The organism is Paraburkholderia fungorum, assembly GCF_046027605.1.
In the GTDB taxonomy this organism is placed as follows: Bacteria; Pseudomonadota; Gammaproteobacteria; order Burkholderiales; family Burkholderiaceae; genus Paraburkholderia; species Paraburkholderia fungorum_F.
The window spans coordinates 460,818-518,488 of sequence record NZ_JAQQEF010000003.1; the positions used below are offsets into that span (position 1 = coordinate 460,818).

Consider the following 57,671-nt stretch of genomic DNA (forward strand, 5'->3'; position numbering starts at 1 on the left):
GCCGATTTATCAGGCGCTGGAAAAGGTCAACGGCAAGGCCGAAGACCTGACGTGGGAAATCTTCCGCGACACGCTGATCGAACAGGCCGAGCAAGGCGTCGACTACTTCACGATCCACGCGGGCGTGCGTCTGCAATACGTGCCGCTGACGGCAAAACGCATGACGGGTATCGTCTCGCGCGGCGGCTCGATCATGGCGAAGTGGTGCCTCGCTCACCACAAGGAAAGCTTCCTGTACGAGCACTTCGAAGACATCTGCGAAATCATGAAGGCTTATGACGTGGCCTTCTCGCTCGGCGACGGCCTGCGTCCCGGCTCGATCTACGATGCGAACGACGAAGCACAACTCGGCGAACTGAAGACGTTGGGCGAGCTGACGCAAATCGCGTGGAAGCACGACGTGCAGACCATGATCGAAGGCCCCGGCCACGTGCCGATGCAACTGATCAAGGAAAACATGGACCTGCAACTGGAATGGTGCGACGAAGCGCCCTTCTACACGCTCGGACCGTTGACCACCGACATCGCACCCGGCTACGACCACATCACCTCGGGCATTGGCGCCGCCATGATCGGCTGGTTCGGCACGGCGATGCTCTGCTACGTCACGCCGAAGGAGCACCTTGGGCTTCCGAACAAGGACGACGTCAAGACAGGCATCATCACTTACAAGCTCGCCGCGCACGCCGCCGACCTGGCAAAGGGTCATCCGGGGGCGCAGGTGCGTGACAATGCGTTGTCGAAGGCACGCTTCGAATTTCGTTGGGAAGACCAGTTCAATCTCGGTCTCGACCCGGACAAGGCGCGCGAATTCCACGACGAGACACTGCCGAAGGATTCGGCCAAGGTCGCGCACTTCTGTTCGATGTGCGGCCCGCACTTCTGCTCGATGAAGATCACCCAGGACGTGCGCGAATTCGCGGCACAACAAGGCGTCACCGACGACGAAGCGCTGAAGAAAGGCATGGAAGTGAAGTCGATCGAGTTCATGAAGAAAGGCGCCGAGATTTATCAGCGGCAGTAAGGGGCGGATTGCGGGCGCAGCAGCCCAGGACGCCCGTCAGTGACGGGCGTGTGGCCGGCGGACGAAAGCAACCCCGGCCACACCTGTTGCTCCGCAAAACAGTCTGCAATGAGGTGAAATAAGCCGTTACGGTTTTGCAATCCTGTTGGCGCCACGGCGGCGTAAGCTCAAGCCATGACGCCCCGAATGGCGGCGTCCGATTAAAACAGGAGCGCGTCATGAAGTCCCGTCTCATCAACCCGGCTAGCGCGATCAGCACGCGGCTGCCGCGTCGATTCTCACGTTTCCCACGTATTTCACAAACGGGCCTGGCGCTCGCCGGCGCGGTCTGCATGCTGACGTTGTCCGGCTGCTATTACCCTTACGGCTACTATCCGGCCGGATACTACCCGTATTACGCCACGGTCCCGGCAGGCGCGGCACAACAGGACGTGCAGGTCGGGCCACCCGATGCGCAGGCGGCGCAGGCCGCGCAACAGGCGCAGCAGCAGTCTTCAGCGCAGCAGGCGCAGAACGCCCAGCAGGGCCCGCCGCCCACGTATGCGGTTGCGGCCCCGCCCCCCGTCTATATGGCGCCGGCTTATCCCGCCTACTATCCGCCGCCGGTGTATCCCGCTTACTACGGGTATCCGGGCTGGTACGGGCCGTCCGTCTCCATCGGCTTCGGCTTCGGCGGCTATTGCTGCGGCCACGGCGGGTGGGGTGGACATGGCGGATGGGGTGGTGGCCACGGCCACTATCACTGAGTCTCGCAGCCGGATCTCGCTGACCGGCTTCGAGCGTCCCGTGCCCGTATTTGTCGGGACACGGGACCGGTCCATGCCGGATAACGCGCGCGTCCCGCCTTGTGCCAACGCCGGCCAGCCCGCCAGCATGGCCCTTGCCGCGCCGAGTCGGCCTCACGTGCATCGTGGCGCGAGCAACGCGGGCCGTTCGCCTCAACGATTCACTGTCGCCCTTTCTCCTCGCGCCCGTAGTTTCCCCTCTTGACGCCTGACGCCCGGGCCCTATGCTTTGGGAAGCCACATGCATGCAGTACCTGTTTAGATAAGCGCTCCGGCACGTCTTCGCCGCGCCAATAGCGCCCATCCGTCCTACCAGAGCGACGCGCCCGCAGTGCGTAGTCCCGCGCCGAGTTCGAACAACAACGAAGGAGACGCTGGATGTTTCACCAACTACTCACTCCCGTCGGCAATTCGCTCTTGCCGTCATTCCTGGTTGCCGCGCTACCGATCATCGTCGTCCTGCTGCTGCTCGGCTGGGCGCGCCGCCCCGCCTGGCAGGCTTCGCTCGCGGGGCTGATCGTCGGCCTGATCGTGGCCATCTTCGTGTGGCAGTTTCCGGTGGGGCTCGCGGTCAATTCCGTGGTCGCCGGCGCGGTCTTCGCCTGCTGGCCGGTGATGTGGATCGTGTTCGCGGCCATCCTGCTCTACAACATCTCGCAGCGCTCGGGCCGCTTCGCGGCCTTTCGCATGTGGATGATCGACAACCTGCCGAACGACCGGCGCGTCGTGCTGGTCGTGATCGGCTTTTCGTTCGGCGCGTTGCTCGAAGGGATTTCCGGCTTCGGCACGCCGGTCGCGATCACCAGCTCGCTGCTGATCCTGCTCGGCTTCCCAACCCTCGAAGCACTCACCTTCACGCTGATCTTCAATACCGCACCGGTTGCGTTCGGCGCGCTCGGCGTGCCGATCACCGTACTCGGCGCGGTCACGCACCTGCCGGCCGATTCGCTCGCCAAGATGGTGGGCCGCCAGTTACCGTTCTTCGCCTTCCTGCTGCCGTTTTACGTGATCGGGGTGTATGCGGGTTTTCGCAACATGCTGCGCGTATGGCCGGTGCTGCTGGTGTCCGGTGCGAGTTTCGCGCTGACGCAGTTCGTCGCGTCGAACTACGTGAACTACAGCCTGACCGATGTGTTGTCGTCGATGGTGTCGCTGATCCTCACCATTGCGTTTCTACGCGTCTGGAAACCCGCCGCCGATCCGAAATTCGCGGTCAACATCGACCGCGTCGGCGAGGTGCGCGGCAAGATCGGCGGCGCCCAGGGCTGGTATCCGTGGATCATCGTTTCGGTGGTCGTGATCGTGTGGACCGTCGCGAAGGTTTTCCTGATCGGCGACGTCAAGGTGCTGTGGCCGGGGCTCGACAAGGCCGTGTTCATCACGCTGTACAACACGCCGTACGGCGCGGTATGGGACTTCCAGCCGCTCGCGACCGGCACGGCGATTCTGGTGGCCGCGATCATCACCTCGCTGATGGTGAAACTGAGCGCACGTGAATTCGGCGCGGCCATCGCCGACACGTGGGTCCAGACGCGCATCGCCATTCTGACGGTGGCGACCATCGTCGGCCTCGCGTATCTGATGAACTACTCGGGGCTCACCTACACGCTCGGGCTCGGTGTCGCGTCGGTCGGACCGTTCTTTCCGCTGGTGTCGGCATTCCTCGGCTGGGTCGCGGTGTTCCTGTCCGGCAGTGACACGTCGGGCAACGCGCTGTTCGGTAACCTGCAGGTGGTGGCGGCCAATCAGTTGAACCTGAACCCGATCCTGATGGCGGCGACCAATTCGTCGGGCGGCGTGATGGGCAAGATGATCTCGCCGCAAAACATCTCGACCGGCGTGGCGACCACCGAACTCAAAGGCAAGGAAGGCGTCGTGTTCGCCAAGACCTTCAAGCACTCGATTCTGTTGACAGTGATCCTCGGCGTACTGGTCTGGGTGCAGCAGAACTTCCTGCAGGGAATGATTCCGCATTGAGGTGTGGCTGGCTAGTTGGCATCCGCATGAGTGAACCGGCGGGCGTGCTCTTCCCAATGCACGCCCGTTTCTTTTGATGGCCTGCATTCGCCTCGCCGGAGCCGCCGAGGCGGCGTTGCGTTACCCGCCTGAGCCAGTGTGGAGGCCGGCTCTGCTCGCGCCAGTCGCACTGCCGTCAACTTCCCCGCGCTACTGTTTTTCGCAAAATAACTCACATTTTTTTATACGACCATCTCACGGGCCCTTTATCTTGCCCTTCATCGCGTCAATCCCATCGTAATTTTTCTCACATCAGCGTGAGAATTGCTCGTTTTGCGACCCACCTGCCCGCGCTTACGATGACGACTAAAGGACGTCCTTCATCTCCGGAATCTTGCCGTTTCATTCCAGGCTGAAACGTTTCGCGCAATCGCGCTGCTACGATGCGCACACGTCTCGACTCAACCGCGCGCGGCGCCACGACAATGAATGCCAAAAACCTGTTGCAGTTGCTGATCCTGGCCGCCCTATGGGGCGCCTCGTTTCTGTTTATCCGCGTCGGCGTGACCGACTTCGGCGTCGCGCCGCTGATGGCGCTGCGTGTCGGCATCGGCGCGATCTTCCTCGCCGTCGTCCTGATCGCGCGACGGCCGCTGCATCAATCCGCGACGATCCTGCGCACGCGCGCTTTTCCGCTGCTGGTGGTCGGCATCCTGAATTCGGCTGCGCCCTTCTGCCTGTTCGCCTATGCCGAATTGACACTGTCGGCCGGCGTGACGTCCGTGATCAATGCGACCACGCCGCTGTGGGGCGCGCTCGTCGCGTTCCTGTGGTTGCGCGACCGCCTGAGCGCGCTGCGCACGCTCGGTCTCGTGATCGGCTTTCTCGGCGTCCTGATGCTGGTATGGGACCAGATCGCCACACCGGACGGCTCGGCCGCCACGCCGCTCTCCACCGCGCTCGCGGCCGCCGCCGCGCTCGGCGCCACGCTGCTCTATGGCATTGCCGCCAATTACACGAAGCGTCACCTGACCGGCGTCGACGCATTGACTGTCGCGACCGGCACGATGACTGGCGCCACCATCGTGCTGCTGCCGCTCGCCGTGATCTACTGGCCGGCTGCGCCGATCTCGCCGCACGCGTGGGGCGCGGTGATTGCGCTGGGTGTTGCCTGTACCGGCGTCGCCTACATGCTGTTCTTCCATCTGATTGCGGTAGCCGGGCCGGCGCGCGCGATTACGGTGACTTTCGTGATTCCGATCTTCGGCATTCTGTGGGGTGCGTTGTTTCTCAGCGAAACCGTGTCGCCGGGCATGCTAGAAGGCTGCGGCGTGATTCTCGTCGGCACCGCGCTGGCCACCGGCGTGGTCAAACGTCTGCCCTGGGTCGGGTCGCGCCGCGCCGACACCTGAAAGCTGCCGGCCGGCAGCCCGCCTGCCGCTCGCCGCGTCTGCGGCATGGCAAGCCATCTTGCGCACCCAAAAAAATAGCCCGCACTCCAATGGAGTGCGGGCGAAACCGTCGCCCTACGAGGATAGGCGACGGGGCCACCGAAGCCGCGCGCCACGCGCGCAGGCCATCATCGGGCTTAGCACCGGTTCGTTCGCCGATGCTGGTATGGAATGATCTGGGAACGCCGCCTGGAAACTCACCGCACGTCACGTCGGATGTTACGAATCCGGCCCCATGAGTCTTTAAAAGCAGCTTGCATGCCAGTCGTGCAATTTGACGAAAAACTGATCGCAAATCGTTGATTGTTATTGTAATTTTTCTACGAAAGGAGATTGGCAGTTGCGCCGGAAGGAAGTTTGGCGAGTTACGTCACCGGGGTAACGTCACGTTACATGCGGCCGCGCTGGGAGCGGCCGCAAGCTCTCGCGGCAGGCCTTTGAACAGGTTAAACAGCGGATCGAACATTAATGCATCGGCCATTTCGGGCGATGCGCAGGCGTATGCCGGACCCTCAGTCCCGTTGGCCGCCGCGTCTCGCGCTGCCCCAATGCTGCGCCACATACGAGCGCGAGGACGAGCAAGCTCGCCGCCCACATCCAATAAGGGATTACGTCGAACATGGCCATCTCCCGTTGAGCGCCGATTCATACTGGTGTTTAGACATAAGCAAAACACGTGCGCGGTACGACGACGGTCCTCATGGCTTGCGGGCGCCGTGGCAAGGGATGAAACGGACGTAAAAAAACCCGCCCGGATTGCCTTCCGGGCGGGTTTTCTGACAACAATCGCTGCTTGCTACAACCTCGTTCAGTGCAACTGGTCGCCCATCAGACTCATGATCTGCTTGGCCTGCGAGCTCTGATCAATCCCACCCTTGTCGTCGACCACTGCCACACGGGTCTGGTTAGGCGTCACCGCGCGCACGTTCACGAGATACTGCTTGGCGACCTTTTCCTTCTTGCCGTGGAACACCTGGCTCCAGAAGCCCTGCTCTGCCGACGTCAAGTCCTTCGGATCGACGTAACGCACGAAGTACAAACCGCGCGTCGCATCGCGATCGTCGACGGTGAAGTTGCTGCGGTCGAGCGCGAGGCCCACGCGCAACCACGCACGGTCGTACGGCTCGCCAAGCGTGAGCTCGGTGGACGAGAGCTGTGCAGATGTAGTGTTGGCCGACTCATCCGGCGTGGGCGATTGCGCCGACAGCGCCACATTTTGCGCCGCCGTGGCCGCAGCCGCCGACTTCGCACCCGACGTAGCCGCGTTCGGCGCCACTTGCGCACCCGCCGGCGAGAGCTCGGCGCTTTGCGTATCGGCGGGTTTCGCGCGTGAATCGGCCAGCGCCAGCGCTGCCATCAAGCGCTTCAGATATTCCTGCTCAAGACCCGGATCGTTCGGCTTGGCTTGCCACTGGGTCGAATCGTTGTTCGTGCCGGTGATGGCCTCGCGCATGCCCTTCTGGCTGATGAACACATAGGTGCCGCCGTTCGGCGCCGTTTCGAGCCGCGTGCGGTACTTGTTGCGCTCAGAACTCACATAGCTGGTGCCCATTGCCTTGGACAGCGTGTTGCGGATCAGGCCGTCGTTGATCTGTGCGTGCGTTTCGTTCCAGTCGGTTTCCATCACGCCCTTGTCGCGCTGGTCGACCACCAGCAGGAAGCCCTGTTCCTGCCAGAAACGGCGGATTTGCGCCCATGCCTGGTCGGGCGCCTTGTTGTCGATCACGAGCCAGCTTTCCGTACCGTCGCGCTGGATGTGCATGCCGCTCACCTGCGGCACCACTGTCAGGGTGTTGGCGGCCGGGGCTTGCGCCTGGACCTGCTGGAGCGTGGACAGCGAGGTTTCGCCGCCTTGCGGGGGCAACGAACGCTGATCGGACGTCTCATCGATCATGTTCGGCGGTACGGCAAGTGACACTTGCTTCGACTTCGAGTCGCTTTTGTAGTCGATTTTGGTCGGCGACGAGGTGCCGCAGCCGGCGACCAGACCGCCTGCCATCAGCATTACTGCAAACCGCTTGGTAAGACGAAGATCAGTCATGTTCGGGGAATCCTTCCGCTACGCCACGGCAAGTTTCCGTGGATCAACCCAACATTTTACCGATCCCGGCGAGACATGTGCAAAAACTGGGGTTTGCCCGTCCATTGAGCAGCCCGCGGCCGGCAAAACGCGCGGTGCGCCGACCGGGTGTGGAAGCCGCTGAATCGGCCTGGTCCAGCGAACCTCTCTTCGCAAAAAGAAGCCCCGCTCCGTTGCAGCGATCGCCGTCACTAGCCGCCAATTTAACAATCCACAACACTTCCCAATCGATAGTGAGGGATGCCCTACTTCATTGTCAGATCATTGTTTTAAAAGGCACTTCCCGCCTGGATCACACGCTATTTTCGAGATTACCCGAAGCGCCGAACGCCGCACCTGACAACAATCAGGAAACCTGAGTGTTATCTTGAATTGGACATCTCAATAACGATTGAATGCGCCAACCGCGAGCCAGGTAGCCATGCCAAATTCTTCTTTTCCATCCGTCATCGCTGCCTCGGCAACGGTGGCTGTATTGCTGGGCGCCAGCCCTGCCGTCCGTGCCGAATTGGGCGGCACGATGCCCAACCAGGCGGATTCAACGACCGCGGCGCCGCAAACCCTGCTGAACGGCGCCTTACGATTGCGCACGCTGACCGATGCCGGCAATACCACCATCAACGAGTACGCGACCAATACCGGCCAGATCATCGCCTACACGTGGGACGGCCCGACCATGCCGGATCTGCGCGCGTTGCTCGGCAAGTACGCCGACTCCTACCGGACGGGCGCCATCGCATCGGCGCCGGACGGCAATCTGCATGCCTCGCGAGTGGTCCGCCCGGACGTGATCGTGGAATCTGGCGGCCCGATGCGCGCCTACACGGGACGCGCGTGGCTGCCGGCGGCCTTGCCGCCAGGCGTCACGGCCGCCGACTTTCGCTAACGCCGCGCGCAAGCCCTTCCGAAAACGCCTTGACGATCGATTGCCGACATCATCATGAAGACTCCCTCTCGTTTCCATGCCCTGCTCCTCGTCTGCGCGGCACTCGTCACCGGTTGCGGCGGGGGCGGCAGCGACGGCACCGCTTCTTCTCAGGCAGGCGCGGCCAGCCCGGCCAGCAGCCCGGGCGCGGCGGGCTCGTCTGGCGCCAGTGCGCCATCCGCAGGCGGCGTCTCCAGCACGGCCACGTCCGTGCCGCAATCGACCACGCCGAACGTCCAGCCGATCACGGTCAGCGCCGTGCCGGGTCTGACGCGCAACATTCTCACGACGAGCGTCACTGTCTGCCAGCCCGGCACCAGCAACTGCGCGACGATCGACAATATTCAGGTCGACACCGGCTCGCACGGCTTGCGGATTCTCGCTTCCGCGTTGCCGCCCAGCCTCAGGCTCGCAGCGGTGGGTTCGGGCAGCGGCGTGACCGGACAGTGCTCCGTATTCGGCAGCGGCTATACATGGGGCTCCGTGCGTAGCGCGGACGTGCGGATGGCCGGCCAACTGGCCGCCTCGATTCCGATCCAGCTGATCGCCGACCCTGCGCTGCCCAATGTGCCAACTGACTGCGCTAGCTCCGGCCCGTCGATGCTGACCGGCTCGCAACTGTATGCCAACGGCATTCTCGGCGTCGGCCTGTTCGCAGCCGACTGCGGCAGCGCTTGCGTCACTTCGCCTCTGCCACGCTGGTACTACAGCTGCAACGCCGGCGGCGCTTGCCTTGCGAGTACGCAGGCGCTTGCGCAGCAGGTGACCAATCCGGTCAGCCGCTTCGCGCTCGACAACAACGGCGTGGTGATCGACCTGCCGGCCATCGCCGATGCGGGCGCGGCAAGCGTGTCAGGCTCGATGATCTTCGGCATTGGCACCCAGGCGAACAATACGCTCGACGGCGCAAGCGTGGTCAAGGCGAACACGCAGACAGGTTACGTGGTGACCAGCAGCGCGGGTCAGACTTATGCGCAAAGCTACATCGACAGCGGCTCGAATGGCTTGTTCTTCAGCAGTAGTCAATTCCCGCAATGCGGTTACTGGTATTGCCCGGGGGCGACGCAAACAGCGAGTGCCACGATCACCGGTGTCGACGGCGTGGCGAACACGGTTTCGTTTGAGATCGGTAATTCGCGCGCGCTGTTCGCGTCGCCGAATAACGCGTTCGACAATCTGGCAGGGGTTGTCAGCAATGGCTTCGGCTGGGGCCTGCCGTTCTTTTTCGGACGGCGCGTCTATACGGCGATCGCGTCGCGCGCGACCTCGGCCGGCCCGGGTCCGTACTACGCGTTCTGAGGGCTCAATACCCGAGGACCCATCTTGCGAAATGTTGGCTATTCGGGATTTCCGCGGGCCGCCTGCACAACGGCGAGGGACGGGTTTGATTGAGCACCTGAGCAGACCCTTCCTGTCATTGCAGAACTCCCGCACTCACACACACAACAAATCCCTCAGACCGATCAGATTTTCCCGCACGGAATTTTCCTAAATCCCCATCCCAGACTTATTTGATACGCGCTGACTGCAATAATCATCGTTTCCGGCTAGCGTCGTCTCGATATCGTTAGTCTTGCATATCTAACAAGAGTCAAACGATGGAAGTCACCTTTTCGCTCGACCATTTCGAGCAGCTGGTTTATACGCAACAGCATGTTCAGGCCTCGGTCCAACTCCTTGCCGCACTCGCACTCCTCCAACACACGCGTGGCGAACTGGACGCAAGCTTCCAGGCGTCAGGCATGACTGACCTGACTCCCCAGGAGCAACGCCAGCGTTTTTGCACACGCCTGACGAGCGCCGTGTCAACGTTGTTCGCCGACCCGGACTTCCGGCCGCCCACCGAGTGCTTCAAGCTGTTTCTCACACTGCATGAATGGATCGGCGTGCTGTTCTCAGCCACGGCGTCAGGCAATGCGGACCATGTCGCCCGTTATCTGAATCCGCGCGGCCCGGCGGATGCGCAATTCCTGCCGGGGGATAGCTTCATCGAGAAGCTATGCGTGCTCTATTCGACCGAGTCGGAACTGGAACTCGACTTCGCCGCGCTCTGGGCGTACGACAAAACCATCGCGGCCTGTCTTGCCCTCGTTTTGCTGGCACCGGTGTTCAAGGGTTCGCCGAGCGCGCATCTCAAACGCGAGGCGCTGCTGGAATGGCTGCCCGGCAAGCTGCAACAAATCGGCGAACTCGACGACCTGCCCTCGGCCGTCCTGCACAACGCCTATATGTTCTGCAGCTATGCCGATACGCCGCGGCGGCATGCGATCAAACAGGACATCAATGTGCTGGTGCGTCGCAAGCTGGAACGACTCGGCCTGACCGATCTGCCCGCGCCAACACGCACGCCGGCCGAAGGCAAACCGCGGCGCGGCAGGAAGCCCGTAATGGCAGTCGTGCTGGAGTGGTTCAGCGGCGCGCATTCGATCTACCGCACGCACTCGCGCACGCTCGAAGCCGCGCGCGAGCATTTCGAAGTGGTGGGCTTCGGCTTCGGTTACGCCGTCGACGACGTGGGGCGGAATATCTTCGACCGCTTCATCGAACTGGAGCAGCCGGACTACATCGGCGAGTGCCTGAAGACGATTCGTGACTTCGCCGAGGCCGAGCAACCCGATGTGTTGTACATGCCGAGCGTCGGCATGTTCGTGCTGACGGTGTTCATGTCCAACCTGCGCGTCGCGCCGCTGCAGATCGCGGCGCTCGGCCATCCCGCCACCACGCATTCCGACAAGATCGACTACATCAGCGTCGAGGAGGATTATGTCGGCGACCCGGCCTGCTTCAGCGAGCCACTGATGAAGCTGCCAAAAGACGGGCAACCGTACCGCCCGTCGGTCGCGCTGCCGGACATCGTCGCGCGGATTCCGCCGCCGCGCGAGACGCTGCAGGTCGTCATCACTGCCAGCGCGATGAAGCTCAATCCCGGCTTTCTTGATGCATGCCGCGCAATCGGCGAGCGGGCCGCGACGCCTGTTGAGTTTCACTTCATGAGCGGTGTGCCGTCAGGTTTGCCGCTCGACCATCTGCGCGACGTCATCGCGCGTACGCTGCCGGGCGCCGTCGTTCACGGCTTTCACGACTACGCCGCGTATCTGGCGCGCGTCAACCAGTCCGACCTGTTCCTCAGCCCGTTTCCGTTCGGCAACACCAACGGTGTTGTCGATGCCTTGACGCTCGGCTTGCCTGGTGTCTGCAAGCGCGGTCCAGAGGTGTTCGAGCAAATCGACGGCGCGCTGTTCGAGCGCGCGGGCATGCCGTCGTGGATCACTACCGACAGCGTCGAGGCTTATATCACCGCAGCCGTGCGGATGATAGACCAGCACGACGAGCGCACGGCGCTGCGGCAACGCCTGATCGATACGCAGGCGGTGCAGCGCTGCTTCGAAGGGCGGCCGCAAGCCTTCGGCGAAAGTGTGTTGAAGCTGCTGCGTGACAACAAAAGCCGCCACGCGAACGGGGTGGGTTGAGGGACGGCTTGGAGGGCGGATTGAGTTGGCCGGATCATGCGTGGCCGTTGAGCACGCCCGCAGTACTCAGCGGGATGCTGACCGGCGGCAACAGGCGCGACAGAAATTCAGACTGCTGACCAACCCCACGTTTTTCGGAGCGTGGGGTTTTGTTTTTCAGGCCGGGCAGATCGCTGTGTGAAGCGCGAGCTTGGGGGCAGGCAGAGCCAGGCAACGGGTGTTCAGCGGCTTCGCTGGCTTCATTGGTTGGCTTTATTGGCTCGCTTCACTGGCTCGCTTCAATTGGCTGGCGTCAGTGGCTAGCTTCATTGGCTAACTTCAATGGGCTCGCTTCACTGGCTGGCTTCACTGGCTGGCTTGATGAGCGTTGCAGGCGCCAGCCAGTTGAATGCGCCGAGTGTCGAGCCGTGAAATGTGCATTCGGCGGCGGCCGCCGTGGTGGTCTTCTTTGGTTTGGCGGATTTGAGCGAGGTAGTTTCAGTTCCTGACGCGGCGGCGCTCGCCGAAGCGGCCGCTGCACCCGAGGCCGCTCCAGCCGCCTCGCCGGAGGGTGCCGCACCGTCCGAAGCAGAGGAAGCCGCCGGCACCGCAGAAGCCGCGGACGCCGTGCGCGCACCCGAAGCCGCGCGAGGCGCATTCGCCAGTTTCGCGGCGGAAGCTGCCGCGGATGCCGCGGCTTCTCGAGCCGTCACCACATGCTCGATCGATCCTTCGACGACTACCCGGGAGCCGTCGATGCCGGTTCCCGTATGGGTAATCTTCAGCGTATCCGGCGACGTTTCAGCCAGCTTGCTTCGCATCAACTGCTCGCATGCATCCGAGTTCTTATAGACGGCCGTGCAGCCCGCCAGCAGTGCGGCAGCGGTCGTGACACAGGCGATAGAGAGAATCCGAATCTTCATTGATGTTCCGTTTTTCAAGCCGTCGGCAATTGTAGCTTACGTGCTGATGGGCCGGCAGCGAGGCCCTCGGAAGCGGCACAGGAACGGGGCTTTGGCTTTGGCTTTGGCTTTGGCTTTGGCTTTGGCTTTGGCTTTGGCTTTGGCTTTGGCTTTGGCTTTGGCTCGGTCTCGGGCTCGGGCTTCGGCTCAGGCCGACGCCCGGGAAGCCGCAGACGCAGAACGAGCCCAGCCGGTACAGCACGGCACTGCGCGGTAAAGCGTTAAACCGCAGGACGCACACATCGCCTAAAAGACTGGGACACCGCTTGACCGCGACGCTCTGCATCGGCATCGTGTTGACCGGCCGCCATACCCTAGGCACTCCCACCTCTTCGGCTGGACCCGCGTCGAAGCGATATAGACCCGTTTTCCCACTGTGCAATAACCGCCTTTCCCGCATGTTCAACCTTGCCCTGCTCGCCGTCGCGGCTTACGTCGCGACCAATATCGACAACCTTTTCGTTTTGCTCGCATTCCTCGCGGAAGCGAGCGGCCAACGGCGTCGCGTGATCGCCGGGCAGTTTGCCGGTTCGCTGACCTTGATCGTGGGGTCGATTCTGCTCGCCGCGTTGTTGACGCGGTTACCCACCGGTTATGTCGGCCTGCTCGGCGTCTTGCCGATCGGCGTGAGTCTGAACAAAGCGTGGACGCGCTTTCGCCCAGGCAACGCGGATCAGGAGGAAGTGGCGCAGGCTGCGGCACGCGCGCGCGCCCAGGGAACCGACGCAGGCTCGTCATGGTGGACCGTCGCGTGCGTGGCGGTGGCCAATGGTTCCGACAATCTTGCCGTCTACGTGCCCTTGTACGCGAGTCATTCGCACAGCGAGGGCATGTTCATCTCGCTGGTGTTCGTCGCCATGATCGGCCTCTGGTGCGCTGGCGCGGTGTGGCTGGTGGACCATCCGTTGCTGGGCGCGCCGATCCGGCGCTACGGTACCGCGTTGCTGCCGCTGATCCTGTTGGCAATCGGCGTCTCGGTGATCGTGCAGAACGATACGCTGCGGATCGTGTTCGGCCTCTAATGAGCCCGGCGGGACAATCCGATGATCGTGTTAGCGGAACTCACGCTGGAACCGAAAAACGCGGTCCGTGCCAGGATGCGCTGCAGTCAGCGCGCGATGCGGCACGACCGGCCTTGGCCCGCGCGAATGCTCAATTTGCAGGCATTTGCGGCTGCACGTAAGTGCGCACGCCGGCGAGCGGCGAACCGTAACCACCCGACTGGGTGTTGTTCGGCATACCGTTGACCAGTTGCGCGCGCGGATCGGTCGGATTCAGATTCAGCTCGCCCGCCTGCTGGTTGCCGTGCGTCGGATATTCGCTGCCGCGCGCCGCGTTCGGCATCATCCGCGTACTATTTTGCGGCGCGTTGATGTCGTCCTGCACGCTCAGGCCCTGCGCGCCAGCCTGTGCGGCGACACCGCACGCAGCAGCGCACAGCAATATCGCCGCGACCCTCGACGTCAATGTTCGTTGCATACCTGCCTCCGGCAAAGTGAAATGAAAGGCGATCATGTCAGCGATTCCAATACGCGGGCCAGCGCGCTGACTGACGCTGAACACATTATTTATACGCGCCGCCGCGTCTTTCGGATTCGGCGAAAGCTGCGCCGCTTGCCTTAAATACGCCGCCCCTCATACGCCGCCCTTCGGATTCGGCTAAATCTGCGCCGCCGGCCCTAAATACGCCCCCCTTCGGATTCAGCTAAATCTTCCCCGCCGGCCTAAATACGCCCCCGTCTTTCAGACTCGGCTAAAGCCGTGCCGCCCGCTTCAAATTGGCAGAACTGCCGCAAACCGTGGCCCGCGCGAAGCATCCGAGACACCGAGGCACTTCAAATATCGCATGCGCATAAAGTTATCTCGATTGGCGATTTCTTTCCAAAGGGATCGCACCCGATAATGGGTGCCATGAACCTGCACCCCATTTCCCAAGCCCGCGCCTTGCGCTCCACGTTCGCAGCACTGAGCGCCACGCTGCTGCTGGCTGCGTGCGCCGCCCCAACCGCGTCGACCTCTTTTACAGCCACTGATTCAGCCTCGCTCGATGCCGCAATTTCCGGACCGCAGCGCAGCGACAAGAACCGAGCCCGCGACGTGTACCGCCATCCGAAGGAAACGCTGCAGTTCTTTGGCGTGAGGTCGTCGCAGACCGTGCTCGAGATCGCGCCCGGTGGCGGCTGGTACACGGAGATACTCGCGCCCTATTTGCACGACCACGGCAAACTGTACGAGGCGCAATACGACAGCCCGGACGCTGCGTCAGCCGCGGAGGAACAGGCTGGGCGGGCGTCATTCGCGCGCAAACTGGCGGCCACCCCGGCTGTCTATGGCAATGTGGTGGTCGGCACGTTGCAAGCGGGCCAATTCAGCGGCTTTCCGGCCGACGGCAGCGTCGACCAGGTACTGACCTTCCGCAATATCCACAACTGGATCAAGGACGGCCAGATCGACGCGAACCTGCGCGCCTTCTACACGGCGCTCAAACCGGGCGGCGTCCTCGGTGTCGAGGAACATCGCGCGGCGCCGGACACCTCCCTGCAACAGATCATCGACACCGGTTATGTGACCGAGGCCTATGTCATCGAACATGCGCGCGCCGCAGGTTTCGAGTTGCTCGGCGAAAGCGAGGTGAACAGCAATCCGCGCGACACGAAAAACTACCCGCACGGCGTGTGGTCATTGCCGCCCACGTACGAAGGCCACGACGTCGACCGGGCGAAATACGCGGCAATTGGCGAGTCGGATCGCATGACCTTGCGTTTCGTGAAACCAAAGTGACGGATACGACGGGCTCGGGTTTCAGTCCGTCCGCACCGGGATAAACCCTTCCGAACGGCCCGTTTTCGTGGCGGGAAAGCCCGCCGGAGAAAACACGGTGCGGATGAATTCGCCTCCCCGCGCTTGACGCCGTCTTAATAATATGTTCCTATTGCGCACTATGTACCGCGCCCAGACCATCCTATCGCTACTACTAGCCCGCTCTACCGGGCTAGGTCTGCTGCTGCGCGCTTCCATCTGATACACCCGAAGCACCGCTGAATTCCCCAGTAACTGACCCAGCCCCGGTTTCCGACCGGCGGCCATGCTTTTGTGTTTTCGTCGTCCGGTCCAAGCCCAAGCTGATCGATCCCAAGGATGATGAAAATGTTGAAGAACCCCGCTAGCAAATATCACTCGTTCAAGCCCATCAATTTGACGGACCGCCAGTGGCCGTCGCGCGTCATCACACGCGCGCCGATCTGGATGAGTACCGACTTGCGCGACGGCAACCAGGCGCTGTTCGAACCGATGAACGCGCAACGCAAGATGCGCATGTTCAAGACGCTGGTGCAGATCGGCTTCAAGGAAATCGAAGTCGCATTTCCGTCTGCCTCGCAGACCGACTTCAATTTCGTGCGTGAGCTGATCGAAGGCGGCCATATCCCCGACGACGTCACGATCGAAGTGTTGACGCAAGCTCGCGACGACCTGATCGAACGCACCTTCGAATCCTTGCGTGGCGCGCCGCGCGCTATCGTTCACCTGTACAACGCGACGGCGCCGGAATTCCGCCGCATTGTGTTCGGCCTCGAAAAGAGCGGCGTCAAGGAACTCGCGCAAAACGCCGCGCGCACGATGAAGCGTCTCGCCGACGCCACGCCGGAAACGCACTTCACGCTGCAATACAGCCCGGAAGTGTTCAGCGGTACCGAACTCGAATTCGCCAGGGAAGTATGCGACGCCGTGTTCGACATCTGGCAACCGACCCCCGAACACAAAGCGATCGTCAACTTGCCCGCTACCGTCGAAATGGCTACGCCGAATGTCTACGCGGACCAGATCGAATGGATGCACCGCAATCTCGCGCGTCGCGATTCGTTGATCGTTTCGGTCCATCCGCATAACGATCGGGGCACGGCTGTGGCTGCCGCGGAACTGGCGGTGATGGCGGGAGCGGATCGTGTCGAAGGGTGTTTGTTCGGCAATGGCGAACGGACCGGCAATGTCGACCTCGTGACCCTTGCGTTGAACCTGTACACGCAGGGTGTCGATCCTGAACTCGACTTTTCGAATATCAATGAAGTCGCGCGTACCGCCGAGGAATGCACGCAGTTGCCGGTGCATCCGCGTCATCCGTATGTCGGCGATCTGGTGTTCACCGCCTTCTCCGGCTCGCATCAGGATGCGATCAAGAAGGGGTTTGCCGTGCAGAAACCGGATGCCATTTGGGAAGTGCCTTATATGCCGATTGATCCGAGCGATCTCGGGCGGACTTATGACTCGGTGATCCGGGTGAATAGTCAGTCAGGCAAAGGTGGGATTGCCTATTTGCTCGAGCAGGGTTATGGCGTGGTGCTGCCGCGGCGCTTGCAGGTTGATTTCAGTTCTGCTGTGCAGCGGTTTACTGATTCCAGCGGGCAGGAAGTCACGCCTGCGCAGATCTGGGAATTGTTCCAGCAGGAGTATGTGCAGAATGCTGCGCCGATTCATTATGTTGCGCATAGTCTGTCTGAACGCGATGGGCGTGAGCATATCAAGCTCACCGTCGACATTAATGGCTCGCGGCGTGTTTTGAACGGGGAAGGGAATGGGCCGCTTGATGCGTTGATGCAGGCGATTGGCGCGCCTGTGCGGATTCAGCATTATGAGGAGCGGGCTTTGACTCAGGGTGCCGATGCTCGCGCTGTGGCTGTGGCTGAGATGGCTGGGGCGGATGTCGCTGGGAGCGCGTTTGGGGTTGGGGTCGATGCGAATCTGGTTACGGCTTCGATTCGGGCTGTTATTAGTGGGGTTAATCGCGCCTACGCGCGAGCCGATGCGGAGGCCCAAGGGCGGTTTTTTGAAGTCGCTCTTGCTGATGACGCGGAGCGTCTGGCTGTTTGAGGGCTTTGGGTTTTTGTTCTTGGCCTTTCCTTGAACTGACTTTTTGGCCTTTCCTTGAATTGATATTGGTGTATTAGCGTCGCCCCTGTGCGGGGCGGGCACCTACTTTTCTTTGCCTGCCGCAAAGAAAAGTAGGCAAAAGAAAGCGGCTCACACCGCTAGTTCTTAAGCGGGTCCCCCGCGCAGTCACGGTAGTGGTGCATCTGGAATCTGAGTTCTCGCACATTCGACGTAAGTGACAAGGGCGTCATACTTCCCGTCTCGCACTGCGTGCTCGACGGTAAGGTCTGCTCGCAAACAGTGGGGCTCTTTTCTACCCTCTCTCGGGTCCGCCCTGCTCCGTCCATGCGTCCGGCAAGCTGTGCGTCAACGTCGATACGAAACGCGCTGTCTCCGGTTCGCGCGGATTCATGAAAATGTCCCGCGATGGGCCCGCCTCTATCACCACGCCGTTGTGCAGAAAGACCACGTCTCGCGCAATCGTTGCGGCAAGCCGCAAATCATGGGTCGCCATCAACATCGTCATGCCTTCAGTGGCAAGCTGCTTCAGGACTTCCACTACTTCCGCGGCAAGTCCTGGGTCCAGCGCCGAGGTGGGTTCGTCGCATAGCAAGACCTCCGGTGAGGGTGCCAGCGCCCTCGCAATCGCTACGCGTTGCTGTTGGCCGCCAGATAGCGTCGAGGGCCATGCGTCCGCTTTGTGCGCGATGCCGACCTTCTCCAGTAATTCGTCCGCCCGGGCGCGCGCCTTTTCCTTGTCCCACTTCAGTACGGTTATCAAGCCTTCCATCACGTTCTGCCGTACCGTCAGATGCGGAAATAACTGGAAGTTCTGGAACACCATGCCAGTGCGGCGACGTATCGTCAGCACCGCCTCGCGCGATGGCTTGTGATCGCGGCTGAATTCGAGGCGCTGGTCGCCAAGTTCAAGTGAGCCGGACTCCGGGATTTCCAGCAGATTCACGCAGCGCAAAAGCGTGCTCTTGCCGCTGCCGGACGGACCAATCAGTGCAGTGACATTGCCCGACGCGAGTTGCAGGTCCACTGAATTCAGTACCCGATTCTCGCCGAAGTACTTGTCGATTTTTTCCAGTCGAATCATCAGTTGCCCGCCTGGAAAAGTGCGTGACGGCCGAACTTGCGCTCGAGCCGCACCTGCGCCGAAGACAACACCGAACTGAACACGAGATAAACCAGTGCGGCCTCGGTATAGAGAATCAACGGTTCATAAGTCACCGACGCAATCCGCTGCGCCGCCTGAAACACCTCCGGCACCGTCAGTACCGCGGCAAGCGAAGTGTCCTTCACCAAGGCAATGAACGAATTCGACAGCGGCGGCAGCGCGACGCGCGCCGCCTGCGGCAAGATCGCGCGGCGCAGTGCCTGTGAACGCGTCATCCCCATCGAATACGCCGCTTCCCACTGCCCTTTCGGTATCGACTCGATCACGCCGCGTATCACTTCCGAGTTATACGCGCCGACATTCAGCGAAAAACCGATAATCGCCGCCGTCAACGGATCGAGGACGATGCCGATGTTCGGCAACCCGTAGAAAATCACAAACAGTTGCACGAGTAGGGGCGAGCCGCGAAATAGCCACACATAGAAGCGTACGACCGCCACCGCCCACCTCGCCCCGAACAGCCGCACGAGCGCGACGATGAACGCCAGCGCAAGCCCGATCGCGAACGATATCAAGGTGAGCGGCACGGTGAATACGAGTCCCGCATACAACAGGGGCCACAGCGACTGCGCCATTAAATGCAACCATGCCGGCATGATTCAGACTCGCAGGTGACGCTTATTGGGAGACGTCTTTACCAAAGTACTTCTGCGAAATCTTCGCGTAAGTGCCGTCTTTCCTGATGTCGGCAAGCGCCTTATTGATTGCCGCCTGCAACTCCGGACTGCCCTTGCGGATCAACACCGCAGATTTGTCGCTGCTGTCGGCCGACGTATCAAGCGTGGCAATCTTCACCTTCGCATCCGGCTTGTGCTTCTTGAAGTCGAGGAACGACAGCGAATCGTTCACGGTCGCGTCGACACGGCCCGAAGTCAGCAGGTCGATCGATTCGTTGAAGCCCTGCACAGGAATCACTTCCGCGCCGTGCGCGGCCGCAATCTTGCCGAAGTTGCTGGTCAGCGTATTGGCCGACTTCTTGCCCTTCAGGTCGTCAAAAGTCTTGATCGTGGTGTTGTTCGAAGCCACGATCAGCGCCGCGTGCGAGGTGATGTACGGGTCCGAGAAATCATATTTCGCTTTGCGCGCGTCGGTCACGGCGACTTCATTGATCACCGCGTCGTAGCGATTCACATCGAGACCGGCGATCAGACCATCCCATTTGCCCTCGACGAATTGCGGCTTGACGCCCAGGCGCTGCGCAATCGCCGTGCCGATCTCGACGTCGAAGCCGGTCAGCTTGCCGGATTCATCGTGGTACGTGAACGGTGCATAGGTGCCTTCGGTGCCGATCTTGAACACGCCCGCGGACTTGATCTGCGCGAGTTCGTCGGCGGCGAATGCCGGGCTCAGGGTCACCGCTTGCAGCAGCGCGATCAGTAGAATGGAACGAATCGACTTCATCAGGTGGCTCCGTAAAGTTTGCTACGTCGGTTGCATGGTTTTGTGTGCGGCATTCCGCCGGCGCTCAGGCTCGGCAGAGTGGGCGGACTGTAGCAAACGGTCTGCGTTTTTACAAAGGATCAGGTTTCCAATCAATATGCGCATGCGTGCTAAGCGGACAGCCAAAGCATCTCATACAACGTTGAATCCGACTTTACAGCAGATATGACAGACGCGGCATGCATCGCACCATGGATCGCGTGCCGGGCGCCATCGGGGAAAACGCGGGAGGGTGTCGGGAGAGAGGCGCCACGGCGAACGCGTGGCCTTGAAAAGCGGACGGCCCTGCCAGACCGCCCGTCGGATTGCAAACGGCTTACCGTTCCACTGGATGCGGCTCCTTGCGCTTATTGGCAACCCGGATCGCGTCGAAGTAAGCCGGATTCGGCGGGCGCTTCAGATAGCGCCCCGCGCCACGCTCAGCCCGCAGCTCGCCGTCGGTCCACGCCAGTGCGCCGCGCGTAAGCGTATGCATTGCCACACCCTGTACCGTCATTCCTTCGAACACGTTGAAGTCGACTTTCTGATGATGCGTCTTGACCGAAATCGTTTTACTTGCCTTCGGATCCCACACCACCAGGTCGGCATCCGCGCCCACTTGTACCGCACCTTTACGCGGATACAGGTTGAAAATCTGCGCGGCGTTGGTCGACGTGATGCGCACGAATTCATTCGGCGTGAGACGGCCGGAATTCACGCCGTGATGCCAAAGCACCGCCATCCGATCTTCGACGCCTCCGCAGCCGTTCGGGATTTTTGTGAAATCCTCGCGACCCATGGCCTTCTGCGACGCACAGAACACGCAGTGGTCAGTCGCCGTAGTGTGTAGCTGACCCGCTTGCAGTCCGCGCCACAATGCCTCGCGATGCTCCGCGGAGCGGAACGGCGGGCTCATCACGTGCGCCGCCGCGCGAGTCCAGTCGGGATCGCGATACACCGCTTCGTCGATCACCAGATGGCCAGGCAGCACTTCACCGAACACCCGAAGGCCTTCACTGCGGGCGCGCGCAATCGCGTCGACCGCATCTTTCGCGGACACGTGAACGATATACACCGGCACACCCAGCACCTGGGCGATGCGGATCGCCCGATTGGCCGCCTCGCCCTCGACTTCCGGCGGCCGCGACAGCGGATGTGCCTCCGGACCCGTAAAGCCCTTTGCCAGCAACTGACGCTGCAACTGAAACACCAGTTCACCGTTTTCCGCATGCACGGTAGGCAGTGCGCCGAGTTCGAGCGAACGCGAGAAGCTGTTCACCAGCACTTCGTCATCGGCCATGATCGCGTTCTTGTAGGCCATAAAGTGCTTGAAACTCGATACGCCGTGTTCGTGCACCAGCGTGCCCATGTCGCGATAGACCGAATCGTCCCACCACGTCACCGCAACGTGAAAGCCATAGTCGGCCGAAGCCTTCTCGGCCCAGCCGCGCCACTCCTTGAAGGCCTCCATCAACGGTTGCTTCGGACTGGGAATCACGAAGTCGATGATGCTGGTCGTGCCGCCGGACAAACCCGCGGCCGTGCCCGTGTAGAAATCGTCGCTGGCCGTGGTGCCCATGAACGGCAATTCCATATGCGTGTGCGGATCGATGCCTCCGGGCATCACATACTGCCCGCCCGCATCGACGATCGTGGCGCCCGCCGGCGCCTCCAGGTCCGCGCCGATCTGCAGGATCGTGCCACCGTCCTGCTGGTCCGCACACAAGATGTCCGCACGATACGTGTTCTCCGCGTCGATAATCGTGCCGCCGCGAATCAGGGTCGTCATGTTGCCGCCTCCTTATGAACTGCTGGTTTCAGTGCTACGTACTTCATTCGCTTCATGGGTACGCTCATGCGTCCGCCCATGGATACGCTCATAAACTCATGCACTCGCCACGCGCGCGCTCGGTCCTTTGCTCAGCTTCATCCACGCGCTGTATACGATCGACGCCAGCGCGAGTCCGACGAACCATGCATACGTATAGAGCGTGTTGAAAATCGCCGGCACATTCGGGAACGATGCCGGAAACGCAGTGTGCAAAAAGCCCGGCAGATTCGGCAGCACGCCGATCACGAGCGCCACCACCGCGCCGATATTCCAGCCGCCGGTGTAGCTGTACTCGCCATGCTCGTCGAACAGTTCCCGCGGGTCGAGCCGGGTGCCGCGAATCAGGAAGTAGTCGACCATCAGAATGCCCGCCACCGGACCGAGCAACGCCGAATAGCCGACCAGCCACGTGAAAATATAGCCCTGCGTGGTAGCGAGAATCTTCCACGGCATCATCACAATGGCGATGGTCGCGGTAATCATGCCGCCGACGCGATATGAAATACCCTTTGGCCACAGGCTCGAAAAGTCATAAGCCGGGCCGACGAGATTCGCCGCGAGATTGCAGCACATCGTATCCAGCGTCAGGATGATCAACGCAAGGCCGACGCCAATGCCGGTCATGCGGCTCGTCAGGTCGATCGGGTCCCAGATCGCCTTGCCGTAGATCACCACGGTCGCCGACGTCACCACCACGGAAATCACCGAGAGCAACGCCATCGGAATCGGTAAGCCCACCGACTGGCCAATGATCTGATCACGCTGTGTTTTGGCAAAGCGTGTGAAGTCGGGAATATTCAGTGCAAGCGTCGCCCAGAAACCCACCATCGCCGTGAGACCGGGCCAGAAGGTCGCCCAGAACAGACCCTCCTTCTTGCCGCCCGCCACGAATTGCGACGGCGCCGACAGCATCGAGCCGAGTCCTCCCGCTTTCGAGGTCGCCCACCACACCAGCGCGATACACATCACGATCTTGATCGGCGCGGACCAGCTCTCGAGCCAGCGAATCGAATCGGTGCCATGCACGATGAAGTAGATCTGCAGCGCCCAGAACACGAGGAAACACGCGAGCTGCGTAAGCGAAATGTCGAGAAACGGCAAGGCCGCGCCGTGCAGCGCGTTGCCCGTCAGAATGTTCAGCAGCGTGTAGATCGCGCTGCCGCCAAGCCATGTCTGAATACCGTACCAGCCACACGCGACGATTGCCCGCAGCATTGCCGGCAATTTCGCGCCTTGCGTGCCGAAGGAAGAACGCACCAGCACCGCGTAGGGAATCCCGTGCTTCGCGCCCGCGTGACCGATCAGCAGCATCGGCACCAGCACGATCAGATTGCCGAGCAGCACCGTCGCCACCGCCTGCCACGGCGACATGCCCTCCTCCGTCAAACCAGCCGCAAGCATGTACGACGCAATGTTCATCACCATCCCGACCCAGAGCGCGGCAAAGTGATACCACCTCCACGTGCGCTGCGCGACGCCGGTCGGCGCGAGGTCATCGTTATAAAGACTGCTGCCCTGCGCGCCGGCCGCAAACTGCGGATCGACGGGTTGCGCTGTCTGCTTCATCGAAAGATCTCCACTGATCGTTGAGGCCTGCGCGGCTTCTGGTGGCGCGTCAGGTCTTGAGGGAACATTACAGCTTCAGTACAAGCGCTTCGCTTAGTTTTCTTTTCACCAGTCAGCTCATGTTTCAGGCTGCTTTTGCTGCATGTGCGTGCGCATGGACCGGCTCGGTGGCTTCAGCCGCGTCTGACGTCGCGCTTTCTCCGGCATTCACCCGTGCCGGGTTATTCGGATGCGTGGTCCAGTTCGCGTATTCACCGCTGTCCACCCGCTCCATCGTGATGCACTGCTCGACCGGGCACACGTGCATGCACAGATTGCAGCCGACACATTCGGAGTCCATCACTTCAAAATGCCGAACGCCATCTTTTTCTTTCATGATCGCCTGGTGAGCGGTGTCTTCGCAGGCGATATGGCACAGGCCGCACTGAATGCACTTGTCCTGATCGATGCGCGCCTTGATGTCGTATTTGAGGTTCAGGTACTTCCAGTCGGTGACGTTCGGCACGGCACGGCCGCGAATGTCGTCGAGCGTCGCGTAGCCTTTTTCGTCCATCCAGTTCGAGAGGCCATCCGCGAGGTCGGAGACGATACGGAATCCATAGTGCATCGCCGCCGTGCAGACCTGCACGCTGCCCGCGCCGAGCACCATGAATTCGGCCGCATCGCGCCAGGTCGAAATACCGCCAATGCCGGAAATCGGCAGATTCGGCGTTTCCACGTCGCGCGCAATTTCAGCCACCATGTTCAGCGCGATGGGCTTCACCGCCGGACCGCAATAGCCGCCGTGCGTGCCCTTGCCGTCGACCATCGGCAATGGCGACATCGCGTCGAGATCCACCGCGACGATCGAGTTGATGGTGTTGATCAGCGAAACGCCGTCCGCCCCGCCTTTATAAGCCGCGCGTGAACCCGTGCGAATGTCGCTGATATTCGGCGTGAGCTTGACGAGGCACGGCAGCTTCGTGCCTTCCTTGACCCAGCGCGTGACCATTTCCACATACTCGGGCACTTGCCCCACCGCGGCACCCATGCCACGTTCGCTCATGCCGTGCGGGCAGCCGAAATTCAGTTCGACCGCATCGGCGCCGGTGTCTTCGACGAGCGGCAAGATCCATTTCCAGTCGCGCTCGTTGCACGGCACCATCAGCGAGACGATCATCGCGCGGTCCGGCCAGTCGCGTTTGACCTGCGCGATTTCCTTGAGATTGACGTCGAGCGGACGGTCGGTGATCAGTTCGATGTTGTTCAGGCCCGCGATGCGCTGGCCGTTCCATTGCACCGCGCCATAGCGCGAGCTGACGTTCACCACATGCGGGTCGAGGCCCAGCGTCTTCCACACGACCCCGCCCCAGCCCGCTTCGAATGCGCGGTTCACGTTATAGGCTTTGTCGGTCGGCGGCGCGGAGGCGAGCCAGAAAGGATTCGGCGAGGTAATACCGGCAATCGTACAGCGCAGATCGGCCATGTTCGGCTCCTTGGGGACTGCTGTTTTATCGTGGTGTGATGCGTGGCTTAAGCGGCTTAATTGGCTTAAGCGGCTTTGACAGCCGTGCGGGCGAACTGGGCGTCAATCGCGGCGGCGGCAATCTTGCCGTCCTGCACCGCTTGTACCGTCAGATCGATTCCGCCTGTCGCCGCGCAATCGCCGCCTGCCCATACGCCCGGCAGCGAGGTTTGTCCGCTTGCATCGACCGCGATGCGGCTTCCGTCGAGCGTCAATAGTTCGCGCTCGAGTCCAACCGGCACCAGCGTCTGCCCGATTGCCTTGAGCACCATATCGGCTTCGACCACGAAGCGCTCCTGATTGCCATCGCTCGACGTGCGTTCGAATTCGACACCGGTGACCACGCCGCCGTCTCCGATCAAACGCATCGGCGTTGCGTGCGTGACAAGCGTGACGCCGTTGGTCTGCGCGAAATCGCGCTCGGCCCACGTCGCGCTCATCGATTCGACGCCGCGTCGATACACCATCGTCACCGACGTCGCACCGAGCTTGCGGCTTTGTACGGCAGCATCCACCGCCGTATTGCCGCCGCCGATCACGACGACCCGGCGGCCTACCGGCACGGTGCCGAAGTCGCTCGCGGTGCGCACCTGTTCGATGAAATCCACGGCGTTCATCACGCCGCTCAAACCCTCGCCTTCCATCGCCAAGGCGCGCACGCCCGTCAGACCGATCGCGAGGAACACCGCATCGTGCTGCTTGCGCAGCGCCTCGAGCTCCACGTCACGTCCAAGCGCCACGCCATGTTTGATCTCGATGCCGCCGATCGAACACAGCCACTCCACTTCGCGCTGCGCAAAATCGTCGACGGTTTTATAGGCAGCGATACCGTACTCGTTCAGACCACCCGCTTTCTCGTGGGCGTCATAGACGGTGACGTTATGCCCGGCTAGCGCGAGACGGTGCGCGCATGCGAGTCCGGCCGGTCCGGCGCCCACCACCGCGACATAGCGCCCCGTTTCAGCGGCGCGTTTGAACAGCGTCTCACCGCGCGCCATCGCCCAATCGGTTGCGTGACGTTGCAGCGCGCCGATCGCGACGGGCTTCGCATCCTGATGGTTGCGAACGCAAGCACCCTCGCACAGGATCTCGGTGGGACACACGCGCGCGCACATGCCGCCAAGCGGATTCGCCGACAGAATGTCGACGGCCGCGCCCTTCAGATTACCGTTGCCGATCTTGCGAATGAAACTCGGAATATCGATCTGCGTCGGACACGCGTTCACGCACGGCGCGTCGTAACAGTAGTGACAACGGCTCGCCGCCGCGGCTGCGGCACTTGTGTCGAGCAACGGCGCGATGTCGGAAAACTCGCACGAGAGTTGATCGGCCGATAGGCGCTGAGGCGCAATATCGCCGGTTTGCTTGATGGCCATACACGTTCCTTCTTCAATGTGAGGACGTAGCCGCTCCCGCCGGCCGCGCTGAAGCGGAGCCGGGACGGCATGTTTTATGGGCACTACAGTGCGGCTGATGAATCGACCGCCACCGCTAAAGCGTTATGAAACCGGCTCGCACGCTCGTCCGAGCATGGCATGCAAAAGGACGTTGGCGCCCGCCTCGATCCATTCAAAAGTGGCGTCCTCGATCTCGTTGTGGCTGATCCCGTCCACGCACGGCACGAACACCATCGAGGTCGGCGCGACTTGCGACAGATAGCAGGCGTCGTGTCCCGCACCGGACACCATGTTGCGATGGGGATAGCCGAAGCGCTCGGCCGCGGCGCGTACGGACGTCACGCAGGCCTCGTCGAAAGCGACGGGCGCGTAGTAAAAGATCTGCTCGAGTTCGGTTTCCAGACCAATACCGCTCGCGATATCCGCCACGCCTTGACGCAATGCGGCATCCATCTTCGCGAGCACGGCATCATCCGGATGACGGAAATCGACGGTGAAGAACACGCGGCCTGGAATCACATTGCGTGAGTTCGGATAGACCTGCATCATGCCAACCGTCGCGCAGCCGAACGGCGCGTTATCCAGCCCGATGCGATTGACCAGATCCACCACGCGGGCCGCGCCGAGCAATGCATCGCGACGCCTTGGCATCGGTGTCGGCCCCGCATGTGCCTCTTGCCCGGTCAGCGTGATTTCGTACCAGCGCTGACCTTGCGCGTCGGTCACCACGCCAATGGTTTTCTGCTCGGCTTCGAGAATCGGCCCTTGCTCGATATGCAGTTCAAACGCGGCGTGTAGCGGGCGGCCACCGCAAGGCAGATCGCCTGCATAGCCGATGCGCTTGAGTTCTTCGCCGATGGTCTTGCCGTCCACGTCCTTGCGCGAGAGCCCGTAGTCAAGCGTGAAGACGCCTGCGAACACACCTGAGGCCACCATTGCCGGCGCGAAGCGCGAGCCTTCCTCGTTGGTCCAGATCACCACTTCAACCGGATGCTCGGTCTCGATGTCGTGATCGTTCAGACTGCGGATCACTTCGAGTCCGCCGAGCACGCCGTAGATACCGTCAAAGCGGCCGCCGGTCGGCTGCGAGTCCGCGTGCGAACCGGTCATGACCGGCAGCGCATCGGGATTGCGCCCGGCGCGGCGCATGAATACATTGCCCATCTGATCGACACTGACCGTACAACCCGCTTCCTTCGCCCAACTGACGATCAGGTCGCGCCCCTCCTTGTCGAGGTCGGTCAGCGCCAGCCGGCAGACGCCGCCTTTGGGCGTCGCGCCGATCTTCGCCATCGTCATCAGGCTGTCCCACAGCCGCTTGCCGTCGACCTTGATCGACGTAGCGGGTTCCGCGTGTTTCAGTGCTTCGGATACCGCGTTCATTCGTCTCGCTCCTTTCGATGAACCGACATGAAACTGGTGCATGGGCGGCGGGTTTTGGGGCGTGGCCGCACGGCGGCGGTGCACACTCGATGCCTTGGATCGCCTCTTCATCAGAGGGCAAACCCTGGGGCATCGCCCGCTCTCTCAATCCTGTCCAGTTGGACAGGTTGTAGACGATTAAGCCCGCCAAATCAATGCTTTTCGTACGGCGGGATACATAGCGAGAAGCGTGCCATTGCACTGCAGCACGCTTTTTTCACGCGCTTCGAATGCGCGTGTTTATCCGCGCCCGAACGACTAGAATGAAGCGCGACGCGGCACGCATGCCGATGAAGGCCAACATGAGAGACGACAACGTGGCTGCCGACATCACGGAAAACAACGAGACCAGGGACGAAACTCGCGCGCCTTTGCGGCGGCGCAAGGCGCACATTCGCGAGTCGAATGAAGCGCATTTATTGGCGTGTGCCGAAGCGGTATTCGCGGAACGAGGACTCGACGGAACCAGTACGGCGATGATCGCGGAACGTGCAGGCTTACCGAAAGCCAACCTGCATTACTACTTCCCGACAAAGCTCGCGTTGTACCGGCGCGTGCTGGAAGATCTGTTCGAAGACTGGCATCGCGCGGCGGACACCTTCGAATGCAGCGACGATCCGGTCGAGGCGATCGGCGGATACGTACGCGCGAAAATGGAATTGTCGCGCCGCCGGCCATTAGGCTCGAAAGTGTGGGCGAGCGAGATCATTCACGGCGCCGAGCATATGGAGGACATTCTCACGGGGCGGGTGAAGCCGTGGCTGGATAGCCGGGTGAAAGTGATCGACGACTGGATCGCACGCGGGTTGCTGGCGCCGGTGAACGCGCAAACGCTGATGTACATGATCTGGGCAACCACCCAGCATTACGCCGACTTCGACGCGCAGATTCGCGCGCTCAAAGGCGAACGCGCGCTGACGCAGAAGGCGTTCGAGGCAACCACTGAGGAAGTCGTGCAGCTGGTGATCCGGGCGTGCGGAGCGGTATCGCCTGCACAGCACGAGGATGGCGTGGACCCGTCGAGATAAAAAACAAAAAAAGCCCGGCGGCGCTTTTTAACCGCAGCCGGGCTTTCGCACTATTGCGTGATACCTCTCGCTCGATGCCTGGTGATTCAGTACGTCTCCAGATGCAAGCGCCCTTCCCGTTTCAGCTTCATCCATAACGCGTCCCAGTCGAGCTGGTGCTGTTCGCCGATTTCCCTGAGTGCCTGCAGTACACCGTCTTCCATACCCTTCAACCCGCACACGTAGATATGCGTGTTATCGTCCTTTAGCATGTGCGCGACGTCGACCGCGCGCTCACGCATCGCGTCCTGCACGTAGCGCTTGGGCTGACCCTGCGTGCGCGAAAATGCCAGATTTGTATCGATGAAATCCTTCGGCAGATTCGTAAGCGGCCCGAAGTACGGCAACTCTTCTTTCGTGCGCGCGCCGAAAAACAGCATCAGCTTGCCGGTCGCGCCCTTCAGACGACGCCGCCTGCGATACTCGGTCATCGCGCGCATCGGCGCTGAACCGGTGCCGGTGCAGATCATCAGCAAATGCGAGTTCGGATGATTCGGCATCAGGAACGTGCCGCCGAACGGGCCGATCACATTGACCACGTCGCCCTTCTTCAGATCGCACAGATAATTCGAGCAGACTCCATCGAGCGCGTCGCCGTGCTGCTGGGAAACGCGCTTCACGGTGAGAGAAACGTTGTTATAGCCGGGCCGTTCACCATCGCGTGGACTCGCAATCGAATACTGCCGCGCGTGATGCGTGCGGCCGTCGGCGGTCGCTCCCGGCGGCAGGATGCCGATCGACTGGCCCTCCAGCACAGGAAAAGGCATCGAACCGAAATCGAGCACGATGTGATGGATGTCGCTATCCGTCGAGCCGTCGGTAAGACGGTAGTTGCCGACCACCGTCGCGGTAGTCGGCGCCTTGTGCGTATAAAGATTCACGTACGGTTTCGCGGCGGACCACGGCGGCACAACCGAGCCGCGCACGGTATCGACTTCAATACCGCTCGCGTCCACTGGTGAATCGCCCGACGCCCCCGCCGCTGCTGCGGCATCTTCCGCCGCAGGCACGGCCATTGTGTTCTGCTCAGGCAGCACGTCCCATTTGAACTGCTCGTCGATAGGATACGCGTCGGCCTTCAGCACGGTGCGCCAGTTATCGATCGCACCGGTCGGACACGGCGGCACGCATGCCATGCAGCCGTTGCAGACCTCCGCCTTGACCACGTAATTGTTCTCGTCGTGCGTGATCGCATCGACCGGGCAAGTCTCTTCGCAGGTATTGCAGCGAATGCAGATTTCCGGATCGATCAGATGCTGTCTCAGGACTTCGATCGATACTGGGCCGTTCATGACTTCCTCCACCTATATTCGCGCGGATACGACGCCGCACGCCACACATTTTCAATCGCCGTACTCAGTTGAAGCGCACGTATTCGAAGTCAACCGGCTGACGATTCACGCCCATTGCCGGCGGCGCGATCCAGTTCGCAAACTTGCCGGGTTCCGTGACCGGGCCCATCAGCGAAGCGACATAGGCGCGGTCTTCCGGCGAAGCGAGCCACTTCGCCTCATTGGCCGCCCATTCGGTCTCACTGATCACACGGCCGTCCGGCGAAACACGGGTGTTCGCAAACGTGCCGATCTGCCGGTTGAACGCCTTATGCGGCACCGTCATGCGGAAATCGATACCGGCCTTTTCAAGTACCTTGTTCCAGCGGCCGACACCCGCCACCGAATCCTTGATGTAGTCATCGCGCAGCACTTCATTCATGGCGTTGAGCATCGGCACTTCGCGCTCGACCAGCTTGCCGTCCTGCACGTCGAGCAGCTTGTAGCTCTGGCCGTTCAATTGATGATCGTCGTCGCGCTTATTCTCTTCGTAGCGGCCCTTCAGGCCCGAGCTATAGAACGTGGCGGCGTTGGACGAATGATCGGCGCCGAACAGGTCGATCGTCACCGAGTAGTGGAAGTTCAGATAACGCTGGATGGTCGGCAAATCGATCACGCCGGCCGCGCGAATCTTCGCGACGTCGTCCGTGCCCAGTTCATTCATCACCTGCGCAGTACGCTGGATCACGCGCGACACGCCCGATTCGCCGACGAACATGTGATGCGCTTCTTCAGTCAGCATGAACTTCGTGGTACGCGCAAGCGGATCGAAGCCCGACTCGGCGAGCGCCGACAACTGGAACTTGCCGTCGCGGTCGGTGAAGTAGGTAAACATATAGAACGCGAGCCAGTCCGGCGTTTTCTCGTTGAAGGCTCCGAGAATGCGCGGATTGTCTTCGTCGCCCGAACGGCGGCCAAGCAATGCTTCGGCTTCCTCACGTCCATCGCGGCCGAAGTAGCGATGCAGCAGATACACCATCGCCCACAGGTGGCGGCCTTCTTCCACGTTCACCTGAAACAGGTTGCGCAGGTCGTACATGGAAGGCGCCGTCAGGCCAAGATGCCGTTGCTGCTCGACCGAAGCCGGCTCCGTATCGCCTTGCGTCACAATGATGCGGCGCAGATTCGCGCGATGCTCGCCAGGCACGTCCTGCCATGCAGCCTCACCCTTGTGTTCGCCGAAATGGATCTTGCGGTCCTGCTCGCCAGGCGTGAGGAAAATGCCCCAGCGATAGTCCGGCATTTTCACGTGATCGAAATGCGCCCAGCCGCCCGCGTCGACGCTCACCGCCGTGCGCAGATACACGTCATAGCCATGCGAGCCTTCGGGGCCCATATCGCCCCACCACGACAGAAAATTCGGCTGCCATTGTTCGAGCGCGCGTTGCAATGCGCGGTCGTCGGCGAGATTGACGTTGTTCGGAATCTTTTCGCTGTAGTTGATCGTAGACATGGTCGGTATCCTGGTCGGAATGCGGTGCTTAAGTATGAGAAGCGCGTAGCGGGCAAGGAGCGTTGCTTTCAGTCGCGTCGCTCGAGAAACATCACACGCGCGAAACGTCGAATTGCGCCTTGCTGCCCTTGCCGTACACCTTGAGCGCGCCCTTCTCGCCCACTGCGTTCGGCCGGTTGAAGATCCAGTTCTGCCATGCGGTGAGACGCCCGAAGATACGCGTTTCCATCGTTTCCGGGCCGTTGAAGCGCAGATTCGCTTCGAGACCGGTCAATGCATCCGGCGACATGGCCGCGCGTTCTTCCAGCGCGATGCGGATTTCGTCTGCCCAATCGATATCGTCGGGCGACGCGGTAACAAGGCCCAAACGCTCCGCTTCAACTGGCTTGATCGGCTGGCCGATTTTTGAGCGCACCGCGTCGAGCGGGTCGGCTTCTTCATAGAAGCGGCGAGCGAGGCGCGATTGATGCGTGACCATCGGATAGAGACCGAAGTTGACTTCCGAGAGCGTGATCGCCGGTTCTTCGTCTTCGTTGCTCGGCAGTGCCGCCATATAGCTGCGATCGCAGGCGAACGCGAGTTCCGCGAAGGTGCCCGCAAAGCATGAACCCGGCTCGATCAGCGCGAACAGCGAACGCGATGACACGTCGATACGCGCCAGCGTGCGGCGCAACAGGCCGATGGTCTCGCGTACGAACCAATGATCCTTGTGCTGCATCAGCGTGGCGTCGGCGGCAAGCAGGTTACGGGCATCGCCTTCGGTCTTGAAGACCCAGGTACCGACTTCGAGCTCGTTGGTGCGCATCGACAGAATCGCGTCGTCGAGTTCGCGGGCAAACTGCAGCGGCCACCAGCTCGTACCGGCGGCGACGATCGCGTCGATCTCCGTGGGTTGTCCGGCTTGCGGGGCTTTCGCGGTAAAGGTGGCAATGCGTTTCGCACGATCGATCGTGATGTCGAGCGTTTTATAAGTCAGGCCGTCTTCACGGTCGGTGCGTTCGATACGCGTGAGCATCACGCCTTGCGCGTCCGACGGGCGATCGCTTTGTTCGGCGAGTTCGAGCGCGCGTGCCTGAATCGTCTGATCGAACTGATTCGGCTTCACGACTTCATCCACCAGCCGCCATGCCTTCGCCCGTTCACCGCGAACGCCTTCCACCACCGTACAGAAGATGTCCGCACGATCGTGACGCACCTTGCGTTTATCGGTGACGCGCGTCAGGCCGCCCGTGCCCGGCAGCACGCCCAGCAGCGGCACTTCAGGCAGCGACACCGACGACGAGCGGTCATCCACCAGATAGATTTCGTCGCAAGCGAGCGCGAGTTCATAACCGCCACCGGCGCATGCCCCGTTCACGGCAGCGAGAAACTTCAGACCTGAATGACGCGACGAGTCTTCGAGACCGTTGCGTGTTTCGTTGGTGAACTTGCAGAAGTTGACCTTCCACGCATGCGTCGACAGACCCAGCATGAAGATGTTCGCGCCCGAGCAGAACACGCGGTCCTTCAGGCTCGTCAGCACCACCGTTCTGACTTCGGGATGCTCGAAGCGGATGCGCTGTATCGCGTCGTGCAGTTCGATGTCGACACCGAGGTCGTATGAATTCAGCTTCAGCTTGTAGCCGTCACGGATGCCACCGTCCTCGGCGATGTCGATGCCGAGGGTCGCAACGGGACCGTTGAAACTCAGCTTCCAATGCTTGTACTGCGAGGGATCGGTGCGGTAGTCGACCGGCGCGATTGCGGTTTCTGCTGTGGACATGGGGCGTCTCCTGACTGGACGAGGCAAAACCTGTTTTTGAACAATAGTGCATCGTCAAACCCATGTAAAGCACTTTAGTGCATGTTTGCTAGTAAACCCTGGCACGCCACTGCAGGTCAGTTCAGCCGCGCGTCATCCGGCGATTCGGCTGCGATCCTTGCTGCAAGCCGGTCACGCAGCTGCAAGTAGGCGTCGGCCAAGGTTTTTTCGCTGGTGTCGAAGGTCATGTCGGCGCGGCCGTACAGTTCGCTGCGCCCTGTCAGGATGCGCTTGAGGTCGTCCATTGCTTCCTTGTTGCCGGACATCGGCCGCAGATCGCCTTGCGCGACGACACGGCGCATATGCTCTTCCGGCGTGGCTTGCAGCCATACGGTGAAGCAGTGCGACAGCAGCGCGTTGAAGGTGCCCGACTCCGACACAAGGCCGCCCGGCGACGCAATCACGGCACGCTCATGCTCCTGAATCACCGCCTCCAGCGCGCGATGTTCATAACGCCGATAAGCGCTCGCGCCGTAGAGGGAATGAATCTCCGACGGCGGACAGCCGGCGAGCTGCTCGATCACCCGCGTCAACTCGACGAACGGCACCTTGCGCTCCTGCGCCAGCATCCTTCCGAAGGTCGACTTGCCGGCCCCGCGCAGGCCGATCAGCGCGATCCGATCCTTGCGATGCGGGTCGCGCGGCGCTTGCGCGAACATCTCGGCAAGCGCTACGCGGGCGCGCTGCAACGCTGCCTGGTCGCGTCCCTGCAGCAATTCGCGGATCAGCAGCCATTCGGCGGAGACGGTGGTTTCGTCGCCGATCACCTCGGCCAACGGGCAGTTCAGCGTCGCCGCGATCTGCCGCAGCACCAGCACTGAAGCGTTACCCACCCCCGATTCGAGGTTGGCCAGGTGACGCTCCGACAAGCCGGTTTCAGTCGCGAGCGTCTTGCGCGTCATGCCGCGGCGCGCGCGCAGCAAGCGCACGCGCTCGCCCATCGCCGTCAGAAAAGGATCGCGTTCTTCGCGCTCGGCGCCGCGCTCCGCCCCGCGTTCGGGGCCGCCGTCGGTCCCGCGGTCAGTCCGATCGGCGCGGCTGGCGTCCTCATCGGCAGGGTCGTCCACCGGCGTGGGAGAGTAATTTTGGTTCATGTTTAACTGCCTCTTAACTGCGTTACATGTACTATAGTGCTTGACACGCACCCAGTGAACGGTTAATTTTCGCCAAATATTGATCCAATAACAAACGCTGTCGAGATTTTTCGGCGGCGTCACGGAGAGGGTGTGGCAACACGCATGAATTAACGTGCGTGCGTCCCGCCGATCTGGAGGCTCGCATGTCCCCACATGATTTCCAACGCCTGATTGCGGGCGTGACAGAGCAACTCGCCGGCCGGCCGCTCGATGCCGCGCTGGCCACGTGGCTCAACGATACGTATCCCGCGGACGGCGCGACCTTCCGCGATCTGACGGACGCCTGCCGCACGGGCGTGGCCGAAGGCTGGCTGTGCAATCGCGAAGGCGGCGGCATTCGCTATGGCCGCATCTTCAAGGCGCTGCCCGATACCCACAGCTTTTCCGTCGACGTGGTCGATATGAAGGATATTGCCGGTCCGCACCACGTTCACCCGAACGGTGAAATCGATCTGATCATGCCGCTTACCGCCGGCGCTACCTTCGACGGTCATCCGGCCGGCTGGTGCGTGTACGGCCCGGGTAGCGCGCATCGTCCCACCGTCGCGAACGGGCAGGCGCTGGTGCTGTATCTGTTGCCGCGAGGCGCGATCGAATTCACCGCCGCTCCATCTTCTGTCTGAGGCTTGCCATGACCGAACTATTGAAAAACTACGTTGCCGGCCAGTGGGTCGCGGGCAGCGGCGAAGGCGTGACGCTGACCGATCCGGTCACCGGTGAAGCGCTGGTGCGCGTGTCGAGCCAGGGTCTGGATCTCGGCCACGCCTTTGGCTTCGCTCGCGAAGAAGGTGGCGACGCCCTGCGTGAACTGAGCTACGCGCAGCGCGCCGCCCGGCTCGCCGAGATCGTCAAACTGCTTCAGGCCAGGCGCGACGATTACTACGCGATCGCTACGGCGAACTCGGGCACGACGCGCAACGATTCGGCAGTCGATATCGACGGTGGAATCTTCACGCTGTCGTACTACGCGAAACTCGGTGCGTCGCTTGGCGACGTGCATGCGCTGCGCGAGGGCAACGCCGTCTCGTTGAGCAAGGACCAATCGTTTAGCGTGCAGCACGTGCTGACACCGACGCGCGGCGTCGCGCTCTTCATCAACGCGTTCAATTTTCCGTCGTGGGGCTTGTGGGAAAAAGCAGCGCCTGCATTGCTATCGGGCGTGCCCGTCATCATCAAGCCCGCCACGGCAACGGCATGGCTCACGCAACGAATGGTGGCCGATGTGGTGGACGCCGGCATTCTTCCGCCGGGCGCGTTATCGGTTATCTGCGGCAGTTCCGCAGGTCTGCTCGATCAGATTCAGGCATTCGACGTGGTGTCGTTCACCGGCTCCGCGGAAACCGCCGCGACATTGCGTGCGCATCCGGCCTTCATCGAGCACGGCGCGCGCCTGAATGTCGAGGCCGACAGTCTCAACAGCGCCATCCTCTGTGCCGATGCCACACCCGGCACACTGGCCTTCGATCTGTTCATCAAAGAGGTCGTGCGGGAAATGACCGTGAAGTCCGGTCAGAAATGCACCGCGATCCGGCGCGCGTTCGTGCCGGAAGCATCGCTCGAAGCGGTGCTCGATGCACTCAAAGCCAAGCTCGCGAAAATGACCGTCGGCAATCCACGCAACGACACCGTGCGGATGGGCTCGCTCGTGAGCCGCGAGCAATACGAAAACGTGCTGGCCGGCATCGCCGCATTGCGCGAGGAAGCAGTGCTTGCATTCGACGGCTCGGCGGCCCCCCTTATCGATGCGGATGCAACGATTGCGGCATGCGTCGCGCCCCATCTGTTCGTGGTCAACGACCCCGATAGCGCGACGCTGCTGCACGACGTCGAAGTGTTCGGACCGGTGGCAACCGTGGCGCCCTATCGTGTTGCCACCGCTGCAAACGGCGCCCTCCCCGAAGCGCACGCCGTTGCCCTTGCGCGACGCGGCCAGGGCTCGCTCGTCGCGTCGATCTATTCGAACGAAGACGCGCATCTCGGGAGGCTCGCACTTGAACTCGCCGATTCGCATGGGCGGGTCCACGCGATCTCGCCCTCAGTCCAGCAGAGTCAAACCGGCCACGGCAACGTGATGCCTATGTCGCTGCATGGTGGACCGGGGCGTGCGGGCGGCGGTGAAGAACTCGGCGGTCTGCGTGCACTGGGTTTCTACCACCGGCGCTCGGCGGTCCAGGCCTCGACTGCTGCAATCGACACACTCACGCAAGCCACGCATTTACCCACGGCGTAGCGGCACGAGGCGAGCAATCAAGAGAAGCACCTAGCACGCAAGCATCGCGCGGATCACGAGCACATAACCGCCGGACCGCCTCACCCGATGGAGGAGACATATGGAAGCCCTGCTGGAAACGGCTGCGAGTCAGCCCGCGGCGACGGTCGAGCCGCCGCCCGCGTTATTCAATTTCGCGGCCTACCTGTTTCGACTGAATGAATCGCGCGCCGGCAAGACCGCTTATATCGACGACACCGGCACCACCACTTACGGCGAACTCGAAGAACGGGCCCGGCGCTTCGCGAGCGCATTGCGCGCACTCGGCGTGCATCCGGAAGAGCGCGTGCTACTGGTCATGCTCGATACCGTCGAACTGCCGATTGCCTTTCTCGGAGCGCTCTATGCGGGCGTCGTGCCGGTCGTCGCGAACACGCTGCTCACCGCTGCCGACTACGTGTACATGTTGACGCACAGCCATGCACGCGCTGTGATCGCATCGGGCGCCTTGCTGCCGAATGTCACGCAGGCGATGGAAACGGCCGACCACGACGGTTGCCAGTTGATCGTCTCGCAGCCGCCCGAAAGCGAGCCTTTGATGGCGCCGCTACTCAAGGATCTGATCGACGCGGCCACGCCTGCGATCAAAGCGTCCACGACAGGTTGCGACGATATCGCGTTCTGGCTGTATTCGTCGGGCTCGACCGGCAAGCCAAAAGGCACCGTTCATACGCACGCGAATCTGTACTGGACCGCCGAGTTGTACGCGAAGCCCATTCTTGGCATCGTGGAAAGCGATGTGGTTTTCTCGGCGGCAAAACTGTTTTTTGCGTATGGTCTCGGCAACGGTTTGACCTTCCCGCTTTCAGTTGGCGCTACTGCCGTGTTGATGGCCGAGCGCCCCACGGCTGACGCCATTTTTACGCGCCTCGTAAGGTATCGCCCGACGGTTTTCTATGGCGTGCCGACGCTCTATGCAAGCATGCTCGTAAGCCCTAACCTGCCCGCGCGCGCCGATGTTGCGATACGCGTTTGTACGTCGGCGGGTGAAGCGCTGCCGCGCGAAATTGGCGAGCGCTTTACAGCGCACTTCGGCTGCGAGATTCTCGACGGTATCGGCTCAACCGAAATGTTGCATATCTTCCTGTCGAATCGCGCCGGGCAAGTTGAATACGGCACCACAGGACGCCCCGTGCCCGGCTACGAGGTCGAACTGCGTGACGAAGCCGGTCATGCGGTGCCCGATGGCGAAGTCGGCGATCTGTATATCAAAGGGCCAAGCGCGGCGTTGATGTACTGGAGCAATCGCGAGAAGTCGCGCGCGACATTCCTCGGCGAATGGATTCGCAGCGGTGATAAGTACTGTCGTCTGGCGAACGGCTGCTACGTGTACGCGGGCCGCAGCGACGACATGCTGAAAGTGAGCGGTCAGTATGTATCGCCCGTTGAAGTGGAAATGGTATTGGTACAGCACGCTGCGGTGCTCGAAGCGGCGGTGGTCGGCGTGGATCACGGCGGCCTCGTGAAAACCCGCGCGTTCGTGGTGTTGAAGCGTGAATTCGCGCCGTCTGAGATACTCGCGGATGAGTTGAAGGCTTTCGTCAAGGAACGGCTCGCGCCGCACAAGTATCCGCGCGATATCCTATTCGTCGACGATTTGCCGAAAACCGCTACCGGCAAGATCCAACGCTTCAAACTGCGCGAACAGTCATAAGGTGATCCATGCAGAACCCCGCCTCCGCAATCTCTGACAGCGGCTTCGCAGAACTGCCCGCTACTGCATCGCACGGGCCATTGCGCATCGAATATCGTTGGGTGAATGAAGCGGCGGCTAATGCACCGGTCGCCGTATTCCTGCATGAAGGACTCGGATCGATTGCGATGTGGCGCGACTGGCCACAGTCCTTGTGCGAGCAGCTCGGCATGCGTGGGCTCGTCTACTCGCGGCCCGGTTATGGACTCTCTACACCGCGTGAGCACGATGTCAAATGGCCGGTCGATTTCATGACCGCGCAAGCGCGCGATATCCTGCCCGCTTTGCTCGACGTACTCGGTATCAGCAAGCAGGAACGCCAGCGCATGTGGCTGATCGGCCATAGCGACGGTGGCTCGATTGCGCTGCTCTACGCCGCGCTGCATCCCGGCGCATTGGCCGGCGCGGTCGCAATCGCACCGCATGTATTCGTCGAAAATATCTCCGTGGAAAGCATCGCGCAGACGAAACAGCTCTACGAAACAACCGACTTGCGCAACAAGCTAGGCCACTATCATGCCGACGTCGATTCCGCGTTCTATGGCTGGAACGATATCTGGTTGAATCCCGCGTTTAGAGAGTGGCGCATCGTCGATGAACTGGGCGCTATCAAGCAGCCGCTGCTTGCGGTGCAAGGCCACGACGACAACTACGGCACGATGGCGCAGATCGACACGATCGGCGAGCGTGTGCCGCATGCACAACTGGTGAAACTCGACGCGTGTGGGCACTCGCCGCATCGCGATGCGCCCGTTGGGTTGAATGAGGCGATTGCGGCGTTCATTTCGCGGCAGCGTTGAATATCATTACTCCACGCCGCCGACGGTCACGAACCTCTCCGTGTCTTACCGGACTTCACCACTGCATTACCGCAGCTTCACAAAACTTACACAGTCAGCGATTATTCTTCTGCATCGCTGACCTTGGCACGCGAATGCCTCAGCGCTCCCTCCCCCGTGCTGGAGACATTCCATGTCCGCCGTGTCGAAGCCGACTGCTACCTTACTTCGCAAACGTTTGGCAGGCGCACTGATCGCCATGTCCTTGTGCGGCATGCTCGGTGCCTGTGGCAACGACAACGACTCATCACCAGACACGCACGCAGCGAATTCCACCGACAGTGCCGGCGATAACGGCGGCACGTCACAGGTTTTGTCAGCAAACCCGTCGTCCGCCGCACCTGCCTCACCCGCACTCACGATTCAAACTCCTGCACTACCCGCATCAAGCGCCGACACGGCTCTGTCCGCCGTCGCCTCGACGCCGCTCGCCGCACCCGTCATCCATACCGTAGATTGAGCTCCGCACCCCATGCGCCGCGCGGCTCACGCTCGCGCGCCGCATGGCTCGTTCCTCTTATGAAGATCGAAAGCCAAAACCATGACTTCAAAAAATCGCCGTGATTTTCTACGCTCCGCCGCGCATGCAGCCGGTTCCGCCACCGCGTTGAGCATGTTGCCGCTGGGCATTCGCAACGCGCTCGCGATCCCCGCCAACAACAAGACCGGCAGCATTCGCGATGTCGAGCACATCATCGTGCTGATGCAGGAAAACCGCTCGTTCGACCACTACTTCGGCACGCTCAAGGGCGTACGCGGTTTCGGCGACACGCGCGCGATCAACCTGCCCAACGGCAAGCCGGTGTGGTATCAGCCGCTCGCCGCGGATGTCGGCTATGTATTGCCGTTCCGCCCGACGGCGCCAACCCTGGGCCTGCAATTCCTGCAAGACCTCGCGCACGACTGGACCACCACGCACGCAGCATGGAACGGCGGCCGCTACGATCAATGGGTGCCGTCCAAGGGCACCACGACGATGGCTTACTTCACGCGCGACGACATTCCGTTTCACTACCAGCTCGCCGACGCCTTTACGATCTGCGACGCATACCACTGCTCGCTAATGGGCCCGACCGATCCGAACCGCTACTACATGTGGAGCGGCTGGGTGGGCAACGACGGCAATGGCGGCGGCCCGGTGATCGATAACTCGGAACTCGGCTACGGCTGGTCGACCTATCCGGAAGTGCTGCAGAACGCCGGCATTACATGGAAGATCTACCAGGACATGGGTACGGGACTCAACGCGAGCGGCGCGTGGGGCTGGACGCAGAACCCCTATATCGGCAACTTCGGCGACAACTCGTTGCTCTACTTCAACCAGTATCGCAATGCGCAGCCGGGCAATCCGCTCTATGACAACGCGCGCACCGGCACGAACGCGGCCAACGGTGACGGCTACTTCGACATCCTCAAGCGCGACGTGCAGAACAATGCCTTGCCGCAAGTCTCGTGGATCGTCGCGCCGGAAGCGTATTCCGAGCACCCGAACTGGCCGACCAATTACGGTGCGTGGTACATCGATCAGGTCCTGCAGATTCTCACGTCCAATCCCGAGGTGTGGAGCAAGACTGTGCTGCTGATCAACTACGACGAGAACGACGGCTTCTTCGATCACATGGCGCCGCCGTTCGCACCGGCATCGAGCGCGAATGGTTTGTCCACCGTCGACACCAGCAATGAAAACTATGCGGGCGACAGCAAGACGCCGGCGGGCCCGTACGGCCTCGGGCCGCGCGTGCCGATGCTGGTGGTTTCGCCCTGGTCGAAAGGCGGCTACGTGTGCTCGGAACTGTTCGACCATACTTCCGTGATCCGCTTCATCGAAAAGCGTTTCGGCCAGCAGCACAACCTCGGCGAATCGAACATCACGCCGTGGCGTCGCGCGGTGTGCGGCGATCTGATGTCGGCATTCAATTTCAGCAACCCGAACGACGCGTTCCCGACGCTGCCGAGCACAAGCGGCTATGTACCGCCCGATCAGAACCGGCATCCGGACTATGTGCCGTTGCCGCCGCTCCTGCAGGCCGTGCCGAAGCAGGAACCCGGCGTGCGCCCGGCGCGCGCGTTGCCCTACGAACTGTTCGTGCGTGTGCAAGGCGAAAGTTCCGGCAACAAGCTGACCATGCGTTTCGTCAACTCGGGCCGCGCGGGCGCGGTGTTTCTCGTCTATGCAGCGAACGGGCTCGACGCACCGCGTACGTATACAGTCGAAGCCGGCAAGCAGTTGCAGGACCAGCTGCCGTTGAATGTCGACGGCACGTACGATTTCACCGTGCATGGCCCGAACGGTTTTCTGCGCCGCTTTGCCGGCAAACCGGTCGCGAAAAACTGGTGGAATGGCTCCGATACCGCGCGCCCGGAAGTTGCCGAAGGCTACGACGTCGCGAACGGCAACCTGCAATTGCGGCTGGAAAACGCGGGCAGCGCGCGCTGCCAGTTCACGATCGTCAACGCATATGACGCGAACAACGTGATCAGGCATTCAGTGCGCGGCGGCGATACCGAACAGTTGTATCTCGATCTGCGCAACGCCCATGGCTGGTACGATCTGGCGATTACCGTCGACACGGACCGGTCGTTCGCACGGCGTGTCGCAGGACACGTGGAAACCGGCAAGAGCAGCATGAGCGATCCGGCGTTGGGAAGCTAGATTTCAACTGGGTTTGAATTCGGCCGGTACTAAAAGATGCGGCCGCTGCGATAAAAAGCAGCGGCTTTTTTTTGCTCGCATCACGTTGCATCAGGTCACATCACCTCGCATAAGCCGCAGTCTCAAGCCGCAACAGCCGCCCTCACCGACGCTCGTTCGCGCGCCTTCTCGCGGATCGCCTGCACCACGAACTCCGCATCGCGCGCGACGCCGGAGAAGCGCCCCGAACCCCACGTATGCAGCCACGGCAGGCCGACGAAATACAAACCGTCGATCGGTGTAATGCCACGCGTATGCGCCGGATAACCGCGACCATTGAACACCGGCGCGTCGAGCCAGCTAAAGTCCGGTGTGAAACCGATACACCAGACGATGGCGGAAATGCCGCTCGTGTGAAGGCCGAGCGTCGTTCGCTCTTCGTCAGGCCGCCAGACAGGTTCGTAGACCTCGCCCGCCGGCGCGTCGATGCCATGCTTTTCAATGAAGCCGTCGATGCCCGCATTGATCCGGTTGTACGTGTCGTCCGCCGCATCGAGATTGGCGGCGAGTGTCGGCGCGAAATGGAATTGTCCGTCGCGCAGATCGTCGAGCCTGCCGTACAGCTCCATGCCTTCGGCGGCGAATTTTCGCAGGTCGATATCGCGTCCGCCATCGCGGCCGGTCACATAATGATTGGTGTTATCGCGCACGCCTTCTCGCAACGGATGCTTTTCGACCGGCATGTCGTAGTACTGCATGTCGGCGAGCCAATCGACCACGTCGCGCCCGCGATAGAACCGTGCGCAGCGTGGCGCCTCGCCGACCGCAAGCACCACTTTTCGCCCGGCAAGATGCAGATCCTCCGCGATCTGCGCGCCGGACTGCCCGGTGCCGACCACCATGACCGCGCCTTCGGGCAACGCCCGTGGATTCCGATACGCGGACGATTGCAACTGCACGATATGGGCGGGCAGGCGCTCGGCGAGCCGCGGCACGATCGGTGTGTGATAGCCACCCGAGGCGACCACGACCTGATCCGCCGTGAAATCACCTTGCGTGGTCACGATCGAATAGACACCGTCGTCGCGCTGCTTCACGCGCTTGACTTCCGCGTGTTCGATCGCCGGCGCGTCGACGTGCGCGATGAAGCCATCGAGGTAGTCGATGATCTCAGCCTTCTTCATAAAGCCGTGCGGATCGTCGCCGAGGTATGGGTAGCCGGGCAATGCACACTGCCAGTTCGGCGTCACGAGACAAAACGCGTCCCAGCGCTGCTGGCGCCACGTATGCGTCAAAGTGTTTTTCTCCACAACCAGATGGTCGACACCCGCCTGTTTGAGGTAGTAGCTGACCGACAGACCCGCCTGCCCGCCGCCGATGACGACCACGCTGAAATGCCCGTCAACGCGCGCGTGATGTGCTGGATTCGACATGATGCGTCCTCTGCAAGAATAAGCGCCTAGCTGAACTCGATCACCTTGACGGTCGCCTCGGGCTGATCGCGAAAACGCTCGGCGTCGCGTTCGATCCGCGCGAGTTGATCCATCGCCGCCGAGCACGCAAAACCGTACTTCTCGCGCACCCGCTCCGACGCGATACCTAACGCCTGCCGCGAACGTTCGACGAAATCGTTCAGCGCATAGGCTTCACCAGGTTTGAAGAAATCGCCAATGACGAGCGAAGGCGAATAGCAGTTCGCTTCGTCGCCATCAGGCCACTGAATCCGAAAGTGCATGACAGGCATCGTAAATCCTCAATCAATCATTCAATCCATGAATAGCCAAGGCGCGCGTCGCAAGCAATTGACGGTATACGTCGACGTGACGCCGCGCGCTTTCCGCCCAGCTAAAACGAGCGAGTAACGCCGGCACGGCCCGGTCGAAATCAATCCGGCTACGGCCTTCCGTGAGAGCAAGCAACAAGGCCGTCGCTATCGAATCGACATCGTGCGGGTTTGCCCAGCAACAGGTGGTGTCCTCGAGATACCCGGTGAACGGCGCGATTGCCGACGCAACCACCGGCGTGCCGCTGGCAAGCGCTTCCAGCACCACCAGACCGAACCCCTCGCACAACGACACCATCGACAACACGTCCGCGCTGCGAAAGAGCGCGGGCATGGCGGCATCTTCGAGGGGGCCGGTCACCACCACGCTTTCGTGTGGACCGACCGACAGTCCCAACTCCGCCGCTCGCTTAAACAGGCCGCGAGCATAGACGTCATGATCGAGCAGGCTCGCGCCACCGGCGATCACGAGTTGCGCGCCGGGCAACGCGCGGCGTACAGAGACGAACGCTTCGAGCAGGGCACGTGTGTTCTTGCGCGCTTCGATGCCGCCCACTGACAGCACGACTGGGCCACCGTCAATGCCCATGCGTTGCATAAGTTGCGCATCACGTACATCCACGTTGGGCGTGAAGCGTGCAACGTCGACGCCATTAGGCACCGTCAGCGCCGCAACGCCGTAATCCGAACGCATCGTGTTTGTCCATGTATCGCTGACACACAGCACTTGATCCGCATCCTCATACGCCCGCCGCTGCCATGCAGCGAGACGTGGATCGTCGAAATGATCCAGGTGATGAACGGTGCGCGTGAACCTGCGAATGAGCCCTTGCGCTTTCAGTTCAGCGAGTGCGTTGCCGCTGATACTGTCCTGCGCGTGCAGCACATCGAACGACCACGCGTCGTGTTCCTGCAACGTATGCTTGAATGCATGGATACGCGCCTCCACCATGGCTACCGTGCCGGCCTGAGACAACGTGATCGGCGCGTAGACCACGCGGCACGGCGGCAGGCGAAACAGCGTCTCGCCCGGCCCCGCCGGCGCAAAGACCGTCACGTCATGGCCGAGCACCGTCAACGCGCTCGCCAGTTCAAGCGTATGCACGACCCCGCCGCGCGGGTTGACCGAATGGGTCAGCAACGCGATGCGCAACGTGTTCATCGCGAACCGTCCTTTGCCAACATGAACGGCTCGCGATTGAAGTCCCACAACATCGCCGCCCCATCATCCCGATGCAAAACCACTTCAGACGTCGCGTCGACCGAACCGATCACGGCGCAAGCCAGCGCGCGCGCGTCGAACAGCGCCTGCACCGCATCGACATGTTCTTCCCGAACGGATAGCAAATAACCAAAGCTCGGGAATGCGGTGGCCCAGCGTTCCAATGGAACCTCGGCTGGCCTTGGAATACGCTCGAGGTCGATCCGGGCGCCCGCCCTGGAGCATTCGAGCAGCATCAACGCCGTGCCGAGTGTGCCGGCCATGCTGATGTCTTTCGCCGCATCGCACAGGCCACTTTCCGCTAACAGCGGCAACAGTTCGAGATCCGCTCTCAATCGCTCAGGCGGCGCCTCCACCGATGCGTTCCAGAATGGATATGGCTCCTCGAAGCGGCCGCGCAAATCGACGGCCATCATCAACCGGTCGCCGGGCTTCGCGTTGAAACTCGACAGCAGCGTCCTGGCGCGCCCCACGATCGACACAGCCAATTGCGCTGCATCGCTGCGCGTATTCGTATGACCGCCCACGATCGGTACGCCATAAGCGACCGAAGCGGCCGCCATGCCCGCGAGCACTTCTTCGGCCGCGCCGATTTCCTGGCTCCATAGTGCGTCGACCACAGCCAGCGGCCGCCCGCCCATCGCATAGATATCGCTGACGTTGACCATCACACTGCTGTAGCCGGCAAACCACGGCATCGCGCTCACAAAATCACTGACCATGCCTTCGATTGCGAACAGCAGATAGCCATTGCCATCGGCAATGGCCGCGCAATCGTCGCCGAGCGCGACGGCCTGCGCGAGATCCTGCGTGCCGCGAGGCATATGCCGCGCGAGTGAGCCGACCACATCGACGATATCCGTCTTGTGCCGGAATCCGCGACTCTCGCGCAGGCTGGCAACGAGATCGGCCACGCTCATGCCGCGCTCCGTGCACGGGCGGCAGGTCCATCTGGATGCGTATGAGTCACGAAGCCGCCGTACGGCGTCGCACACGGCGGATACCAGTCCAGTTGCGCCTGCATCAGGTGATGCGGCCGCCCCAATAGCATTTCTTCGGCGAGCACATCCCAATGCATCGCGCGAAACAGCGGCACGTTCTGACTCTGCACGTGCGCGAGGAAAGTCTCACAGCCGAGCGCATGGGCACTGCTCACGGCGAGACGGATCAGCGTCGCGCCAATTTTTCCGTGACGGCGAAACGCGGCATGGACGGCGAGGCGCGAACCGAACCATACGTTGCCCTTATCACGATGAATCCGCACCGTGCCAACCACCTGCTCCGGCATGCCGGCCACACAGCTCACCGCCACGAGTTGTTGCGCGTGGCTGTCGATCTCGTCCCGATCATCGCCGACAAAGATGCCTTGCTCGATGCAAAACACCGCACGCCGCAGCTTGTACGCGGCGTCCGCTTCCCAATCGAGCGTCGTCCACTTGATGCGGAACTCACTTGGCGCATAGGGCACGAAACCCACTTCGCCATCCGGCGCTTCGCCTGCAATCGCTTCACCGAACATGATCACTCCTCGTACGACGACAGCGACGAACACGCGCCGCATTTGCCGCAACCGGCCTTGATATCGGCGGAGCGCATCGCCGCGGTGTTGAGCATGCCGCCGAGCGGTTGCAGAATCGACTTCATGAATTCAGGCGTAGGCGCCGGATGATCTTCCAGTGGCGTGCCGCTGATCGGCACAAAAGGCACGACGAACGGATAGACGCCGAGTTCGATCAATTCGCGCGACATCGTCAGAATCGCTTCCGCGCTATCGCCTAGACCGGCGAGGATGTAGGTACTCACCTGGCCGCGTCCGAATACAGCAACCGCGGCTTTGAATGCTTCCATGTATCGCGCCAGCGGCACACTCGCTTTGCCCGGCATGATGCGGTCCCGCAATGCGGGTGTCACCACTTCGAGATGCATGCCGAGCGCGTCGATGCCGCTCGCCTTCATGCGCGCGAACCAGCGGTCGTCATCGGGCGGCTCGCATTGCGCCTGGATCGGCAGATCGACCGCCGCCTTGATGGCGAAAGCGCTTTCGCACAGAATCTGCGCGCCACGATCGGACGTGGGCGGTGTGCCGGTGGTCAGCACCATATGCTTGACGCCGTCGAGCAATACGGCCGCGCGCGCCACTTCGGCCAATTGCTCCGGCGTTTTGCGCGCAATCGTGCGCCCCGCCGCGAGCGACTGCCCAATCGCACAGAACTTGCAACTCTTGCGGCGGCTCTCGTAGCGAATGCAGGTTTGCAGCACGGTCGTTGCCAGCACGTCCGCGCCATGCAGCGTGGCGATGTGCGAGTACGGCACGCCATCGAGCGTCTGCATGCCGTAAAAGCGCGGCGCCTTTGGGAAGCTGATATTGGCAATCGGAATCGTGCCGCGCAGTAACGCACTCGACCCGTTCACATCCGGCGTCTGCGCGACGAACGGCGAATGCCAGGCGGTGTTCGTATGCACCGGCACCATGATCGTCACGCCGTCGACCGTGACCGCTTTGTGGTCCGATGGACCCGCGCCGCCACGCCGGCTCGCGGCGCCCGCATCCGGAGACACGAGCCGCAAACCGGCCGACTGCAATTCAGTCATCAATTGCCGGCTCGTTGCCGACAGGGTCTCGCTGGAGCTCATCGTGCCATCCCTCGTTTGAATTGAAAGCGGTGCTTGCGCTTGCAGCACTGGACCACGCCGGCATCGGTGCGACGGTTTCCGCCGGCCGCCGGTTGATCGCAAGACTCAACAATTCGGGCCGCGCGTAGTGGCCGACCGAATCCATCATGCGTTTGCGTTTGGTGATCAACGCCATGTCGAGATCGGCGATCACCATGCCCTCGCCTTCACGCAGCGGTTGCGCCAGATGCTGCCCTTCAGGTGAAACGATCGCGGTATTGCAACCGCCGCGCAGCGCCTTTTGCAGATTCGTATCGGACGTGACCGAAGCAATCTGCGCCTCGGTCAGCCAGCCCGTCGCATTGACCACGAAGCAGCCCGACTCCAGTGCGTGATGCCGGATCGTCACTTCGATCTGATCGGCGAAAATCGGCCCCACCAGCGAGCCGGGGAACTGGCTGCAATGAATCTCTTCGTGCTGCGTCATCAACGCATAACGTGCGAGCGGGTTGTAGTGTTCCCAGCAAGCGAGCGCGCCGACGCGCGCCACCGCCGTTTGCGCGACCTTCAAACCGGCCGCATCGCCCTGGCCCCAGATCATCCGTTCATGAAACGTCGGCGTGATCTTGCGGCGCTTGAGCACCAGCTGACCGTCCGCGTCGAAGATCAACTGCGTGTTGTAGAGACTGCCGTGATCGCGCTCGTTGACGCCGAGGACCACCACCATCCGATGCACGCGCGCCCGCTCGGCCACCGCCTGCGTCACCGGGCCCGGCACGATCACGGCTTCCTCATAGAGCTTCATGTGATCGGCGCCGGAAGCAACCGGCGGACGCACAAAAGAAAAGTACGGGTAGTACGGCACGAAGGTCTCGGGGAACACGATCAGCTGCACGCCTTCGCGTGCTGCTTTCTCGATCGCCTCGCAGACCTTCTCGAGGGTGCCCCCGCTGCGTTCGAAGTCCGGCGCGATCTGGACCGCGGCGGCACGCACGATGCGTTTGTCGGACATAGTGGTCAGCCGCCTCTCGTCAAACCGTCCACGTGTGGATGATCAGCGCGTTGTCCTTGCGATGCAGCAGCTGGATATCGAGCACGTCGAGCGGACTGATCGGGCGAATGCCTTCAATCAGCGAGGCCTCACCGTGCCCATAGAGGGCTTGTAGCGCGAAACGGCAGGCGTACACCTTGCCGCCCTCTTCCATGAACTTCATCAATTGCTTGTTGAAGTTCAGGTGGCCTGGGAACGCTTCGTCGCCGAGCGTCGGAAAGCCGCGTTGCAGACCGAGCGTGACACCCGGTCCATATAGCAGCACCGATGTTTCAAAGCCCTTGCGTTGCAGACGCGTGGCCTGTAACAGATTGACGAAGCCGATCGACCCTTCGAACGCGACCGTATGAAACGTGACGAGCGCCTTCTCGCCCGGTTCGGCCTTCACGTCTTCGAAGACCTTCTCTTCGTAGTCGACAAGGTAATCGCCTTTCTGATGCAGCGGTTTGTTGACGGCTGGCATGACACTCTCCGATCAGGTTTGCTAAGTAAAAGATGGTGCGCGTTCGATCCGTGCGCGCTTCTCTCAATGCAACGGCCGTGCCATTGATCGGCCTCGTCAATGCGATCAATCGGCAATCAATTCGGTCTCGATTCGAGATGCGACTCGAAAAAATTTTTGGCGCGAAGCTTGCGTGTAGCCGGAGCATCGCGATGCGATCGCCTTTGGCGGCTCGAATCGCACCAGCCGGGTGCGGTCTGTCTGTCGAGACGTGTCGGCGTGGTGCAGTCATTCACCACGGACGATCAATCCGATCATTGATCGCATTCAAATCCAATCAATGTTGACTTCCTCCAGCCGACGCCTATCAATGAGCAGCCCGACACATCACTGGATCAAACGCCTCGCCGACATTCGCAAGCCGGCCTACCTCGCGATTCCCGAACTGATCGAGGAAGATCTCGCCACCGGCAGGCTGCGGCCGCGCGACCGCTTACCGGGACTACGCGAGCTGGCCGAAGAACTCGCGCTGAATTACACGACGGTGGCACGCGCTTATGCGGAAGCGCGCAAGCGCGGCTTGCTCGATTCGCGCGCCGGCAGCGGCACCTTCGTGCGTGGCCGCACCGCTACCTTGCCGCTCGCCGGCGGCAGCAGCATCGAGATGTCGATGAACACGCCACCGGAGCCGCCCGACTATGCCGCGCGTTTGCGCGACTCGGCGGCTCGCCTGATGAACGACAGCGATCCCTATCAGTTGCTGCGTTATCAGGATTTCGGCGGCTCGGCCGCCGACAAGGACGCTGGCGCCGAATGGCTGAAACGTCGCGTGCCGCATTGCGACGCGCAGAACGTACTGGTGTGCCCCGGCATTCACAGCGCGCTGGTGGCGCTCGTCTCTCAGTTGGCGCGGCCCGGCGGCACGATCTGCCTCGATACGCTGGCCTACCCCGGGATCAAGGCAATCGCCGCACAACTCGGCGTGCGTCTGCAAGCCCTGCCGCGCGACGACGAAGGGCCGCTCGCCCACGCTTTCGAAGCGCTCTGCAAGACCGACAAGCCGAGCGCGTTCTATTGCAATCCGACGCTGCAAAACCCGAGCACGCTGACGCTCACGCACAAACGGCGCGAGGCGCTCGCTGACGTCGCGTTGCGCTATAGCGTCCCGATCATCGAAGACGATGCGTACGCCATGCTGCCGCAGAGTGCGCCCGACGCGCTCGCGAGTTTCGCCCCCGAACTGACCTACTACGTCACGGGTCTATCGAAGAGCCTCGGCGCCGGTTTGCGGGTTGCGCATCTGCACGCGCCAACTGCAAGGCAAACCCAGCGCCTCGCCGGTGCGTTGCGCGCGACGACGGTAATGGCAAGTCCGTTCACGGTCACGCTCGCGACGCAATGGATCGCCGACGGCACCGCGCTCGACATGCTCAACGCGATCCGCAATGAATCGCGTGCACGTCAGGCGATTGCGTCGCGCATGCTCGAAGCGTGGCCTTACGAAGCGCATCCGGACGGCTTTCATTTGTGGTTGCCGGTGCCGGTCGAAAGCGGCTGGAGCGTGTCGGAACTCGCGTTGCAACTGCGCAATCAGGGCATCGCCGCGGTTGCAGGAGCGGCGTTTTCCACCGACGGCAATCCACCGAACGCGATGCGCGTGTGTCTCGGGGGCTCGAAAACGCGCGATGAATGTGAAGAAGCGCTACGCATCGTGGGCGAGACACTCGATCATCCGCATCATTTGCATTCTCCGGTGATGTGAGGTGTTCGCCTGGATCAACGCGGCGATGACCTAAGATTCGAAGTCGAGGCCGCCGATCAATATTGCCGGCTCGGCCTGGGTGTGCGAGAGAAAATCGAGTTCGCGCACGTGGCGCCAGGCTTCGAGTTTGCGCGGCAATGCTGCCAGATAGCCGGCGAAGCGCGCCGGCCCTTCGGAACCCATCAGCCGTTCGATCTCGTCGCTGTCCCAGGTCAGAAATAGATTCAGCGGGTGTGGGTAGTGGCGCAGGTCTTCGATTGGGGTTGCGTGGATCCGCACGCGAGTGGGGTGTCCGTGGCCGCCATAAGGCAGCACTTCGGTATGCACGCTGGTGGTGAAACAGGCGGCAATCGCCTCGGCGATACGCGGCGCAAACTGTTCGTCGAAACGGGCGGCACTTTCTGGATGCATTTGATGTCTCCGACGGTCTTCATGACGAGCCAGGCATCGTAGCATGGGGGGGTGGCCGCGCTTGCAGTTGGCGCGGCGTGCGGGTATGTCGCTTGTGGCTTAAACCGCTTTTTTTCTTTTGGCCTTTTGGCCTTTTGGCCGTTTGGCCGTTTGGCCTCTTCTTGAATTGTTATCGGTCTATTAGTGTTGCCCCTGTGCGGGGCGGCACTTACTTTCTTTGCCGCCGCAAAGAAAGATAAGCAAAGAAAGCGGCTCACACCGCCAGCTCATAAGCGGGGCCCTCGCACAGTCGCAGTAGTGGTGCATCTGGAATCCGTGCTCTCGCACATTCAGCCCTGGTGACAAGGCCGTCATACTTCCCGCCTCGCACTGCGTGCGTCGCGGATGGGTTTGCCCGGGGAACCCCCAGCGGTGGTTGGCTTGATCGCGTGGTTGCGTGGTTCGCGTAATTAGCGTGGTCGCTATGGTCGGCGCGGCGCGTGGTTCTTCACTCGCCGCCCGTCCCCGCATTTTTTGGCCAGACTCTACTAATCAAGGTTGCCGTACACCGTCTCGCCCTCGAACAACGTCATCATCGTTTCTATTTCCACTATCCGATGCGGCGCTACGTCGCGCAGGTCGCCGCTCAATACCGCCAACGACGCCGGACGGCCCGCGCTCAGTTGGCCCGCCCTGTCGTCGAAGCGCAAGCTGTAGGCGGAGTTGTGCGTGTACGCCTGCATCATCGTTGCAAGACCAACGCTTTGCTCCAGAAGGAACGGCACGTCGGCGATGTCGCCCGGTCTCGCCCGGCGCAATGCGGTCTCCATCGCCACCAAAGGGTTCTGTGTCGATACCGGCCAGTCAGAACCGCCGGATAATAGCGCCCCGTGACGGTGTAAATCACCAAACGCATACTGGCGGCTCATTCGTTCCTCACCCAGTAATTGCGTGTACAGCGCCAACAGATCCGGTGCAATGCTGCCCCATACGGCCTGAATCGAGGCGATTGCACCGGTCTGGGAAAAACGCGGGATGTCCTGTGCGTCAATCAGTTGTACGTGCGCCAGTTGCGCACGGCGGTCCCGCTGGCCGCGTTCGTCGTTCAATGCTTCGAGCGCGTCCAGCGCCATGCGCACCGCCCGGTCCCCAATCGTATGGAAGTGCAGGTCGAAACCGGCTGCGTCAGCGGCAAATACTGCCTCGCGGAGTTGCGCAGGATCCCAATGCGCATCGAGTGGATCGGCAGCTATGCGCCCGACCACGAAAATCTGCAGCGGACCATGGAGAAGTACTTCGGCAGTTTCGTGGACCGCGATCCGCTCAACGACCGCATTTCGAATGTGCAGCAGATCGAGCTGATTCATTTGTCCGCGCAGGCTATCGAAGATACCGAACTGCGCTGCCTGATCTACCACGTCGCCAATATTCACGACGAATGCGTGGTGGTGCGACCGTCGAACGGCATCGCCTATTCGTTGTCGGTCTGCCGCTCGCGGCGCCTGCCGGCGTTCTCGCTGTACGAGCTGAGCGTACTCAAGCATTTGGGCCAGATGTTGCTGCCGCTCGCGGAACTGCACACGCGCATGGTTGGCGTACCACTCGACGACAACGTCAACCGGCTCGCACCCGCCGACGTATTGCAGGCCTATCTGACGCGCCGCTCGATCTTGCTGTCGTCACGCGAGACGAGCGTGTGTTCGGCCTTCGTCAAGGGCATGACGACACTGTCGATCGCGGAGTCGATGGGCGTAAAGGAATCGACGGTCGAAACATACGCCAAGCGCGCCTTCGCGAAGCTCGGCGTAAATTCACGCCGCGGCTTGCTGTCCGCCGTGCATGGCGTGGGAGCGGATGAACGCCTTGTCACGAACGCCGAATGAGTGATAGCGCAAATATCTGATCGCGATCCGGCGCGGCGTGATGTGCGCCATCGGCGCGCTCCCCGCTCATCCTGCCGCAGCGCTGGAGTACGCGAATTTGATTTCGCCTGCTCATAGGCCAAAAAACGCCTGTCACGACGGGCCTTATAGCTACTTTGGCCCGCTCAGGCCGTCGCATGTGGAATTGTCATTTGGGACATTAATCCGCGCCATGACGTCGCAGGGTTAGCGATCATTACATTATCAAATCATATTTCTTACTATTTAATTACTGCCCACCGGCAGCGTGGTATCGCCGAATAGCGGATAACCACAATCGGCGCGTAATGATCCGTGTTCTTTAATTCCAATTGGAGGTAGCTATGGGCTACATGATGGGCATGTACACGAGTGACTACGAGGAAACCCAATTACTATTGGACTCACGAGAAGCTGAGGAAATAAACTTTGATGCAATTTTAACTGAGGAGGAAATCGAAATTCTTTCCACCTAAGTTAGGAAAGGGGGAATTCGCGCCCCCTTTTTAAAGGGAGTTTATACATGCAATGTATCGTACCAGAACGCTCCGTTTCCCTCGCCGAGGCCGAAGCGAAGATCGATGCCCAACTGCGCGAAAACGCTGTGCGAATTAGGCTGGAACGCTTCGGTACGCCACTTTCAAGCACCGTTGCAACCTTGGACTCGGATGAATTCAATGAAAGTTGCCGTGGGTGCGGAAAAGGATATGAAGACGAGGCTCGGGTCGGCGCGAAATTCGAAGCGTACGAACACCAGTATTCCTTGCCATATTTTCGAGCCGCTTGCGAGCTCATGCCCTTTGCAGAGGTAGCAAGGCAACCCGCGTTGGCTGAGATGCTGCCACTCCGGATTCTCGCCAAAAACAATCCAACGCAACTCGGCACAATACGATTTGACGATGAAAAATCGCTTCCCCCCCTTCACTACCCCGCTTTTCTGATCGACTACAAGCATCCATCAAATAGACTCAGCGGGGACGACGCCGATTATCAACTTGGCAAACGCTATTCCTGCGGCACCGGCTTGGCAGCTGGAGTGGGATATATCGAAGCCGCTATCCATGCGGTGAGTGAAGTAATCGAGCGGCATAGCGTGGGATGCTTTATGGCTCAGCATTTCTTCTATTCCGCACAGCAAGCCGTGCGGGTTGTTTCGCCGGATTCACTACCCGATGACGTCGCACAGGTATTTCATGATGCCGAGTCATGTCTGAATTCCAGAATCCAGTTGATTGACGCGACCAGCGCGATCGATTGTCCCGTCTATATCGCACGCTGCGAGGACAGAAATATTGCAGGTGTTCACGTGATAGGAGCGGGTTGCTCAATCTATTCCAGTCACGCAGCAACGCGGGCGATCAAGGAGTTGGTTCAACACCACCGCATTGCTGAAAGTGTCGAGTGGGTTCGCGACGAGTGGCGGCGGCATATGCTGCATTTAAGTCCGATGCCCCGGCTTCAGGAAGCTCTGGCGGCAGACCTTGATTCACAACCGGGAATCAGAATGACCGAGGTGTCCTTCCCGGCAGATCCGCCCAGTTTACCGCTCGCCGCACAACTTACTTCACTTAAAGACAGGTGCGGGACTGCAGGACTTCCGATCTGGTCGAAAGAACTGCATACCGCGGAACTAGGCATTAGCCTGGCCTGTGCCGCGATGCCGAATATGGAGCGATTCTCTATCGTATCGCTCGGCAACTACGTTGTTCCAACCTATAACTACATCTGAGTTATCTGATGCCGGTAGTCAGGATAGGAAAAAACAAACAGCACGCGATCTATTTTCTAAGAGGCGAAGCCAATACCTGGCTCGGAATCAGATCAAAAACGCATGATCTGAGCCGGTACAGCGTCATTGAACCCGAGACTCTGCAAGGGAAAATACTAGCCGACTCAAGCTCCGGTGACTCTCATCATTTTGAAGTTCTGGTCCCGAAACACGCCGGCTGGAAGCAGGCATTATTTGATCGCGCCAACCGGATAAAAGGCTTCGACATTCACTGTCCCTACCCTCCGTTAGGAGAGACAGGTGATGAATTTATATGCCCAGATTCTTTCTGGACGGAATGCGCTACAAACCCAGCCAGTCTGGATCAGGAGGAATCGCACTTCCGCTCTTTTACTATCAACTTCCTGCGGGATATCGTTCATCCTGGCTGCGTTATCTATGACCCTGCCTGTTCAACCGGGTCGTTTTCTGGCTATCTGAAAGCGTCGTTGCCCCAATGCATGGTTCTGGCATCGGACGCCTCGCCATCAATGGCTCGGACAGCGAGAAACAAAATAGATCACGCATTTGTCTGCGATGCGCTGCACCCCGCAGTGCGGGACCATGCGTGCGACATCCTGATTTGTCGCTTCCTTAACCATGAAGTGATGACCACCACATTGGCGAATCAAATTTTTTCAAGAATGGTGCGATTGATAAAGCGCAATGGAAAAATGATAATTTTTGGACATACGCCAATTTTAATTGATATCCCCAGGATCAGTCAGAAATATGGAATGACATTAACGTCAAGCCTTGGACGCTCGGAGATTCCGAATGGTCTATTCCAATACTATGTCGTCGAGTCTCACTGAATTTTAATGCGGCACGTGCGGAAAACGAGTCGGCGCTATAGAGCCTGCACGCGGCTCAGGCGCATAACCCGCACGCCTGTTCACCCGGCGCGCTTGTTTCGTTGAGCGCGCCGCGCGCGCCAGCGGATCAGGAAGCTGAGCAACGCAGCGAAGGCCGCGGTCGCCGCATAGCCGGCGAGGCGGATGGCCGTCTCGCTCGGCAAACGCGAGACCATCGCAACGACAATGACGATTGCAAGCAAAGCCAGACATGCGATTGCCCATTTCATCTCCGTCTCCCCCCGGTTGAATGTGCTGCCCGAGCGCGCACGGCTATCCGCCGTTTTACCAAGCATACCGCCAACCACTTGCCGTTCAAGCGGCAACCCCTCTGCCACTTCCGCTTGCCTGCTCCAGAATGAACTCGATAAAACTCGCGGCGGCCCGCGTGTGATGACGATTCGGCATGTAGAGCATGTACATGTTCGTGCCGAAGATGCTTAGCCGCCATTCATCGAGCGCCGTCACCACGTCCCCGCGACGCAGGTCGTCCTGCACCACATAGTCAGGCACCAGACCGACGCCCAGGCCAGCCAGCACCGCCTGGCGCAGGAACAGAAAATTCTCGGAAATGATCGTCGGTTCCAGCAGCACTTCGTGGCGCTCGTCGCGCAGATAAGCCGCCACCCGCAACTGCCTGCCGACCACCGCTGCCGTAATCAACGGCGCCGTACGCAGATCGTCGAGCCGCATCGGCATGCCGCGGCTCTCCGCAAAATCCGGCGATGCACAGGCAACATATCGCACCGGCCCCATGTCGCGCGCGACCAGATTCTGCGGCGGCTCGGACATCACCCGCACCGCGATGTCGACCTCGTCACGCATCAGATCCTCGACACGATTCTCGAACATCACATCCAGCACGATGCCCGGATAAAGACGCTTGAACGCAATCAGCCAATCCGACATCACCAGTTGCCCATAGCCGCTTGGCACACTCAACCTCACGCGCCCCTGCAAGCTCTGCCCAAGCATGGTCACCGACTCGCGCGCGGCCAGCAGCGCGTTCTGGATCGTGCGGCCATGCTCGTATAACTGCAGACCGATTTCAGTCGCCTCGACCCGCCGCGTGGTGCGCCTGACCAGTTGCAGTCCAACCGAACGCTCCAGCTGATTCAGGTGATAACTCACATTCGCGCGGCTCATTTTCAGCCGGCGCGCGGCTTCGCTCAGGTTGCCCGCATCGAGGATATCGACCAGCAAGGTCAGCGAATTGACGTCCATGACACGCGCCTTTGTCAAAATAATTTTGACAGTCTGTCAATCGCCTATGTAATTGTCAATAAACCTTCACCAACCGACAATCGGAGAATTCGCCAGAGCCGCTATCCCCGATCCCCCTCGATCTGGCCGGTAACCAACAGTCAGGAGACGACACGATGACCCAGAACCCTTCCGCCGATGTTGTGACGCGCGAATTGCGCGGCAAAGTCCTGCTGGTGACGATCGACCACCCGTCGGTCAACGCCTTGTCCGCCGACGTGCGGCGCGGCCTGCTCGCCGCTGTCGAAACCGCGGATGCGGACCCAGCCGTCGAGGCCGTGCTGATCGTCGGCGCCGGGCGCAACTTCATCGCGGGTGCGGACATTCGCGAGTTCGGCAAGCCGCCGGTGCCGCCATCGCTGCCGGACGTCTGCAACCGTATCGAGACCTGTACGAAGCCCGTGGTGGCCGCCATTCACGGCGCGGCGCTCGGCGGCGGCCTGGAAGTGGCGCTGGCGGCGCACTACCGGCTCGCCGTGGATGGCGCGAAGCTCGGTTTGCCGGAAGTGCAGCTCGGCCTGCTGCCGGGCGCAGGCGGCACGCAGCGCACGCCGCGCCTGATCGGTGCGCAGGCCGCCCTC

Annotated in this window: 49 protein-coding genes (2 of these 49 cut by a window edge); 22 read left to right on the forward strand and 27 right to left on the reverse strand. The window is 61.2% G+C overall.

Going from position 1 to position 57,671, the window contains the following annotated elements; genetic code table 11:
* The 4 genes from thiC to PQR53_RS08170 all read left to right on the forward strand — a co-directional run.
* Positions 1–1,024, forward strand: partial view of a phosphomethylpyrimidine synthase ThiC gene (gene thiC, locus PQR53_RS08155; RefSeq protein ID WP_408452170.1) — the 3' portion only. 908 nt of this gene lie to the left of the window's left edge; 1,024 of the gene's 1,932 nt are visible here — the last part of the coding sequence; its start codon lies beyond the left edge, outside the window; its stop codon occupies positions 1,022–1,024.
* 218 nt (positions 1,025–1,242) lie between these two features.
* Positions 1,243–1,770, forward strand: a complete 528-nt coding sequence (locus PQR53_RS08160; RefSeq protein ID WP_408452172.1) for a hypothetical protein — start codon at positions 1,243–1,245, stop codon at positions 1,768–1,770.
* A 417-nt stretch (positions 1,771–2,187) separates the two neighbouring features.
* Positions 2,188–3,786 (forward strand): L-lactate permease, encoded by a 1,599-nt coding sequence (locus PQR53_RS08165; RefSeq protein ID WP_408452174.1) that lies wholly within the window; start codon positions 2,188–2,190, stop codon positions 3,784–3,786.
* 464 nt (positions 3,787–4,250) lie between these two features.
* Complete coding sequence (locus PQR53_RS08170) at positions 4,251–5,177, forward strand: DMT family transporter (protein WP_408452176.1); 927 nt, start codon at positions 4,251–4,253, stop codon at positions 5,175–5,177.
* A gap of 847 nt (positions 5,178–6,024) precedes the next feature.
* Here the strand turns inward: PQR53_RS08170 and bamC are convergent.
* The gene (gene bamC / locus PQR53_RS08175; RefSeq protein ID WP_408452178.1) at positions 6,025–7,257 is read right to left on the reverse strand and encodes an NlpB/DapX family lipoprotein; all 1,233 of its coding nucleotides are present in this window, start codon (positions 7,255–7,257) and stop codon (positions 6,025–6,027) included.
* A gap of 460 nt (positions 7,258–7,717) precedes the next feature.
* Here bamC and PQR53_RS08180 point away from each other — a divergent pair, with 460 nt between their 5' ends.
* From PQR53_RS08180 to PQR53_RS08190, 3 genes are all read left to right on the forward strand, one after another.
* Positions 7,718–8,182, forward strand: a complete 465-nt coding sequence (locus PQR53_RS08180) for a DUF2844 domain-containing protein (RefSeq protein WP_408452180.1) — start codon at positions 7,718–7,720, stop codon at positions 8,180–8,182.
* 54 nt (positions 8,183–8,236) lie between these two features.
* Positions 8,237–9,520: a DUF3443 domain-containing protein gene (locus PQR53_RS08185; protein ID WP_408452182.1), complete on the forward strand. Its 1,284-nt coding sequence runs from the start codon at positions 8,237–8,239 to the stop codon at positions 9,518–9,520.
* Positions 9,521–9,819: 299 nt separating this feature from the next.
* Positions 9,820–11,691: a glycosyl transferase family 1 gene (locus tag PQR53_RS08190; protein WP_408452184.1), complete on the forward strand. Its 1,872-nt coding sequence runs from the start codon at positions 9,820–9,822 to the stop codon at positions 11,689–11,691.
* 332 nt (positions 11,692–12,023) lie between these two features.
* Here PQR53_RS08190 and PQR53_RS08195 read toward each other — a convergent pair whose 3' ends face one another.
* On the reverse strand, positions 12,024–12,593 hold the full coding sequence (locus tag PQR53_RS08195) for a hypothetical protein (RefSeq protein WP_408452185.1): 570 nt from the start codon (positions 12,591–12,593) through the stop codon (positions 12,024–12,026).
* Positions 12,594–13,030: 437 nt separating this feature from the next.
* Between PQR53_RS08195 and PQR53_RS08200 the strand changes: the two genes are divergently transcribed.
* Positions 13,031–13,654: a cadmium resistance transporter gene (locus PQR53_RS08200; RefSeq protein ID WP_408452187.1), complete on the forward strand. Its 624-nt coding sequence runs from the start codon at positions 13,031–13,033 to the stop codon at positions 13,652–13,654.
* 130 nt (positions 13,655–13,784) lie between these two features.
* Here PQR53_RS08200 and PQR53_RS08205 read toward each other — a convergent pair whose 3' ends face one another.
* Positions 13,785–14,111: a hypothetical protein gene (locus PQR53_RS08205; protein WP_408452189.1), complete on the reverse strand. Its 327-nt coding sequence runs from the start codon at positions 14,109–14,111 to the stop codon at positions 13,785–13,787.
* A gap of 423 nt (positions 14,112–14,534) precedes the next feature.
* On the opposite strand from PQR53_RS08205, the gene PQR53_RS08210 reads away from it, so the two are divergent.
* Together PQR53_RS08210 and leuA are read left to right on the forward strand one after the other, a co-directional pair.
* On the forward strand, positions 14,535–15,413 hold the full coding sequence (locus PQR53_RS08210) for a class I SAM-dependent methyltransferase (RefSeq protein WP_408452190.1): 879 nt from the start codon (positions 14,535–14,537) through the stop codon (positions 15,411–15,413).
* Positions 15,414–15,779: 366 nt separating this feature from the next.
* Entirely contained in the window at positions 15,780–17,498 is a 1,719-nt protein-coding gene (gene leuA, locus PQR53_RS08215; RefSeq protein WP_408452192.1) for a 2-isopropylmalate synthase, read from the forward strand.
* Between the two features lie 313 nt (positions 17,499–17,811).
* On the opposite strand, the gene PQR53_RS08220 is transcribed toward leuA, so the two are convergent.
* The 8 genes from PQR53_RS08220 to PQR53_RS08255 form a co-directional block, all read right to left on the reverse strand.
* Positions 17,812–18,600, reverse strand: coding sequence for an amino acid ABC transporter ATP-binding protein (locus PQR53_RS08220; RefSeq protein WP_408452194.1), 789 nt, complete (start codon positions 18,598–18,600; stop codon positions 17,812–17,814).
* Positions 18,600–19,277, reverse strand: coding sequence for an amino acid ABC transporter permease (locus tag PQR53_RS08225; RefSeq protein ID WP_408452195.1), 678 nt, complete (start codon positions 19,275–19,277; stop codon positions 18,600–18,602). Before PQR53_RS08225 ends, PQR53_RS08220 begins: the two co-directional genes overlap by 1 nt.
* A 22-nt stretch (positions 19,278–19,299) precedes the next feature.
* The gene (locus PQR53_RS08230; RefSeq protein ID WP_408452196.1) at positions 19,300–20,082 is read right to left on the reverse strand and encodes an amino acid ABC transporter substrate-binding protein; all 783 of its coding nucleotides are present in this window, start codon (positions 20,080–20,082) and stop codon (positions 19,300–19,302) included.
* 355 nt (positions 20,083–20,437) lie between these two features.
* Positions 20,438–21,889, reverse strand: coding sequence for a dihydropyrimidinase (gene hydA, locus PQR53_RS08235; RefSeq protein WP_408452198.1), 1,452 nt, complete (start codon positions 21,887–21,889; stop codon positions 20,438–20,440).
* A gap of 96 nt (positions 21,890–21,985) precedes the next feature.
* A complete protein-coding gene (locus PQR53_RS08240) occupies positions 21,986–23,497 on the reverse strand; it encodes an NCS1 family nucleobase:cation symporter-1 (RefSeq protein ID WP_408452200.1) in 1,512 nt (503 codons plus the stop codon).
* A 124-nt stretch (positions 23,498–23,621) separates the two neighbouring features.
* Complete coding sequence (gene preA, locus PQR53_RS08245) at positions 23,622–24,962, reverse strand: NAD-dependent dihydropyrimidine dehydrogenase subunit PreA (RefSeq protein ID WP_408452201.1); 1,341 nt, start codon at positions 24,960–24,962, stop codon at positions 23,622–23,624.
* Between the two features lie 65 nt (positions 24,963–25,027).
* The gene (locus tag PQR53_RS08250; RefSeq protein ID WP_408452203.1) at positions 25,028–26,377 is read right to left on the reverse strand and encodes an NAD(P)-dependent oxidoreductase; all 1,350 of its coding nucleotides are present in this window, start codon (positions 26,375–26,377) and stop codon (positions 25,028–25,030) included.
* 123 nt (positions 26,378–26,500) lie between these two features.
* Complete coding sequence (locus PQR53_RS08255) at positions 26,501–27,781, reverse strand: Zn-dependent hydrolase (protein ID WP_408452204.1); 1,281 nt, start codon at positions 27,779–27,781, stop codon at positions 26,501–26,503.
* A 302-nt stretch (positions 27,782–28,083) separates the two neighbouring features.
* Between PQR53_RS08255 and PQR53_RS08260 the strand changes: the two genes are divergently transcribed.
* Positions 28,084–28,848, forward strand: coding sequence for a TetR/AcrR family transcriptional regulator (locus PQR53_RS08260; RefSeq protein WP_408452206.1), 765 nt, complete (start codon positions 28,084–28,086; stop codon positions 28,846–28,848).
* A gap of 86 nt (positions 28,849–28,934) precedes the next feature.
* Here the strand turns inward: PQR53_RS08260 and boxA are convergent, their stop codons facing one another.
* The 4 genes from boxA to PQR53_RS08280 all read right to left on the reverse strand — a co-directional run bounded on the left by boxA (position 28,935) and on the right by PQR53_RS08280 (position 34,566).
* Positions 28,935–30,179, reverse strand: coding sequence for a benzoyl-CoA 2,3-epoxidase subunit BoxA (gene boxA, locus PQR53_RS08265; protein WP_408452208.1), 1,245 nt, complete (start codon positions 30,177–30,179; stop codon positions 28,935–28,937).
* A 64-nt stretch (positions 30,180–30,243) separates the two neighbouring features.
* A complete protein-coding gene (gene boxB / locus PQR53_RS08270; protein ID WP_408452210.1) occupies positions 30,244–31,671 on the reverse strand; it encodes a benzoyl-CoA 2,3-epoxidase subunit BoxB in 1,428 nt (475 codons plus the stop codon).
* A gap of 91 nt (positions 31,672–31,762) precedes the next feature.
* Complete coding sequence (gene boxC / locus PQR53_RS08275; RefSeq protein ID WP_408452211.1) at positions 31,763–33,433, reverse strand: 2,3-epoxybenzoyl-CoA dihydrolase; 1,671 nt, start codon at positions 33,431–33,433, stop codon at positions 31,763–31,765.
* Positions 33,434–33,549: 116 nt separating this feature from the next.
* Positions 33,550–34,566, reverse strand: coding sequence for a helix-turn-helix transcriptional regulator (locus PQR53_RS08280; protein ID WP_408452212.1), 1,017 nt, complete (start codon positions 34,564–34,566; stop codon positions 33,550–33,552).
* 185 nt (positions 34,567–34,751) lie between these two features.
* On the opposite strand from PQR53_RS08280, the gene PQR53_RS08285 reads away from it, so the two are divergent.
* The 6 genes from PQR53_RS08285 (at position 34,752) to PQR53_RS08310 (ending at position 42,062) form a co-directional block, all read left to right on the forward strand.
* Positions 34,752–35,231, forward strand: coding sequence for a DUF4863 family protein (locus PQR53_RS08285; RefSeq protein ID WP_408452213.1), 480 nt, complete (start codon positions 34,752–34,754; stop codon positions 35,229–35,231).
* Positions 35,232–35,239: 8 nt separating this feature from the next.
* On the forward strand, positions 35,240–36,838 hold the full coding sequence (locus tag PQR53_RS08290; protein ID WP_408452214.1) for a 3,4-dehydroadipyl-CoA semialdehyde dehydrogenase: 1,599 nt from the start codon (positions 35,240–35,242) through the stop codon (positions 36,836–36,838).
* Between the two features lie 100 nt (positions 36,839–36,938).
* On the forward strand, positions 36,939–38,531 hold the full coding sequence (locus PQR53_RS08295) for a benzoate-CoA ligase family protein (protein ID WP_408452216.1): 1,593 nt from the start codon (positions 36,939–36,941) through the stop codon (positions 38,529–38,531).
* Positions 38,532–38,539: 8 nt separating this feature from the next.
* Entirely contained in the window at positions 38,540–39,370 is an 831-nt protein-coding gene (locus PQR53_RS08300) for an alpha/beta fold hydrolase (protein ID WP_408452217.1), read from the forward strand.
* A 172-nt stretch (positions 39,371–39,542) separates the two neighbouring features.
* Entirely contained in the window at positions 39,543–39,869 is a 327-nt protein-coding gene (locus PQR53_RS08305) for a hypothetical protein (protein WP_408452218.1), read from the forward strand.
* An 81-nt stretch (positions 39,870–39,950) separates the two neighbouring features.
* Positions 39,951–42,062: a phosphocholine-specific phospholipase C gene (locus PQR53_RS08310; protein WP_408452219.1), complete on the forward strand. Its 2,112-nt coding sequence runs from the start codon at positions 39,951–39,953 to the stop codon at positions 42,060–42,062.
* A gap of 122 nt (positions 42,063–42,184) precedes the next feature.
* On the opposite strand, the gene PQR53_RS08315 is transcribed toward PQR53_RS08310, so the two are convergent.
* From PQR53_RS08315 to PQR53_RS08350, 8 genes are read right to left on the reverse strand one after another with little or no spacing between them, the layout of a single operon-like run.
* Positions 42,185–43,474: an MSMEG_0569 family flavin-dependent oxidoreductase gene (locus tag PQR53_RS08315; protein WP_408452220.1), complete on the reverse strand. Its 1,290-nt coding sequence runs from the start codon at positions 43,472–43,474 to the stop codon at positions 42,185–42,187.
* Positions 43,475–43,500: 26 nt separating this feature from the next.
* Entirely contained in the window at positions 43,501–43,785 is a 285-nt protein-coding gene (locus tag PQR53_RS08320) for an MSMEG_0570 family nitrogen starvation response protein (RefSeq protein ID WP_408452221.1), read from the reverse strand.
* A 13-nt stretch (positions 43,786–43,798) separates the two neighbouring features.
* A complete protein-coding gene (locus PQR53_RS08325; protein ID WP_408452222.1) occupies positions 43,799–44,986 on the reverse strand; it encodes an MSMEG_0565 family glycosyltransferase in 1,188 nt (395 codons plus the stop codon).
* Positions 44,983–45,966, reverse strand: coding sequence for a sll0787 family AIR synthase-like protein (locus PQR53_RS08330; RefSeq protein WP_408452223.1), 984 nt, complete (start codon positions 45,964–45,966; stop codon positions 44,983–44,985). The genes PQR53_RS08325 and PQR53_RS08330 overlap by 4 nt, the downstream gene beginning before the upstream one ends.
* Entirely contained in the window at positions 45,963–46,565 is a 603-nt protein-coding gene (locus PQR53_RS08335; RefSeq protein ID WP_408452225.1) for an MSMEG_0567/Sll0786 family nitrogen starvation N-acetyltransferase, read from the reverse strand. Before PQR53_RS08335 ends, PQR53_RS08330 begins: the two co-directional genes overlap by 4 nt.
* A 2-nt stretch (positions 46,566–46,567) precedes the next feature.
* A complete protein-coding gene (locus tag PQR53_RS08340) occupies positions 46,568–47,680 on the reverse strand; it encodes an MSMEG_0568 family radical SAM protein (RefSeq protein ID WP_408452226.1) in 1,113 nt (370 codons plus the stop codon).
* Positions 47,631–48,671, reverse strand: coding sequence for a Nit6803 family nitrilase (locus PQR53_RS08345; protein WP_408452228.1), 1,041 nt, complete (start codon positions 48,669–48,671; stop codon positions 47,631–47,633). Before PQR53_RS08345 ends, PQR53_RS08340 begins: the two co-directional genes overlap by 50 nt.
* Positions 48,672–48,690: 19 nt before the next feature.
* Entirely contained in the window at positions 48,691–49,173 is a 483-nt protein-coding gene (locus tag PQR53_RS08350) for an MSMEG_0572/Sll0783 family nitrogen starvation response protein (RefSeq protein ID WP_054040483.1), read from the reverse strand.
* 349 nt (positions 49,174–49,522) lie between these two features.
* On the opposite strand from PQR53_RS08350, the gene PQR53_RS08355 reads away from it, so the two are divergent.
* The gene (locus tag PQR53_RS08355) at positions 49,523–50,914 is read left to right on the forward strand and encodes an aminotransferase-like domain-containing protein (protein ID WP_408452230.1); all 1,392 of its coding nucleotides are present in this window, start codon (positions 49,523–49,525) and stop codon (positions 50,912–50,914) included.
* Positions 50,915–50,944: 30 nt separating this feature from the next.
* Here the strand turns inward: PQR53_RS08355 and PQR53_RS08360 are convergent, their stop codons facing one another.
* Together PQR53_RS08360 and PQR53_RS08365 are read right to left on the reverse strand one after the other, a co-directional pair.
* On the reverse strand, positions 50,945–51,325 hold the full coding sequence (locus PQR53_RS08360; RefSeq protein WP_408452231.1) for a DUF5594 family protein: 381 nt from the start codon (positions 51,323–51,325) through the stop codon (positions 50,945–50,947).
* Between the two features lie 527 nt (positions 51,326–51,852).
* Positions 51,853–52,569 carry an amidohydrolase family protein gene (locus PQR53_RS08365; RefSeq protein WP_408452232.1) on the reverse strand — a complete coding sequence of 239 codons (717 nt, stop codon included), beginning with the start codon at positions 52,567–52,569 and terminating at the stop codon, positions 51,853–51,855.
* On the opposite strand from PQR53_RS08365, the gene PQR53_RS08370 reads away from it, so the two are divergent.
* The 3 genes from PQR53_RS08370 (at position 52,462) to PQR53_RS08380 (ending at position 55,788) form a co-directional block, all read left to right on the forward strand.
* Positions 52,462–53,187 (forward strand): helix-turn-helix transcriptional regulator, encoded by a 726-nt coding sequence (locus PQR53_RS08370; protein ID WP_408452234.1) that lies wholly within the window; start codon positions 52,462–52,464, stop codon positions 53,185–53,187. The genes PQR53_RS08365 and PQR53_RS08370 overlap by 108 nt on opposite strands.
* Positions 53,188–53,728: 541 nt before the next feature.
* Positions 53,729–54,934 carry a YcaO-like family protein gene (locus PQR53_RS08375; RefSeq protein WP_408452235.1) on the forward strand — a complete coding sequence of 402 codons (1,206 nt, stop codon included), beginning with the start codon at positions 53,729–53,731 and terminating at the stop codon, positions 54,932–54,934.
* 8 nt (positions 54,935–54,942) lie between these two features.
* Entirely contained in the window at positions 54,943–55,788 is an 846-nt protein-coding gene (locus PQR53_RS08380) for a class I SAM-dependent methyltransferase (protein WP_408452237.1), read from the forward strand.
* 80 nt (positions 55,789–55,868) lie between these two features.
* On the opposite strand, the gene PQR53_RS08385 is transcribed toward PQR53_RS08380, so the two are convergent.
* The gene (locus tag PQR53_RS08385; protein ID WP_408452238.1) at positions 55,869–56,057 is read right to left on the reverse strand and encodes a hypothetical protein; all 189 of its coding nucleotides are present in this window, start codon (positions 56,055–56,057) and stop codon (positions 55,869–55,871) included.
* A gap of 85 nt (positions 56,058–56,142) precedes the next feature.
* Complete coding sequence (locus tag PQR53_RS08390) at positions 56,143–57,051, reverse strand: LysR family transcriptional regulator (RefSeq protein WP_408452240.1); 909 nt, start codon at positions 57,049–57,051, stop codon at positions 56,143–56,145.
* Positions 57,052–57,206: 155 nt separating this feature from the next.
* Between PQR53_RS08390 and PQR53_RS08395 the strand changes: the two genes are divergently transcribed.
* On the forward strand, positions 57,207–57,671 hold the beginning of the coding sequence (locus PQR53_RS08395; RefSeq protein ID WP_408452241.1) for a 3-hydroxyacyl-CoA dehydrogenase NAD-binding domain-containing protein. Its footprint extends 1,656 nt past the window's final position; 465 of the gene's 2,121 nt are visible here — the first part of the coding sequence; its start codon is at positions 57,207–57,209; the stop codon falls past the right edge of the window.

Coding starts and splice junctions, on each gene's coding strand:
- PQR53_RS08170 (WP_408452176.1), top strand. CDS start 4,251: ATGAATGCCAAAAACCTGTTGCAGTTGCTGATCCTGGCCGCCCTATGG.
- PQR53_RS08385 (WP_408452238.1), bottom strand. CDS start 56,057: ATGAAATGGGCAATCGCATGTCTGGCTTTGCTTGCAATCGTCATTGTC.
- PQR53_RS08315 (WP_408452220.1), bottom strand. CDS start 43,474: ATGTCGAATCCAGCACATCACGCGCGCGTTGACGGGCATTTCAGCGTG.
- PQR53_RS08220 (WP_408452194.1), bottom strand. CDS start 18,600: ATGATTCGACTGGAAAAAATCGACAAGTACTTCGGCGAGAATCGGGTA.
- PQR53_RS08310 (WP_408452219.1), top strand. CDS start 39,951: ATGACTTCAAAAAATCGCCGTGATTTTCTACGCTCCGCCGCGCATGCA.
- PQR53_RS08165 (WP_408452174.1), top strand. CDS start 2,188: ATGTTTCACCAACTACTCACTCCCGTCGGCAATTCGCTCTTGCCGTCA.
- PQR53_RS08360 (WP_408452231.1), bottom strand. CDS start 51,325: ATGCATCCAGAAAGTGCCGCCCGTTTCGACGAACAGTTTGCGCCGCGT.
- PQR53_RS08290 (WP_408452214.1), top strand. CDS start 35,240: ATGACCGAACTATTGAAAAACTACGTTGCCGGCCAGTGGGTCGCGGGC.
- PQR53_RS08195 (WP_408452185.1), bottom strand. CDS start 12,593: ATGAAGATTCGGATTCTCTCTATCGCCTGTGTCACGACCGCTGCCGCA.
- PQR53_RS08355 (WP_408452230.1), top strand. CDS start 49,523: ATGAGCAGCCCGACACATCACTGGATCAAACGCCTCGCCGACATTCGC.
- PQR53_RS08285 (WP_408452213.1), top strand. CDS start 34,752: ATGTCCCCACATGATTTCCAACGCCTGATTGCGGGCGTGACAGAGCAA.
- PQR53_RS08250 (WP_408452203.1), bottom strand. CDS start 26,377: ATGGCCATCAAGCAAACCGGCGATATTGCGCCTCAGCGCCTATCGGCC.
- PQR53_RS08380 (WP_408452237.1), top strand. CDS start 54,943: ATGCCGGTAGTCAGGATAGGAAAAAACAAACAGCACGCGATCTATTTT.
- bamC (WP_408452178.1), bottom strand. CDS start 7,257: ATGACTGATCTTCGTCTTACCAAGCGGTTTGCAGTAATGCTGATGGCA.
- boxB (WP_408452210.1), bottom strand. CDS start 31,671: ATGTCTACGATCAACTACAGCGAAAAGATTCCGAACAACGTCAATCTC.
- PQR53_RS08295 (WP_408452216.1), top strand. CDS start 36,939: ATGGAAGCCCTGCTGGAAACGGCTGCGAGTCAGCCCGCGGCGACGGTC.
- PQR53_RS08305 (WP_408452218.1), top strand. CDS start 39,543: ATGTCCGCCGTGTCGAAGCCGACTGCTACCTTACTTCGCAAACGTTTG.
- PQR53_RS08350 (WP_054040483.1), bottom strand. CDS start 49,173: ATGCCAGCCGTCAACAAACCGCTGCATCAGAAAGGCGATTACCTTGTC.
- PQR53_RS08210 (WP_408452190.1), top strand. CDS start 14,535: ATGGGTGCCATGAACCTGCACCCCATTTCCCAAGCCCGCGCCTTGCGC.
- PQR53_RS08205 (WP_408452189.1), bottom strand. CDS start 14,111: ATGCAACGAACATTGACGTCGAGGGTCGCGGCGATATTGCTGTGCGCT.
- leuA (WP_408452192.1), top strand. CDS start 15,780: ATGTTGAAGAACCCCGCTAGCAAATATCACTCGTTCAAGCCCATCAAT.
- PQR53_RS08390 (WP_408452240.1), bottom strand. CDS start 57,051: ATGGACGTCAATTCGCTGACCTTGCTGGTCGATATCCTCGATGCGGGC.
- boxC (WP_408452211.1), bottom strand. CDS start 33,433: ATGTCCACAGCAGAAACCGCAATCGCGCCGGTCGACTACCGCACCGAT.
- PQR53_RS08230 (WP_408452196.1), bottom strand. CDS start 20,082: ATGAAGTCGATTCGTTCCATTCTACTGATCGCGCTGCTGCAAGCGGTG.
- PQR53_RS08335 (WP_408452225.1), bottom strand. CDS start 46,565: ATGTTCGGTGAAGCGATTGCAGGCGAAGCGCCGGATGGCGAAGTGGGT.
- PQR53_RS08375 (WP_408452235.1), top strand. CDS start 53,729: ATGCAATGTATCGTACCAGAACGCTCCGTTTCCCTCGCCGAGGCCGAA.
- PQR53_RS08370 (WP_408452234.1), top strand. CDS start 52,462: ATGGAAGTGCAGGTCGAAACCGGCTGCGTCAGCGGCAAATACTGCCTC.
- PQR53_RS08345 (WP_408452228.1), bottom strand. CDS start 48,671: ATGTCCGACAAACGCATCGTGCGTGCCGCCGCGGTCCAGATCGCGCCG.
- PQR53_RS08300 (WP_408452217.1), top strand. CDS start 38,540: ATGCAGAACCCCGCCTCCGCAATCTCTGACAGCGGCTTCGCAGAACTG.
- PQR53_RS08280 (WP_408452212.1), bottom strand. CDS start 34,566: ATGAACCAAAATTACTCTCCCACGCCGGTGGACGACCCTGCCGATGAG.
- PQR53_RS08160 (WP_408452172.1), top strand. CDS start 1,243: ATGAAGTCCCGTCTCATCAACCCGGCTAGCGCGATCAGCACGCGGCTG.
- PQR53_RS08330 (WP_408452223.1), bottom strand. CDS start 45,966: ATGAGCGTGGCCGATCTCGTTGCCAGCCTGCGCGAGAGTCGCGGATTC.
- PQR53_RS08325 (WP_408452222.1), bottom strand. CDS start 44,986: ATGAACACGTTGCGCATCGCGTTGCTGACCCATTCGGTCAACCCGCGC.
- PQR53_RS08225 (WP_408452195.1), bottom strand. CDS start 19,277: ATGCCGGCATGGTTGCATTTAATGGCGCAGTCGCTGTGGCCCCTGTTG.
- PQR53_RS08240 (WP_408452200.1), bottom strand. CDS start 23,497: ATGAAGCAGACAGCGCAACCCGTCGATCCGCAGTTTGCGGCCGGCGCG.
- PQR53_RS08200 (WP_408452187.1), top strand. CDS start 13,031: ATGTTCAACCTTGCCCTGCTCGCCGTCGCGGCTTACGTCGCGACCAAT.
- PQR53_RS08180 (WP_408452180.1), top strand. CDS start 7,718: ATGCCAAATTCTTCTTTTCCATCCGTCATCGCTGCCTCGGCAACGGTG.
- hydA (WP_408452198.1), bottom strand. CDS start 21,889: ATGACGACCCTGATTCGCGGCGGCACGATTATCGACGCGGAGAACACG.
- PQR53_RS08255 (WP_408452204.1), bottom strand. CDS start 27,781: ATGAACGCGGTATCCGAAGCACTGAAACACGCGGAACCCGCTACGTCG.
- PQR53_RS08260 (WP_408452206.1), top strand. CDS start 28,084: ATGAAGCGCGACGCGGCACGCATGCCGATGAAGGCCAACATGAGAGAC.
- boxA (WP_408452208.1), bottom strand. CDS start 30,179: ATGAACGGCCCAGTATCGATCGAAGTCCTGAGACAGCATCTGATCGAT.
- preA (WP_408452201.1), bottom strand. CDS start 24,962: ATGGCCGATCTGCGCTGTACGATTGCCGGTATTACCTCGCCGAATCCT.
- PQR53_RS08340 (WP_408452226.1), bottom strand. CDS start 47,680: ATGAGCTCCAGCGAGACCCTGTCGGCAACGAGCCGGCAATTGATGACT.
- PQR53_RS08190 (WP_408452184.1), top strand. CDS start 9,820: ATGGAAGTCACCTTTTCGCTCGACCATTTCGAGCAGCTGGTTTATACG.
- PQR53_RS08320 (WP_408452221.1), bottom strand. CDS start 43,785: ATGCCTGTCATGCACTTTCGGATTCAGTGGCCTGATGGCGACGAAGCG.
- PQR53_RS08185 (WP_408452182.1), top strand. CDS start 8,237: ATGAAGACTCCCTCTCGTTTCCATGCCCTGCTCCTCGTCTGCGCGGCA.